Source organism: Streptomyces sp. NPDC015171 (assembly GCF_043079545.1).
GTDB lineage: Bacteria > Actinomycetota > Actinomycetes > Streptomycetales > Streptomycetaceae > Streptomyces.
The window spans coordinates 57672-114340 of record NZ_JBIBUO010000014.1 but is presented as its reverse complement, the minus strand read 5'-3'; the positions used below and the strand labels follow the sequence as shown (position 1 = coordinate 114340).

The 56669-nt window shown below is 72.7% G+C and carries 48 protein-coding genes and 2 pseudogenes (2 of these 50 cut by a window edge); 23 read left to right on the top strand and 27 right to left on the bottom strand.

All coding sequences use genetic code 11. The features are described from left to right. A protein-coding gene (locus tag ACF073_RS31605; protein ID WP_392074850.1) for a cryptochrome/photolyase family protein crosses the window boundary here: on the top strand, nucleotides 1–908 show its 3' portion. Its footprint begins 469 nt before the window's first position; the window shows 908 of its 1377 coding nt (coding positions 470–1377); the start codon falls outside the window, past its left edge; it ends in the stop codon at nucleotides 906–908. A gap of 7 nt (nucleotides 909–915) precedes the next feature. Here the strand turns inward: ACF073_RS31605 and ACF073_RS31600 are convergent, their stop codons facing one another. Next, nucleotides 916–1956: a MerR family transcriptional regulator gene (locus ACF073_RS31600; RefSeq protein ID WP_392074849.1), complete on the bottom strand. Its 1041-nt coding sequence runs from the start codon at nucleotides 1954–1956 to the stop codon at nucleotides 916–918. 181 nt (nucleotides 1957–2137) lie between these two features. On the opposite strand from ACF073_RS31600, the gene ACF073_RS31595 reads away from it, so the two are divergent. Both ACF073_RS31595 and ACF073_RS31590 read left to right on the top strand, forming a co-directional pair. Further along, entirely contained in the window at nucleotides 2138–2776 is a 639-nt protein-coding gene (locus tag ACF073_RS31595; RefSeq protein ID WP_392074848.1) for a sigma-70 family RNA polymerase sigma factor, read from the top strand. Nucleotides 2777–2868: 92 nt separating this feature from the next. Next, entirely contained in the window at nucleotides 2869–3303 is a 435-nt protein-coding gene (locus ACF073_RS31590) for an SPW repeat protein (protein ID WP_392074847.1), read from the top strand. Nucleotides 3304–3425: 122 nt separating this feature from the next. On the opposite strand, the gene ACF073_RS31585 is transcribed toward ACF073_RS31590, so the two are convergent. Both ACF073_RS31585 and ACF073_RS31580 read right to left on the bottom strand, forming a co-directional pair. Next, nucleotides 3426–4193 carry an ArsR/SmtB family transcription factor gene (locus ACF073_RS31585; protein WP_392074938.1) on the bottom strand — a complete coding sequence of 256 codons (768 nt, stop codon included), beginning with the start codon at nucleotides 4191–4193 and terminating at the stop codon, nucleotides 3426–3428. A 72-nt stretch (nucleotides 4194–4265) separates the two neighbouring features. Beyond that, nucleotides 4266–5699, bottom strand: a complete 1434-nt coding sequence (locus tag ACF073_RS31580; RefSeq protein ID WP_392074846.1) for an APC family permease — start codon at nucleotides 5697–5699, stop codon at nucleotides 4266–4268. 115 nt (nucleotides 5700–5814) lie between these two features. Between ACF073_RS31580 and ACF073_RS31575 the strand changes: the two genes are divergently transcribed. Next, on the top strand, nucleotides 5815–6999 hold the full coding sequence (locus ACF073_RS31575) for an ROK family protein (RefSeq protein WP_392074845.1): 1185 nt from the start codon (nucleotides 5815–5817) through the stop codon (nucleotides 6997–6999). A 106-nt stretch (nucleotides 7000–7105) separates the two neighbouring features. Beyond that, complete coding sequence (locus tag ACF073_RS31570; protein ID WP_392074844.1) at nucleotides 7106–9820, top strand: sugar-binding domain-containing protein; 2715 nt, start codon at nucleotides 7106–7108, stop codon at nucleotides 9818–9820. Nucleotides 9821–9883: 63 nt separating this feature from the next. Here the strand turns inward: ACF073_RS31570 and ACF073_RS31565 are convergent, their stop codons facing one another. Continuing rightward, on the bottom strand, nucleotides 9884–11332 hold the full coding sequence (locus tag ACF073_RS31565; protein ID WP_392074843.1) for a hydrolase: 1449 nt from the start codon (nucleotides 11330–11332) through the stop codon (nucleotides 9884–9886). A 228-nt stretch (nucleotides 11333–11560) separates the two neighbouring features. Between ACF073_RS31565 and ACF073_RS31560 the strand changes: the two genes are divergently transcribed. Then, nucleotides 11561–11824 (top strand): GlsB/YeaQ/YmgE family stress response membrane protein, encoded by a 264-nt coding sequence (locus ACF073_RS31560; protein ID WP_392074842.1) that lies wholly within the window; start codon nucleotides 11561–11563, stop codon nucleotides 11822–11824. 10 nt (nucleotides 11825–11834) lie between these two features. Here ACF073_RS31560 and ACF073_RS31555 read toward each other — a convergent pair. Beyond that, nucleotides 11835–12203 (bottom strand): annotated as a pseudogene (locus ACF073_RS31555) (GNAT family N-acetyltransferase); the annotation flags it as partial. Here ACF073_RS31555 and ACF073_RS31550 point away from each other — a divergent pair. After that, nucleotides 12091–13449 carry a DUF4158 domain-containing protein gene (locus ACF073_RS31550; protein WP_392074841.1) on the top strand — a complete coding sequence of 453 codons (1359 nt, stop codon included), beginning with the start codon at nucleotides 12091–12093 and terminating at the stop codon, nucleotides 13447–13449. The pseudogene ACF073_RS31555 and the gene ACF073_RS31550 overlap by 113 nt on opposite strands. A gap of 106 nt (nucleotides 13450–13555) precedes the next feature. On the opposite strand, the gene ACF073_RS31545 is transcribed toward ACF073_RS31550, so the two are convergent. Beyond that, nucleotides 13556–14347 carry an ABC transporter permease gene (locus tag ACF073_RS31545; protein WP_392074840.1) on the bottom strand — a complete coding sequence of 264 codons (792 nt, stop codon included), beginning with the start codon at nucleotides 14345–14347 and terminating at the stop codon, nucleotides 13556–13558. Continuing rightward, a complete protein-coding gene (locus ACF073_RS31540; protein ID WP_392074839.1) occupies nucleotides 14344–15306 on the bottom strand; it encodes an ATP-binding cassette domain-containing protein in 963 nt (320 codons plus the stop codon). The genes ACF073_RS31545 and ACF073_RS31540 overlap by 4 nt, the downstream gene beginning before the upstream one ends. Before the next feature lie 204 nt (nucleotides 15307–15510). On the opposite strand from ACF073_RS31540, the gene ACF073_RS31535 reads away from it, so the two are divergent. Next, entirely contained in the window at nucleotides 15511–16245 is a 735-nt protein-coding gene (locus ACF073_RS31535) for a helix-turn-helix domain-containing protein (RefSeq protein WP_392074838.1), read from the top strand. A gap of 120 nt (nucleotides 16246–16365) precedes the next feature. Here the strand turns inward: ACF073_RS31535 and ACF073_RS31530 are convergent. Further along, a pseudogene (locus ACF073_RS31530) lies at nucleotides 16366–16707 on the bottom strand (GNAT family N-acetyltransferase); the annotation flags it as partial. A 40-nt stretch (nucleotides 16708–16747) separates the two neighbouring features. After that, on the bottom strand, nucleotides 16748–17119 hold the full coding sequence (locus ACF073_RS31525; RefSeq protein WP_392074837.1) for a MerR family transcriptional regulator: 372 nt from the start codon (nucleotides 17117–17119) through the stop codon (nucleotides 16748–16750). A 60-nt stretch (nucleotides 17120–17179) separates the two neighbouring features. Between ACF073_RS31525 and ACF073_RS31520 the strand changes: the two genes are divergently transcribed. Both ACF073_RS31520 and ACF073_RS31515 read left to right on the top strand, forming a co-directional pair. Further along, nucleotides 17180–18466, top strand: coding sequence for an MFS transporter (locus ACF073_RS31520; protein WP_392074836.1), 1287 nt, complete (start codon nucleotides 17180–17182; stop codon nucleotides 18464–18466). Then, nucleotides 18450–18941: a nucleoside deaminase gene (locus ACF073_RS31515; protein WP_392074835.1), complete on the top strand. Its 492-nt coding sequence runs from the start codon at nucleotides 18450–18452 to the stop codon at nucleotides 18939–18941. The genes ACF073_RS31520 and ACF073_RS31515 overlap by 17 nt, the downstream gene beginning before the upstream one ends. A 3-nt stretch (nucleotides 18942–18944) precedes the next feature. On the opposite strand, the gene ACF073_RS31510 is transcribed toward ACF073_RS31515, so the two are convergent. Together ACF073_RS31510 and ACF073_RS31505 are read right to left on the bottom strand one after the other, a co-directional pair. Next, nucleotides 18945–19799, bottom strand: a complete 855-nt coding sequence (locus ACF073_RS31510; RefSeq protein WP_392074834.1) for a GNAT family N-acetyltransferase — start codon at nucleotides 19797–19799, stop codon at nucleotides 18945–18947. Nucleotides 19800–20005: 206 nt separating this feature from the next. Further along, a complete protein-coding gene (locus tag ACF073_RS31505; protein ID WP_392074833.1) occupies nucleotides 20006–20710 on the bottom strand; it encodes a chaplin in 705 nt (234 codons plus the stop codon). Between the two features lie 284 nt (nucleotides 20711–20994). On the opposite strand from ACF073_RS31505, the gene ACF073_RS31500 reads away from it, so the two are divergent. Next, nucleotides 20995–22599 carry an alpha/beta hydrolase gene (locus ACF073_RS31500; RefSeq protein WP_392074832.1) on the top strand — a complete coding sequence of 535 codons (1605 nt, stop codon included), beginning with the start codon at nucleotides 20995–20997 and terminating at the stop codon, nucleotides 22597–22599. A gap of 272 nt (nucleotides 22600–22871) precedes the next feature. Further along, nucleotides 22872–23396, top strand: coding sequence for a DUF4232 domain-containing protein (locus tag ACF073_RS31495; RefSeq protein ID WP_392074831.1), 525 nt, complete (start codon nucleotides 22872–22874; stop codon nucleotides 23394–23396). Nucleotides 23397–23429: 33 nt separating this feature from the next. Here the strand turns inward: ACF073_RS31495 and asnB are convergent, their stop codons facing one another. Both asnB and ACF073_RS31485 read right to left on the bottom strand, forming a co-directional pair. Then, nucleotides 23430–25271 (bottom strand): asparagine synthase (glutamine-hydrolyzing), encoded by a 1842-nt coding sequence (asnB, locus tag ACF073_RS31490; protein WP_392074830.1) that lies wholly within the window; start codon nucleotides 25269–25271, stop codon nucleotides 23430–23432. 277 nt (nucleotides 25272–25548) lie between these two features. Beyond that, nucleotides 25549–26328, bottom strand: a complete 780-nt coding sequence (locus tag ACF073_RS31485) for an alpha/beta fold hydrolase (protein ID WP_392074829.1) — start codon at nucleotides 26326–26328, stop codon at nucleotides 25549–25551. A gap of 169 nt (nucleotides 26329–26497) precedes the next feature. On the opposite strand from ACF073_RS31485, the gene ACF073_RS31480 reads away from it, so the two are divergent. Continuing rightward, nucleotides 26498–27592: a chemotaxis protein gene (locus ACF073_RS31480; RefSeq protein WP_392074828.1), complete on the top strand. Its 1095-nt coding sequence runs from the start codon at nucleotides 26498–26500 to the stop codon at nucleotides 27590–27592. An 80-nt stretch (nucleotides 27593–27672) separates the two neighbouring features. Next, complete coding sequence (locus tag ACF073_RS31475; RefSeq protein WP_392074827.1) at nucleotides 27673–28698, top strand: Gfo/Idh/MocA family protein; 1026 nt, start codon at nucleotides 27673–27675, stop codon at nucleotides 28696–28698. Here the strand turns inward: ACF073_RS31475 and ACF073_RS31470 are convergent. Both ACF073_RS31470 and ACF073_RS31465 read right to left on the bottom strand, forming a co-directional pair. Further along, nucleotides 28688–30712 (bottom strand): phosphocholine-specific phospholipase C, encoded by a 2025-nt coding sequence (locus tag ACF073_RS31470; RefSeq protein ID WP_392074826.1) that lies wholly within the window; start codon nucleotides 30710–30712, stop codon nucleotides 28688–28690. The genes ACF073_RS31475 and ACF073_RS31470 overlap by 11 nt on opposite strands. 150 nt (nucleotides 30713–30862) lie before the next feature. Next, nucleotides 30863–31276, bottom strand: coding sequence for an SsgA family sporulation/cell division regulator (locus ACF073_RS31465; RefSeq protein WP_392074825.1), 414 nt, complete (start codon nucleotides 31274–31276; stop codon nucleotides 30863–30865). A gap of 350 nt (nucleotides 31277–31626) precedes the next feature. Between ACF073_RS31465 and ACF073_RS31460 the strand changes: the two genes are divergently transcribed. Continuing rightward, complete coding sequence (locus ACF073_RS31460; RefSeq protein ID WP_392074824.1) at nucleotides 31627–33060, top strand: PP2C family protein-serine/threonine phosphatase; 1434 nt, start codon at nucleotides 31627–31629, stop codon at nucleotides 33058–33060. Nucleotides 33061–33183: 123 nt separating this feature from the next. Here ACF073_RS31460 and ACF073_RS31455 read toward each other — a convergent pair whose 3' ends face one another. After that, entirely contained in the window at nucleotides 33184–34680 is a 1497-nt protein-coding gene (locus ACF073_RS31455) for a hypothetical protein (protein ID WP_392074823.1), read from the bottom strand. A gap of 332 nt (nucleotides 34681–35012) precedes the next feature. Here ACF073_RS31455 and ACF073_RS31450 point away from each other — a divergent pair, with 332 nt between their 5' ends. Beyond that, the gene (locus ACF073_RS31450) at nucleotides 35013–36164 is read left to right on the top strand and encodes an aminoglycoside phosphotransferase family protein (protein WP_392074822.1); all 1152 of its coding nucleotides are present in this window, start codon (nucleotides 35013–35015) and stop codon (nucleotides 36162–36164) included. A 273-nt stretch (nucleotides 36165–36437) separates the two neighbouring features. Continuing rightward, the gene (locus ACF073_RS31445) at nucleotides 36438–38411 is read left to right on the top strand and encodes an N-acetylmuramoyl-L-alanine amidase (protein WP_392074821.1); all 1974 of its coding nucleotides are present in this window, start codon (nucleotides 36438–36440) and stop codon (nucleotides 38409–38411) included. A gap of 16 nt (nucleotides 38412–38427) precedes the next feature. On the opposite strand, the gene ACF073_RS31440 is transcribed toward ACF073_RS31445, so the two are convergent. From ACF073_RS31440 to ACF073_RS31400, 9 genes are all read right to left on the bottom strand, one after another. Further along, nucleotides 38428–38925 carry a hypothetical protein gene (locus ACF073_RS31440; RefSeq protein ID WP_392074820.1) on the bottom strand — a complete coding sequence of 166 codons (498 nt, stop codon included), beginning with the start codon at nucleotides 38923–38925 and terminating at the stop codon, nucleotides 38428–38430. Between the two features lie 58 nt (nucleotides 38926–38983). Further along, a complete protein-coding gene (locus ACF073_RS31435; RefSeq protein WP_392074819.1) occupies nucleotides 38984–40414 on the bottom strand; it encodes a tannase/feruloyl esterase family alpha/beta hydrolase in 1431 nt (476 codons plus the stop codon). A gap of 139 nt (nucleotides 40415–40553) precedes the next feature. After that, on the bottom strand, nucleotides 40554–41810 hold the full coding sequence (locus tag ACF073_RS31430; protein ID WP_392074818.1) for an alpha/beta hydrolase family esterase: 1257 nt from the start codon (nucleotides 41808–41810) through the stop codon (nucleotides 40554–40556). A 172-nt stretch (nucleotides 41811–41982) separates the two neighbouring features. Next, entirely contained in the window at nucleotides 41983–42906 is a 924-nt protein-coding gene (locus ACF073_RS31425) for a universal stress protein (protein ID WP_392074817.1), read from the bottom strand. A 152-nt stretch (nucleotides 42907–43058) separates the two neighbouring features. After that, nucleotides 43059–43301, bottom strand: coding sequence for a DUF397 domain-containing protein (locus ACF073_RS31420; RefSeq protein ID WP_392074816.1), 243 nt, complete (start codon nucleotides 43299–43301; stop codon nucleotides 43059–43061). A gap of 117 nt (nucleotides 43302–43418) precedes the next feature. Continuing rightward, nucleotides 43419–44585 (bottom strand): thiolase domain-containing protein, encoded by a 1167-nt coding sequence (locus ACF073_RS31415; protein WP_392074815.1) that lies wholly within the window; start codon nucleotides 44583–44585, stop codon nucleotides 43419–43421. Then, nucleotides 44582–45652 carry a thiolase domain-containing protein gene (locus ACF073_RS31410; RefSeq protein ID WP_392074814.1) on the bottom strand — a complete coding sequence of 357 codons (1071 nt, stop codon included), beginning with the start codon at nucleotides 45650–45652 and terminating at the stop codon, nucleotides 44582–44584. Before ACF073_RS31410 ends, ACF073_RS31415 begins: the two co-directional genes overlap by 4 nt. Then, nucleotides 45649–46590 carry a Zn-ribbon domain-containing OB-fold protein gene (locus tag ACF073_RS31405; RefSeq protein WP_392074813.1) on the bottom strand — a complete coding sequence of 314 codons (942 nt, stop codon included), beginning with the start codon at nucleotides 46588–46590 and terminating at the stop codon, nucleotides 45649–45651. Before ACF073_RS31405 ends, ACF073_RS31410 begins: the two co-directional genes overlap by 4 nt. A gap of 15 nt (nucleotides 46591–46605) precedes the next feature. Further along, on the bottom strand, nucleotides 46606–47406 hold the full coding sequence (locus tag ACF073_RS31400) for a crotonase/enoyl-CoA hydratase family protein (RefSeq protein WP_392074812.1): 801 nt from the start codon (nucleotides 47404–47406) through the stop codon (nucleotides 46606–46608). Nucleotides 47407–47593: 187 nt separating this feature from the next. On the opposite strand from ACF073_RS31400, the gene ACF073_RS31395 reads away from it, so the two are divergent. Continuing rightward, nucleotides 47594–49213, top strand: a complete 1620-nt coding sequence (locus tag ACF073_RS31395) for an acyl-CoA synthetase (protein ID WP_392074811.1) — start codon at nucleotides 47594–47596, stop codon at nucleotides 49211–49213. Between the two features lie 151 nt (nucleotides 49214–49364). Beyond that, nucleotides 49365–51128 (top strand): sulfatase, encoded by a 1764-nt coding sequence (locus ACF073_RS31390; RefSeq protein ID WP_392074810.1) that lies wholly within the window; start codon nucleotides 49365–49367, stop codon nucleotides 51126–51128. A 5-nt stretch (nucleotides 51129–51133) separates the two neighbouring features. On the opposite strand, the gene ACF073_RS31385 is transcribed toward ACF073_RS31390, so the two are convergent. Continuing rightward, complete coding sequence (locus ACF073_RS31385) at nucleotides 51134–51970, bottom strand: alpha/beta fold hydrolase (RefSeq protein ID WP_392074809.1); 837 nt, start codon at nucleotides 51968–51970, stop codon at nucleotides 51134–51136. A gap of 190 nt (nucleotides 51971–52160) precedes the next feature. Here ACF073_RS31385 and paaK point away from each other — a divergent pair, with 190 nt between their 5' ends. Next, nucleotides 52161–53465 (top strand): phenylacetate--CoA ligase PaaK, encoded by a 1305-nt coding sequence (paaK, locus tag ACF073_RS31380; protein WP_392074808.1) that lies wholly within the window; start codon nucleotides 52161–52163, stop codon nucleotides 53463–53465. 233 nt (nucleotides 53466–53698) lie between these two features. Here the strand turns inward: paaK and ACF073_RS31375 are convergent, their stop codons facing one another. After that, a complete protein-coding gene (locus ACF073_RS31375) occupies nucleotides 53699–54928 on the bottom strand; it encodes an MFS transporter (RefSeq protein WP_392074807.1) in 1230 nt (409 codons plus the stop codon). 78 nt (nucleotides 54929–55006) lie between these two features. On the opposite strand from ACF073_RS31375, the gene ACF073_RS31370 reads away from it, so the two are divergent. The 3 genes from ACF073_RS31370 to ACF073_RS31360 form a co-directional block, all read left to right on the top strand. Then, nucleotides 55007–55570, top strand: coding sequence for a CGNR zinc finger domain-containing protein (locus ACF073_RS31370; protein WP_392074806.1), 564 nt, complete (start codon nucleotides 55007–55009; stop codon nucleotides 55568–55570). A gap of 54 nt (nucleotides 55571–55624) precedes the next feature. Next, nucleotides 55625–55951 carry an ArsR/SmtB family transcription factor gene (locus ACF073_RS31365; RefSeq protein ID WP_392074805.1) on the top strand — a complete coding sequence of 109 codons (327 nt, stop codon included), beginning with the start codon at nucleotides 55625–55627 and terminating at the stop codon, nucleotides 55949–55951. 164 nt (nucleotides 55952–56115) lie between these two features. Continuing rightward, a protein-coding gene (locus tag ACF073_RS31360; RefSeq protein WP_392074804.1) for a TIGR03620 family F420-dependent LLM class oxidoreductase crosses the window boundary here: on the top strand, nucleotides 56116–56669 show its 5' portion. It continues 328 nt past the right edge of the window; 554 of the gene's 882 nt are visible here — the first part of the coding sequence; it begins with the start codon at nucleotides 56116–56118; its stop codon lies off the right edge, out of view.

Genomic DNA, 56669 nt, shown 5'->3' with positions numbered 1-56669 from the left:
CGGGGCAGCGGCTGCGGGGCGTCCTCGACGCGCCCCGCTCGGTCCGGGTCCCGGCGGGCATCGGGTCCGAGGAACCGCCCCGCCGGGCCGGGTCGCCGGGGCTCTCGCCGGAGCTGGCCGAAGGCGGCGAGCGGGCGGGCCGCAAGCGGCTCACCGCCTGGCTCCGCTCCGGCGTCACCGCCTACGCGGACCTGCACGACGACCTGGCCGGGGACGCGACCTCCCGGCTCTCGCCGCACCTGCACTTCGGCACGCTGTCCCCCGTGGAGGTGATCCACCGGGCCCGCCGGGTGGGCGGTCCGGGCGCGGAGGCGTTCGTACGGCAGGTGGCCTGGCGGGACTTCCACCGCCAGGTGCTCGCGGCGCGGCCCGGCGCGGCCGACGCCGACTACCGGACCAAGCACGACCGCTGGCGGTCCGAGCGCACGGCCCGCGACGACATCGAGGCCTGGCGGGAGGGCCGTACCGGCTATCCGGTGGTCGACGCGGCGATGCGCCAGCTGCGCCAGGAGGGGTGGATGCACAACCGGGCCCGCCTGCTCACCGCGAGCTTCCTGGCCAAGACGCTGTACGTCGACTGGCGGGTCGGGGCCGGGCACTTCCTGGACCTGCTGGTCGACGGGGACGTGGCCAACAACCAGCTGAACTGGCAGTGGGTCGCGGGCACCGGCACGGACACCCGTCCGAACCGCGTCCTCAACCCGGTGACCCAGGCCAAGCGGCACGACCCCGAAGGCGCGTACGTACGGCGCTGGGTGCCCGAGCTGGCGGACATCGCGGGCGCGGCGGTCCACGAGCCGTGGAAGCTACGGGGTTCGGACAGGGCGCGCTGCGAGGCGTATCCGGATCCGGTCATCGACCTCGCCGACGGCCTGGCCCGCTTCAAGCGCGCCCGGAGCCGCGACTGAGCCGCGGTCACGGAAGCGAGGAGGACAGCGCGCTGTCGTAGCCCGTCGTCAGGATGTCGACGGCCTCGGCGAGGGCGGTCGGGCGGAGCATGCCGCGGCTGGGGCGGCCGGACCAGCCGGGGCCGCCGAGCAGCGTCAGCGGCTGCGCGCGAGCCCCCTTGACGCCCCACTCCATGGCGGCGACGTGCTCGGCCAGCGGCGGATTCGCGGTGGAGCGCGCCTGTGCCCAGAGCATCACGGCGGCCGGGCCGAGCCGCCGTACCGCCGGGAGGAGCGCCTCCACCGGAACCGCGGCGCCGAACATCCGGGTCGGGACGCCGCGCCGGCTCAGCGCCGCGTCGAGTGCCTCCAGGGCAAGGGTGTGCTGTTCGCCGGGGACGCAGGCCAGGAGCACGGGGCCCGGTCCGGCGGACCCGGCGGTCGTCGTGGGCCGCCGGGTGTGCCGGCGCAGTGTGGTGGACACCTGCCAGGACAGCAGGTGCTCCACCGCGACGTACCGGTCCCCCGCCGAGGCCCATCTGCGGCCCACTGCGTGCAGGGTCGGCACCATGATCTCCTGCCACGCGGCCAGCAGTCCGTACCGGGTCATGGCGCCCTCCAGCCGCTCCCCCACGGCCCCGGCGTCGAGCCGGACGGCGGCGCGGCCCAGGCCGCGGGCCGCCAGCCGGACCTCGTCGGGGGACACGCCGTCCGGCACGGCGAGGGCGGCGCCGTTCGCCGGCCGGGGCGGCGCGGGTGCCAGGTCCGCCGGGTGCCGGGCTGCCGTCCGGGCCGCCCCTTCCCGCGCGGCCCTGGCCGCTTCGGCGGCCTCGGCGGGCGGCACGCCGGACGCGGTCAGCCGGCACATCGTCTCCAGCATGCGTACGTCCTCGGGGGTCCATCGCCGGTGCCGGCCGTCGGCGCGGGCGGCGGGCCCCATGCCGTAGCGGCGGTCCCAGCTGCGCAGGGTGGTGGGCGAGACGCCGAGCCGCCGGGCCAGCCCACCGGTCGTCAGAGCGGGGTCACCGGTGCCGGGCCGCGGTGGCCCCGGGGCTTCACTCGCGTGCATGCGGGGACGATACGACGCAGAAGCGATGCGAGTTGTCGGTTCGTCACACCGAATCACACGATGAAGGTACGGGCGGCGCCCCGGAGGGGCCCGCCTGCGAAGGAACCGCCCCGCAGGAGCCGCCCCGGGGGAGCCGCCCCGCAGGAGCCGTCGAGCAGGACATCGTGAGGGAGCCGTCGCCATGAGCCCGCATCCGACCGCCGGCGGCGGGGTGCCCCGCCCGGCGGTCCCGGCCGGCCCCGCTGCCGGGCCGTCCCCGTGGCCCGACGCCGAGGAGTGCCGCAGCGACGAGCACCTCGTCGTGGGGCTGGCGGCCGGCGACGACGCCTGCCTCGCCGTGGTCCACCGGCGCTGGTCGGGGATGGTGCGCGCGCTGGCGTGGCGCACGCTGGGCGATGCCGCCGAGGCCGAGGACGTCCTCCAGCAGGTGTTCCTCGGTGTCTGGCGGGGCTGCGCCGGTTACCGGCCCGAGCGCGGGACGGTGGCCGGGTGGATCACCGGCATCACCCGTCGCAAGATCGCCGACGCCCTCGCCGCCCGGACGCGCCGGGGCGAGCTGCTCGCGGCGGCCGGCGCCGCCCTGCCGCCCGGCGGATCCGCCGCCGACCGCCCCGAAGCCGCCCTGGACCGGGTCCTCGTCCGGCAGGAGCTGGCCCGGCTCCCCGCACCCCAGCAGCGCGTACTGCGGCTGGCCTACTACGAGGACCTCACCCAGAGCCAGATCGCGGAGCGGACCGGGTGGCCGCTGGGCACGGTCAAGAGCCATGCGCGCCGAGGTCTGCACCAGTTGCACCGCAACCTGCGTCACCCCTACACATAAAGAAGAAATAAGGGCAAAATGGACTATGTGCGGCCCCTCGCCGCACGCCACACCAGACGCGGTCTGGCCTGCGAAATCAAAGGAGACGACTGATGGCCAACTTGCACAGGGGTGACATTGCGAGCCACCCCGATGTCTCCGAAATGCGGGACCGCTACGCCCGCATGCTCGGCGGTCGTGATGTGGCGCTCGTGGACGGGCCGGTGTTCCTGCTCGGCCTGTACTGCGCCGCGTCTCCCTGGATCGTGCACTACACGGCGAGCCAGCCGGCGCTCGTGACCCACAACCTGATCATGGGCATCGCGATAGGCCTGCTGGCACTGGGATTCACCCGGGCCCCCGAGCGGATGTACGGCCTGAGCTGGGCCATGTGCGCCCTGGGTATCTGGATGATCATCGCCCCGTGGGTCGTCGGCCGCAATCCGGACGCGGGCGTCATCATCAACAACATCGTCATCGGAGCCTTGGCCCTGGCCCTCGGACTGATTTGCGCCGGTACGGCGGCGAAGAGCAACCCCAGGCCGTAGAAGAGGAGACCGAGGAAGGGAAGACAGGAAGAGCGCGGGCCGGTCCGCCTGAGCGGACCGGCCCGCGCCTGCCGCCTGTCGCCTGCCCTCTCCCGCCGTCCTCGTCCGCCGCCCTCGTCCGCTCAGCGGGACGGCACCAGCCACGGCTCCTGCGGCAGGGCACGGCCGGTCTCCAGCAGCGACTTGAGGTTGGACAGCACGGCCGCCCAGCCGGACGCGACGTCCGAGCGCTCGCCCTCGTCGTTGAGGTCCTCGTGCAGCACGGTCAGCCGGACGATGTCCTCGTGCGGCTGGATCTCGAAGGTGACCCGGGAGTGGCGGTCCTCCCGCCCCTCCTCGTCCGGCGCGGCCCAGGTGGTCACCAGCCGGGTCGGCGGCTCGCTCACCACGACCCGGCCGACCACGTCGGCGACGCCGGAACCGTCGGTGCGCACATGCTCCCAGCGCGAGCCCGGCTGCCAGTCGGAGACATTCCGGTGTCCCCAGTAGGCGGCCGTCAGGTCGGCGTCGGTGAGCGCCTCCCAGACCTTCTCGGGTGTGCTCGCGATGTAGGTGACGTACACGAAACTGGGCTTGTCCGTCATGGCTTCCTCGGCTCGTCGCTTCACGGCACCGAGCGCGCTCAGGCGCGGGCGCTCGAACTTGTCGATCCACCGCTCCTGGATCTCATGGAGCGGTACGGGGTTGAGGTAGTGCAGCTTCTCCCGCCCCCGCCGCACCGTGCTGATCAGACGGGCGGCCTCCAGGACGGCCAGGTGCTGGGTGACCGACTGGCGCTTCATGTCGATGCGTTCGCACAGCTCGCCCAGGGTCTGGCCGTTGTTCTCGTGGAGCCGGTCGAGCAGCTGCCGGCGGGTGTCGTCGGCCAGTGCCTTGAAGACCTTGTCCATCCCGGTGTCGTCCTCCGATCGCACACTCAACGTTATGCAGGTAATCGCCTGCACGTCAAGTGACGCCCTCCCTCACGTCAGCTCAAGGGCCTGGTGCTCCTCCCCGGTCTCCTTCGAGCCGAACGGCCACACCTGTTCGAGCCGCGCCCAGACCAGGAAGGCCACGCCGCCGAGGGCCAGCCAGGCCAGGGACCATTCGATGGGATGGCGGCCCGGGGAGTTCTTGTCGGCGTACCCGTAGATCACGCACCAGCCGGTGAAGGCCACGACGCTGGGCACGGGGTAGAGCCACATCCGGTACGGGCGGGGCAGCGCCGGCTGCCGTCTGCGCAGCACGCTCAGCGCGATGATCTGGGCCAGCGCCTGGACGATCACCATCACCGTGGTGAGCAGCTGGATCAGGGTCGCGAGATCGGTGTGGCGGCCGATCAGGAAGCCGACGGCGGTGATCACGCCCATGGTGGCGAGGCCCAGCACCGGGAAGCGGTGCTCGGGGTGCAGCTTCCCGTACGGGCGGAAGAAGACCCGGTCGCGCGCGGCGTCGTAGGGCACCCGGGAGCCGCCGAGCAAGCCCGCGAAGACGGAGGCGAACGCGGTGATCAGGATCAGCACGGTCACCACGTCGGCCGCGCCCTTGCCCCAGGTGTCCTCCAGCACCACGGCGGCCACCGAGGTGGACGCGATGTCGTGCGGATCGGTCATCCGGTGCCAGTCGACGACGCCGAGGGTGCCGATCTGGAGCAGCAGATAGATCCCCATGATGCCGAGGATCGAGAAGAGGACGGAGCGCGGCAGCGTCCGTCCGGGGTCCTTGATCTCGGCTCCCATGTAGGCGGTCGTGCTGTAGCCGAGGTAGTCGTAGACGCCGATGGTCAGTCCGGCGGCGAAGCCCAGCCAGAAGCGTTCACCGGTCAGGTCGAAGGCGCCCGCCGGGTAGGTGAACGCCAGGTGCGCACTGAAGTCGGTGGCGGCGGCGGCGATCACCAGCACCACGGCAGCGATCATCACGCACCACATCACGGCGGTGATCCGGGCGATGTGCTCGATGCCCCGCCACAGCAGGACGACCACCAGGGCGATCACACCGAGGCCGATCAGGTCGCCGGTGTGCTGCCCCAGGCCGGGGGCGAGATAGCCCAGGTACTGGACGAAGCCGACCACGCCCGTGGACATGGTCAGCGGGATGAAGAGCATCGCCGTCCACACGAACAGGAACGGCATGAGGCGTCCGGTGCGGTACTGGAACGCCTGGCGCAGGTAGACGTAGCTGCCGCCGGAGCCGGGCATGGCGGCGCCCAGCTCGGCCCAGACCAGCCCGTCGCACAGCGACAGGATCGCGCCCGCGACGAATCCGATGACCGCCTGGGGGCCGCCGAACGCGGCGACCATCAGCGGGATCGTCACGAACGGACCGATGCCGCACATCTGGCTCATGTTGATCGCCGTGGCCTGGAACAGGCCGACACGGCGGACGAAACCACCCGTGGGTGGCGGACTACCGGACATGGGGACTCCTGACGCAGCGGGCGCTCCGCGGACCCGGCGGGCCGACTGGCCGATAAAGTTAAGGAGCCTTACTAGAGGCGTCAAGTATGCGTCAGGAATGCACGAGAATGGTGCGATGTCCGCCAGCGATGCCATAGAGCAGCACGAACAGCCCTGGAACCGCCAGCGCCTGCGCAGCACCAACGAGCGGCTGCTGCTGGACCGGCTGCGCGGCCACGGCGCCGCCTCGCGCGCCCAACTGGCCCGCGAGACGGGCCTGTCGAAGCCGACGGTGTCCAGCGCGCTGGCCTCGCTCGCGGCGGCGGGCCTGGTGCACGAGGTCGGCACCCACGCCCCCGAGCGCGGTCGCACCGCCGTGCTCTACGCCCCCGATCCGGCCGCCGGGTACGCGCTCGGTGTCGACATCGGCCGGAGCTGGCTGCGCGTGGCACTGGCCGACCTGGACGGCACGATCGTCGCCCGCTCCGACGTACGCAACCGGGCCCGCGCCTCCGCGGCGCTGGCCGGCCTGGTCGTGGCCACGGCCCGCCAGGTGACGGAGAACTCGGGCGTGGAGCCGGCCCAGGTGGTGCACGGGGTGGTCGGCACGCCGGGGGTGTACGACGAGAAGCAGCGGCGGGTGCGGTACGCGATGCACCTGCCGGGCTGGGGGCGGGCCGGGCTCATGGACCGGATACGCACGGAGCTCGGCGTACCGCTGGAGGTGCACAACGACGCCAATCTGGCGGCGCTCGGCGAGTACACGTACGGCGTCGGCGCGGGCAGCCGGCTCTTCGCGTACATCCTGATCGGCACCGGTCTCGGGATGGGCATCGTCGGCGAGGGGCGGCTGTTCACCGGCGCGCACGGCCTCGCCGGCGAGATCGGCTTCCTGCCGTGGCGCGGCCGGCCGAAGCCGGAGCGGCTGGAGGACGCGGTGTCGGGGGTGGCCGTGGTGGAGGCCGCCCGGCAGTTCGGGATGCGCGGGCAGCTCACGGCGAAGGCCGTGTTCGACGCGGCCCGGCAGGGCGAGCCGGCCGCCGTGCGGGCCGTGGAACTGGAGGGCGAGCGGATCGCGCACACCGTGGCGGCCGCCGCCGCGGTGCTCGACCCGGACCTCGTGGTGCTCGGCGGCGGCGTCGGCCACAGCGTGGACCTGCTGCTGCGGCCGGTGCGGGAGCATGTGCGCGCGCTCACCCCGCTGCGCCCCAGGATCGCGCCGAGCCGGCTGGGCGAGGACGCCGTCCTGCTGGGCGCGGTGGCCGTCGCGCTGGACACGGCCCGGGACCTGGTGTTCGAGCGCCGGACGGCCGGAACCTGATCCGCGCAACGGCCATCGCGGCGCGGGTCGTTGACAGGCCCCGGGGCGCCCCCTAGCGTGAGCGAGGTTAGTAAAGTTTCCTAACTTTACGAGGCTGGAGACCGCCGTGTTCCCTCGCCCCGCCCGCCGGCTCCCCACCGCCGCCGTACTCCTCGCCCTGGTCGGTGCTCTCGCCACGGACGCCTGGGCCGGCCCCCGGGACACGGCCGGTCCGCATGGCACCGCCCGGGTCACCCAGGTCCCCTCCGCCGCCGGGACCGCCACCCCGCTCTCCGGCTTCGCCGTCCAGTCCACGGCGAAGGTGAGCGACTCCGCGGCGTCCGTGTCCTCCCCCGGCTATCCGGCGTCCGGCTGGTACCCGGCCGGCCCCCGCTCCACCGTGCTGGCCGCACTGCTGGCGAACGGCGTGTACGCCGACCCGTTCCACTCCACCCAGCAGCAGAAGATCGCGCGGACCGACTTCGAGGTGCCCTGGTGGTACCGCTCGGACTTCACCGTCGAGGACACCGGGCAGCGCACCTTCCTCGACTTCAGCGGTGTCGTCTCGGCGGCCGACGTCTATGTCAACGGCCGTCAGGCGGCCCCGGCCGCCGACGTCACCGGTGCCTACACCCACCACGAGCTGGACATCACCGAGCTGGTCCGGGCGGGCGCGAACACGGTCGCCTTCCGGGTCCGGCCCAACGACCCGAACAAGCACCTGACCATGGGCTGGCTGGACTGGCTCCAGCCGCCGCCCGACCGGAACATGGGCCTCGTCCGGGACGTCCTGGTCCGCAGGGGCGGCCCGGTCGCGCTGCGGGACGCGCACGTGGTGACCGAGCTGGCGGTGCCGTCGCTCGCCACCGCCGACCTGACGGTGAAGGCCCAGGCCCGCAACGACACGGGCACGGCGGTCACCGCGGAGGTCGGCGGCAGTGTCGGCGGTGCGGAGTTCGGCACCACGGTCTCGCTCGCCGCGCACGAGACGAAGACGGTCACCTTCTCCCCCGCCGACACCCCCGGCCTGCGCCTCACCGACCCGCGGGTGTGGTGGCCGGCCGGGATGGGCGGACAGCCGCTGTACGACCTCGACCTCACCGTGACCGTGGACGGCACGGTGTCCGACACCGCGCACCAGACCTTCGGCATCCGCGACGTGCAGGCGCCGGTCGGCTCCGACGGCGCCCGCCAGTACCGGGTCAACGGCCGCAAGCTGCTGGTCAAGGGCGGCGGCTGGTCCCCGGACGAGTTCCTGCGCTGGGACCGCGCCTATGTCGAGGACCGGCTGAAGTACGCCGTCGACCTGGGGCTGAACACCATCCGTCTGGAAGGCCATCTGGAGCCCGACGAGTTCTTCGACCTGGCCGACCGCCACGGCGTGCTCACGCTGCCGGGCTGGGAGTGCTGCGACAAATGGGAAGGCGAGGTGAACCCCACCGGGTCCGGGGAGAAGTGGACGGACGCCGACCACGCCGTCGCGAAGGCGTCCATGGCCGCCGAGGCCGCCCGGCTGCGCCGCCACCCGAGCGTGCTCTCCTTCCTGATCGGCAGCGACGCCGCCCCCGACGCGCGGATCGAGAAGGACTATCTGGACGCCCTGCGGGCCGCCGACTGGCCGGTCCCCGTGGTGCCCGCCGCCTCCGACGCCTCCTCGCCCCAGCTCGGCGCGTCGGGCATGAAGATGACCGGCCCCTACGACTGGGTGCCCCCCGGCTACTGGTACGCCAAGCGGGAGGGCGGGGCCACCGGTTTCAACTCCGAGACCAGCGCAGGCCCGAGCATCCCCACCCTCGACACCCTGCGCCGGATGATGACCCCCGCCGAACTCGACACCCTCTGGAAGGACCCGGGCGCCCGGCAGTACCACCGCTCGCCGTCCTCCGTCTTCGGCACGCTCAAGATCTACGACAACGCCCTCACCGGCCGCTACGGCGCCCCCACGGGCCTCACCGACTACGTGCGCAAGGCCCAGCTGGCCCAGTACGAGAACGTCCGCGCCCAGTTCGAGGCGTACGGGCGCAACGCGGCCGACGCGGAGAAGCCCGCCACCGGGGTCATCCACTGGATGTTCAACAGCGGCTGGACGTCCCTGCACTGGCAGCTGACGGACCGCTATCTCGACCAGAACGGCGCGTACTTCGGCGCGAAGAAGGCGAACGAGCCGCTGCACGTCCAGTACTCCTACGACAACCGCTCGGTCGTCGTGGTGAACAACCGGCACGCCGCCGAGCAGGGCCTCACCGCGCGGGCCACCCTGTTCGACCCCGACGGCACACAGAGGTACGACAAGACCGTCACCGGTGTCGCGGTGGACGGGGACGGGGCGCACGCCACTCCGCTCACCCTGCCCTCCTCGGTGAGCGGGCTGGCGCGGACGTACCTGCTCCGCCTGGTGCTGACGGACGCGTACGGCACGGAGGTGAGCCGGAACGTGTACTGGCTCTCCACCCGGCCCGACACCCTCGACTGGAACGGCACCACCTGGTACTACACGCCGACGACGAGCTACGCCGATCTCAAGGGGCTCTCCTCGATGGCGCGGGTACCGGTGTCGGCGACGGCGGCCACGCGCGCGTCGGACGGGACGTCGACCACGACGGTGACCCTGCGCCACTTCGGGAGCGGGCGGACTCCGGCACTGCTGACGGACGTCCACCTCGTCGACGCGCGGGGCAAGCCGGTGCTGCCGGTGCGCTGGTCGGACAACCAGGTGAGCCTGTGGCCCGGCGAGTCGGTGACACTGACCGCCACCTTCCGCACGGCCGATCTGCACGGCTCGGCACCGGGCGTGCGGGTCTCCGGGTGGAACACCCCGGAGACGACGGTGCCCGCGGCCTGACAGCGGGGACCACGGGAGAGGGGGGCGGGCCGGCGCGGCCCGCCCCCCTTCCTCCTCCTCGGCTCAGCCGACGTCGAGCGCCGCGTCGTCGATGACGAACGACGTCTGGAGGGTGGAGCCCTCGGTGCCGGTGAACTTGATCGTGACCGTCTGGCCGGCGTACCCCGCGAGGTCGAAGGTGCGCTGGGTGTAGCCGCTCGCGGCGTTCAGGTTCGAGTAGGTCGCGAGGGTCGACAGGACCGTGCCCCCGCTGTTGAGGACCTGCGCCTTCAGTGTGTCGTAGGCCGTCGAGGTGGTCGTCTCGGCGGTGTCGACATGGAGGTAGAAGCTCAGCTTCGCACTGGTGCACCCGGCGGGGACGGTGACCGTCTGCGCGAGGGTGTCCGTGCGGGCCGAGCCGTAGCCGTCCAGCCATGCCTTGTAGGTGCCGGTACGGGCGGCCTCGCCGCTGTCGCTGGTGATCACGCCGCTTGACGCGGTCCAGGAGCCGGTGCCGGACTCGAAGCCGGGGTCGGCCAGCAGCTGTGCGCCGGTGCAGCTGCCGCCACCGCCGCCGCCCCCGCCGCTGGTGCCGGCGCCGGCCAGCCAGGCGGTGGCGTTCAGGGCGAGGGCCGCGTCGGTGGCGCTGGAGTCGTTCCAGCCGTCGTACAGGGTGTTGCCCGACTGGCCGGTGCCGTCGTCGATCGGCGAGCTGTCGCCCCAGAAGGCCACCCGGCCGCTGCCGAAGGTGCTGGTGGCGAAGAAGGCGCCGGTGTTGCCGGAGTAGCCGGTGCGGTAGAGCAGGCCCTTGACACCGGAGTTGTCGGCGGGCTTGAGGGTGGCGGTCGTGCCACTGGCGATGAGGCTCTTGGTGACGGTGCCGAAGGCGCCGTGCAGCACCGGGTCGGTGCTGTCGCTGATCGCCGACGGGTGGTCCGAGCCGATGCTCAGCGAGTCGACGGAGAAGCCGAACGGGTCGGTGGAGTCGACGCTGTTGTTCGTCATCAGGTCGTTGAAGATCTCGACGGCGTCCTCGCCGTCGTTGTTGCGGTCGGAGCCGGTGTGGTCGGAGATCATGAAGAGACCGCCGCCGTTCTTCACGAAGTTCATGATCGCCGTCTTCTCGGCGGTGGTGAACAGCGTGTTCGGCTCCGGCAGGACCAGGGTGTCGAAGTGCGACAGGTCGGTCGCGGACGTCCCGCCGTAGCTGAGGGCGGACCCCGACGGCTGGGTCTTCAGGCTGTAGGAGCCGGTCTTCTGCAGCGCCACGCCCCAGGAGGACAGGGCGCCGGTCCAGTCCGTCTCGGCGGACGGGGTGGAGTCCTGGCCCAGCGGGTCGGGCTGGCTGGTGGAGACGATCCAGTCGGCGTTGCCGGCCGTCTCCGCGTGGGCGTTGTCGAACAGGACGCGGTGCGTGGTCGCCGCGTGGGCGGGGGCACCGGTGCCGACCTGGAGCGCGGCTCCGGTGACGAACAGCCCGAGGCCGGCGAGGGCAGTGGGGACAATGCGGCGGGATCTCCTGGATCCGAGCATCCGTCGAACCTCCATGAGGGGTGGGGAAGAGGCAGTGCGGGCGCCAAGTCTGCGCGCGTAGAACCCGCTTGAGGGTTCTACACGCGTCGAATGGTTGAAAGGTACATGGCATGACGGGGCGGTGAACAGAGGCTTCCGCCGGCGGTGGCGGAGTGGTTGCGCGCACCGGGGGCAGATTTCACCTCAGCGGGGGGTGCCCCCGGCTGGAGCGGCTAAGAGGGGAAGCACATGGAGATTTCAGGCGTCGTCAGCGCCATCGTGATCGGTCTCGTCATCGGTGTGCTCGGCCGGCTCGTGGTCCCCGGGCGGCAGCGCATCGGCGTGCTGTGGACCGTCGTCGTGGGCATCGTGGCCGCGCTGCTGGGCTCGGCGATAGCCGCCGGGTTCGGGGTCGCGGACACCGACGGGCCCGACTGGGTCGAGTGGTTCATCCAGATCGCCCTCGCGGCGGTGGGGGTGGCCGCGCTGGACCGGGGCCGGGCCCGGCGCTGAGTCAGTTCCCCTAGCGGTAGGGCGTCGTGGTGCTCAGCGCGTGGACGCCGACGCGGGCCAGGATCGGGCGGCTCATGGGCGAGGCGTCGACCTGGAGGTAGCGATGGCCGCGGTCGGCGGCGACGCGTGCGCGGTGGACGCCCCGGCCGCGCCACCGCGCGACGACGCCGCCGCCCCACGGTCCGGCGAACGCGGCGCCGGGCACCGGCTCCGTCCGGGCGGAGCCGACGGGTCCGGTACGGGCGAGGGCGACCACGGCGACGACCGTGCCCGGCTCGGCCGCGAGACGGGCGAGCAACCGGTGCCGCGGCCGGCCGCAGTCGGTGCCGGACACCCGCTCGTGGACGTCCACGACGAGGCCGACACCGGCCGGGTCGGTCCTGGAGTCCTGGCTCAGACACCAGCCGCAAAGCAGGTCGCGGGTAGCCGGACGAGTCCCGTCTCCCCGTCCTGGGCGTCGTCGTTGGTCTGATCTAGTGATCGAGGCCAAAGGGGCGGCCGTGCGGCAAGAATGGTCGCCAGAGGAGCTGTTGGCGAACTGGACGCTGGTAGACGGCGACTGGGACCTGGTGGCGAACAAGAGCGGGACGACCCGGCGCGGCTTTAGCCTCTTGCTGAAGTTCTTCGATCTGGAGGGCCGGTTCCCCGATGTGCTGGAAGAGGTCCCGCCGGTCGCGGTGGAGTACGTCGCCAATCTAGTGAAGGTCCCGGCCACCGACTTCGCGAAGTACAGGCTGGTCGGCCGGACTGTCGAGTACCACCGCAAGCAGATCCGTGAGGCTCTGGGCTTTAGGCCCTCCACGGTCGCGGACGAGAAGGCGCTGGCTGAGTGGCTGGCTGTGGAGGTCTGTCCGGTCGAGCTGGTGGAGGACCGGCAGCGCGAGGCCCTGCTGATCGAGTGCCGGGCACGGAAGATCGAGCCGCCGGGCCGGACCCGGGTCGAGAAGGTCCTCGTCGCGGCGCGTGGCAAGTGGGAGAAGACGTTCTGCGCTCACACGATCGGCCACCTCGGCGAGGCGGGCACAGCCAGGCTGCTGTCCTTGGTGGCCGAGGACAACGAGGCGGGTACCGCGCTGCTGGCCGCGCTCAAGCGCGACCCGGGCGCGGTCGGCCTGGCCTCTTTGCTGACGGAGATCGCCAAGCTCAACGACGTGCGCAAGCTCGGACTGCCCGACGGGCTGTTCACGGACTGCTCGGAGAAGCTGGTGGCCGCCTGGCGGGCACGGGCGATCAAGATGTACCCCTCGGACTTCCGCGACACGGCTCAGGACGTACGGATCACCCTGCTCGCGACGCTGTGCTCGTCCCGTCAGGCGGAGATCACCGATGCCCTGGTCGATCTGTTGGTCGCACTGGTCCACAAGATCAACGCACGGGCCGAGCGGCGGGTGGAGAAGCAGCTCACCGCCGAGCTGAACAGGGTACACGGCAAGGAGGGCATCCTCTTCAAGCTGGCGACAGCCGCCGTCGACAAGCCCGACGATGTCGTACGCCGGGCCCTGTTCCCGGTGGTCGGGGAGAGGACGCTGCGTGAGCTGGTGGCCGAGGCGAAGGCGGACGAGAAGGACTTCCGGGTTTCATCGACCGGGCGCCCGACTCCCGAGCCGGCCTTTCAAGTGGTCTGATTCAGATACGGAGCTACGGTCGCTGCGTCACAGAGCTCGGTGGCCCGTGGCCATCAATGGACGCTCGCGTCGGCGTGCTGCTGCTGGTCACCGGCAACCAAGCCGCTCACCGGGTCGGCTCGCGGTTGTAGAGCTTCTTGGCCCACAGGTAGCCGCCCAGGGCGATCAGGGCACACCAGCCGACGGCGAGCATCGCGTTGTTGCCGATCGGGGTGCCCATCAGCAGCCCGCGCAGGGTCTCGATGAACGGGGTGAACGGCTGGTAGTCGGCGAACCATTTGAGCCCGGCGGGCATCGAGTCGGTGGGGACGAATCCGCTGCCCATCATCGGCAGGATCATCAGTGGCGTCAGCATGTTGCTCGCGGCCGCGACGCTCTTGGCCGCCGTGGCGAGCGCGACCGCCAGCCAGGTGAGCGCGAAGATGATCAGCACGAGCACGCCGATCACGCCGAGCCATTCACCGAAGTCCGCGGTGGGCTCGAAGCCCACCAGCAGTGCGACGCCGGTGACGATGGCCATGCTCAGCAGGGTCTGCGCCAGGCTGCCCAGCACGTGGCCGGTGAGCACCGAGACCCGGGCGATGGCCATGGTGCGGAACCGGGCGACGATGCCCTCGGTCATGTCGATGGCCACCGAGATCGCGGTGCCCTGGGCCGCGGTGGCCGCGGTCATCAGGATGACACCCGGGACGACATAGTTCACGTACGTGTCCCGGCCGCCCGACGGCCCGCCGAGGCCGCTGCCGAGGATGCCGCCGAGGACGTAGACGAACAGCAGCAGGAAGACCACCGGGACCCCGGCGGCAGTGAGGGTGAGCGTCGGGTAGCGCAGCATGTGCCGCAACTGGCGGCGCAGCATGGTCGCCGAGTCGGTGAAGGCGTGGATGGCGGTGCTCATCGGGCGGGCTCCTGTTCCGCGACGGCGTTGCCCGTCAGCGCGAAGAAGACGTCGTCGAGATCGGGGGTGTGGACCTGGAGTTCGTCCACGGTGAGCGAGGCGCGGTCGAGCCAGTCGAGGACTGCGCGCAACGACTGGACGTCGCCCTGGCTGGCGACCTGCAGAGTGAGTGCCTCATCGTTGCGGGACACCACGTCCAGGGTCTGCGCCGCGTAGTCGTGGCCGCGTGCGTCGGTGAACCGCAGGGTGATGTGGCCGCCGCCGACCTGCCGCTTGAGTTCCTCCGCCGTGCCCTGGGCGACGAGCTTTCCCTGGTGCAGCACCGCGATCCGGTCGGCAAGCTGGTCGGCCTCCTCTAGGTACTGGGTGGTGAGGAAGATCGTGACGCCTTCGTCGGCCACCAGCTCGCGGATGATCTCCCACATTGTCCGCCTGCTGCGCGGGTCGAGGCCGGTGGTCGGCTCGTCGAGGAAGATCACCCCGGGCCGGCCGACCAGCGTCATCGCGAGGTCCAGGCGGCGGCGCATCCCACCGGAATACATCACCGCAGGCTTGCGGGCCGCGTCCACCAGGTCGAACCGCGCCAGCAGGTCGGCGGCGCACTGCCGTCGTTCCCGGCGGGGCAGGTGGTGCAGGTCAGCCATCAGCAGCAGGTTCTCCTCGCCGGTGAGGAATCCGTCAACCGCGGAGAACTGGCCGGTGACGCCGATCGCGGCACGGACCGCGTCCGGATCCCGGACCACGTCGTGGCCGGCGACCCGCATCTCCCCGGCGTCGGCACGGATGAGCGTGGACAGGATCTGCACCATGGTGGTCTTGCCCGCGCCGTTCGGGCCGAGCAGCGCGAAGACCGATCCTGCGGGGATGTCGAGGTCGATGCCGCTCAGCACCACGTGGTCGCCGTACGCCTTGCGTACTGCGGTCGCCGTGAGCGCGGGGTGATCGAGGTCGGTGGGCATGGGTTGCACTTCCGTCGATGAGCTCCGGACCTTCACAGTTCTGCAAAAATTACGTTGCATGCATTAATTGGTCAATCGTGTTTGTGTGAAGCAACGGAGTATTCCCAGGTGAGTGAGCTAAATCGTTGCATGAACCATGTCGACTAATGCAACGGTCTGCGTTGCATTAAGCTGGCTCCGACGACAACAGCGGAGGACACCCCGATGCCCGGTGACAGACTCACCCTCCAGGACCGTCGGCAGATCGCCACAGGACTGCGCGAGGGACTGACCTACGCCGCCATCGGCCGCCGCATCGGGCGGCCGACCTCGACCGTCACCCGCGAGGTGGTACGCAACGGTGGGCCACGCGGCTATCACGCCGAGGCGGCCCACGAAGCCGGCACCCGACACGCACGTCAGCGCAGGACCACTGCGCTGACAACCTCACCGGGAAGGGCCGACCTCGGCGGACGCGATCCACGGGTCGTGGACGAGGTGGGCGCGCAGAGCGTGGAACTGATGATTCAGGCCGGGCTGCCGCAGTTGATGGCCAAGGTGCTCGCCTCGCTCTTCACCACCGACAGCGGCAGCCTCACCTCCGCGGAACTCGTGCGGCGCCTGCACGTCAGCCCCGCCTCCATCTCCAAGGCCATCGGCTACTTGGAAACCCAGGCACTCATCACACGCGAACGCGACCCCCGCAGTCGCGCCGAACGCTATGTCGTCGAAGACGACATGGTGTTCCAATCCGTCATGGCCAGCGCGCGCAACCAAACCCAGATTGCCGAGGCTTGCGCCACCGGAGCCCAGAAACTCGGCGCCACCACCCCCGCCGGCGCTCGACTGGAAAACACGAGCCAGTTCCTCCTCCACGTCATGGGCGACCTGGTTCGCTCGGCCGAGTACTGGCACGAGATCTACTCCACCCTCCCTCGAAAGACCTCCGAAACCGACTGAGCGGATCATGTCGGCCTCAGGGGTCGCGTTTCACAGGTGGTCACTCATGAAAAACCCGGCCGGGCGGTCGTGCACCTGCGGCGATCATGTTTCATGAGTTGTTGCAAACAAGTGGCATTCTCCGGCCGGGGGCGCGGTGTCCCGCGCGAGTGCGGTCGCTTCCCCGATCATCAGTGTCTCCGCGGGCTCGGCCCGCAGGCCGGCGGCGAGCAGCCGGGCACCGAGGCCGGCCGGCTCGTCGTGGGCGTGGAGCTTCCGTGCGAAGTCCCGGCCGAGGCCGTGACGTACGCGGTCTGGTCGTGGATCGCCCGGTCCGCGCCCGCCGTGTCCAGAGCGGACCAGAGCACACCGTTCCAGCCCCGCGCGTCCGCGACCTGGCGCACCACGACGTCGGCCCGCTCGATCCGGGCCGCCCTCGCGCATGTCCCGGTCGTACCGGGCGAGCACCGCCGCGTGGTCCACGGCCTCACTCCAGCACCAACGGCCGGTCCCGCCAAGGCGTTCAGCGGTCGTCCGGCCGTACCGCCGCCAGATAGGCGGTGAGCCGGTCGCGGTTGCGGGCCAGGCAGTCGATGCGCGCCTGGATGCGGTCGATGTGCCCCCGCAGCAGGGCGGCCGTCTCCGCCGGCAGGCTCTCGGGGTCCGGCACGAGATGGCCGGGACCGCAGAGGTACGGCAGGATCACGCGGATCATCTCGGTGGTGAGGCCGGAGTCCAGCAGGCCGCGGATCTGCCCCACCTGCCCGACCGCCGCCTCCGGATAGCTGCGGTAGCCGTTCCCGGTCCGCTCCGGGTGGAGCAGGTGCTGCTCCTCGTAGTAGCGCAGCAGCCGGGTGGGGACGCCCGTACGCCGCGACAGCTCACCGATCCGCATGGCCGCCTTCCCGGTCCGCGCTTGACCTTCACACTGATGTCAGGCTTCGACCATGCTCCCATGACCCAGACCTCCCAGGTCGAGGGCGGCCCCCTGCCGTGGTCGGGGCTGCTGGCCCTGTCCTGCGCCGCGTTCACCGCCGTCCTGACCGAACTCCTCCCGGCGGGCCTGCTGCCCGCGATGGCGGCCCCGCTGGGCGTCGCCGAGTCCCGGATCGGTTTCCTCGTCACCGCGTACGCCGCCGCCTCCTTCGTGGCGGCGATCCCGGTCACGGCGGCCCTGCGCGGGCTGCCCCGGCGGGCGGTGCTGTGCGGTGCGCTGCTGGGGTTCGCCGTCAGCGACGCCCTGGTCGCGCTGTCGTCGTCGTACCCGCTGACCGTCGCGGCCCGGCTGCTGGCCGGAGCGACGGGCGGCACGCTGTGGGCGATGCTCGCCGGGTACGCGGCCCGGATGGTGCCGGCCGGGCGGCGCGGCCGGGCGATCGCGGTGGTGCTGGCCGGCATCACGCTGGCCCTGGCGGTGGGGGTGCCCTCCGGGACCGCGCTGGCCGGTGCCGTGGGCTGGCGGGCCGCGTTCGGGGCGCTGGCCGTCTTCGCGGTGCTGCTCGTGGGCTGGGTGCGGCTCCGGGTGCCCGGCTTCCCGGGCGAGCCGCCGCACGCCCGGGCGCCGCTGCGGCGCGTCGCGGTACGGCCCGGGATCCGTCCGGTGCTGTCGGTGACCCTGTTCCTGCTGCTGGGCCACCAGGTGATGTACACCTATCTCGCGCCCTTCGCCGCGCGGGCCGGCTACGGCCGTCCGGGCGTGCTGCTCGCGGTGTTCGGGACTGCCACGGTGGCCGGGATCTGGCTCACCGGTGTGCTGGTCGACCGGCATCCGCGCCCCACGCTGCTCGGGGCGCTCGCGCTGGTCGCGGCGGTGCTGACGGCGCTGGGCGCGGCGGCCGGGGTGCCCTGGCTGCTGCCCGTGGCGGTCGCGCTGTGGGGCGCGGCCTTCGGCGGGGCGCCCACGCTGATCCAGACCGCGCTGGTCGACGCGGCGGGGCCCGCCGACGCCGATGTGGCGACCTCGTTGCAGACCACGGTGTACAACGCGGGCATCGCGGCCGGTTCGCTCACCGGCGGTCTGGCGCTGGACGCGCTCGGCGCCGGGGCGCTGCCCTGGACCGCGCTCCCGCCGGTCCTGCTGGCGCTCGCGACGGTCGCGGCGGGGCGCCGGTACGCCTTCCCGGCCCGCCGGCCCGCCGCCGCCCCCGAGGCGGACGCGGTGGCCGCACCGGCCGGAGTCGCCGTGGCGTGCGCGGCCGGAGATGATGCCGTCAGGAGGTGGGCCCATGGTGCGGGAGAGTGAGCTGCCGTATCTGCGGCGCTGTGTGGAGCTGGCGGCGGAGGCGCTCGACGCGGGTGACGCGCCCTTCGGGTCGGTGCTGGTGGCCGGGGACGGCACGGTGCTGGCGGAGGAGCGCAACCGGGTGGTGAGCGGGGACGGCACCCGGCATCCGGAGTTCGACCTGGCCCGCTGGTCGGGCGCCCGTCTCACCCCCGAGGAGCGGGCGGCGGCCACCGTCTACACCTCGGGCGAGCACTGCCCGATGTGCGCGGCGGCCCACGCCTGGGTGGGGCTCGGCCGGATCGTGTACATCGCCTCGTCCCGGCAGCTCGCTTCCTGGCTCGACGAGTTGGGGGCACCCCCGCCGCCCGTGCGCACGCTGTCCGTGCGGGAGGTCGCGCCGGGCGTGACGGTGGAGGGACCGGTGGCGGAGCTGGCGGACGACGTACGCGAACTGCACCGCCTCTTCCACCTCAAGCACGGTCCCCCCGTCTGAGGATCAGCCGAGTTCGAGCGTGGTGACGCCGAACACCCGCTCCGCCGCGTGCGCGCGCACCGGGCCCGTGTACATGCGCGCGGTCTCGAAGGAGGGCCGGAATCCGGCCGCTTCGGCGAGGGCGACGCCGGCCGTGTTCGGCTCGGGCACGTCGATCGCGACCTCGTGGCCGGCCACGTCGGCGGTGAGGGAGGCGAAGAGCGCCCGGGCGTCGTCCGCGGTGTCCGCGAAGAGGGGACCGATGCGCAGCGTGTCGTGGCCGGGCCGGATCACGCCGTAGCCGGTCAGGCGCCCGCCGTCCTCGCGGACCACGGCGCGGTGGCCGGGGCCGGTGAGCCACGCGGCGAGGAACCGCGGGCGGTCGGCGGGCCGGCAGGCGCTGTCGTAGGCGGTGAGCGCGGCCAGGTCGGCGGGCCCGGCCGGGCGGGTCCCGGCGGGTGTGCCGCTCTCGGGGGCGGTGCCGGTGAAGCGGATGGTGCGGTGGGCGAGCCGGAAGCCGGACTGCCGGTAGTTGTCCTGCTGGGCGACGACTCCGTCGAGGCCGACGGTCCGGTTCCCGGCGTGCGCCAGGGCGGTCTTCCAGGTGGTCAGGCCGTGCCCCTGGCCGCGCAGGTCGGGCCGGACGAGGTAGCAGCCGAGGAAGGCGTGGTCGGGGCCGTAGTTGACGACGGAGACGGCGGAGACCGGTTCTCCGTCGATCCGGCCGAGGAAGAACCCGTCGGGGTCCTGGGCGAAGAACGCGGGTCCGTCGGACAGCCCCGGATTCCAGCCCTCCGCCGCCGCCCACCCGCTGATCACCGGCCAGTCGGCGAGGGTGGCCTGGGTGACGACGAGGTCGTGGGGGGCCGCAGAGGTCATCGGTGCGCTCCATGTCCGTGGGGTCGGGCTGTCGGACGGCACGGCTTTCGGCCGGGCCGCCCGCAGCATCCTTCCGGATCAACTGGGGCCGCGCCACGGGGAGATCGGCCGATGCGCACCGGCCGCCCCGGCCCGCCGCCGGCCGGGGCGGGCGGACGGCACGGCCCCACCGGGTCGGCGGCCGGTGGGGCCCTGCGGGCTGCGGGTCAGCGCACGCGGCCCGGGCGGAAGCGGCGGTACAGGGTCGCGCCCGCCACGAGGAGGACCGCGCCTCCGGCGGCGGTGGGGACCGTGAGGTCCGCTCCGGTGTGGGCCAGCGAGGCGGCCGCGGGGCCCGGGTGGGACCGGATGTGCGCCGGGGGCTTCGCGGCCCGTGGCCTGGGCGCCGGGATGTGCCGGCTGGGCTCGTCGGGGCCGTTGACCGACTCGTTGCCGACGGCCGGGTTGCCCACACCGACCACGTTGACGCTGTTCCCGGTGATGTTCACCGGCACGTCGACGGGGAGCTGGAGGCTGTTGCCCGAGAGCAGTCCGGGCGAGCCCTCGGCACCGCCGCGCGCGGAAGCGCCGCCGGACGCGGACGATCCGCCCGACTTGCCCGACCCGCCGGCCTTCGCCGACCCGCCGGACTTCACCGCGCCACCGGACTTGCCCCCGCTCCTGTTCGCGCAGGCGTTGCCCATGGCGGGGTTGAGCAGCCCCACGACGTTCGCCGTGTTGCCGCAGATGTTCACCGGCACGTTCACCGGGACCTGGATGTCGTTGCCCGAGGCCAGCCCGGGCGAGCCGGCCGCCGCGCCGTGGGCGTCGGCCCCGCCGGCCGCGAAGGCGGCGGACACCGGGAGCGCCACGGCCATCGCGCCGGACATGGCGGCGACGGCGATCACACCGTTTCGGGTTGCCCGTCTCATAGGTTCCCTGCCTTCCAGATGTCGTCGCGGGCAGTCACCCGCACCCCATAGAACGCAGGCGAACCATCAGAGTTATGGCTAATCGGTCTTCCACCCCATCGAGCGACACTGGTATCGAACCGCACGTAAAGCCATCGAAAGATCATCAACAGGGAATGAAAGGGGCGAATCCTACGGCAGCGAGTGGCGCCCCGCTCGCCGGGAGGCGGGTCGGCCGGGGCCCGCTTAGGGTGAGCCGCAGGGCGCTGACCCCGGCCCGCTGCGGGCGCCCCGGGAGGCTATCCATGCTGGCCATGCTGTGCACGCGGCCCGTCGTGCGACGCTGTGCGGGCGCCTCGGCACTCGCCCTGGCGCTGCTCGGAGCCGGGCTGCCCGCATCCGCCGCCGGCCCGCCGCAGCCCGACCTGTCCCGCTTCTACGGGCAGCGGGCGAGCTGGTCCTCCTGCCAGGGCGCGGACATGCCGAAGGACCTCCAGTGCACGAAGGTCACCGTGCCGATCGACTACGCCAGGCCGAACGCGGGCACCCTCGCCGTCGCCCTGGCCCGCTACCGCGCCACGGGGACGTCACGCGGCTCGGTGCTGCTGAACTTCGGCGGCCCCGGCGGTGCCGGCATCCCCGAGCTGGCCGCCGGCGGCAAGGACTTCATGGACCTGACCAACGGCTACGACGTGGTCACCTTCGATCCGCGCGGTGTCGGCCGGTCCTCCCCCGTGAGCTGCGGCGACGGCGGTGACGACGCCTCCGCCGCGACGGACGACGAGGCCGACATCAGCCGGCCCCAGGCGCTGTTCAAGCAGCTCCAGCGCGCCTCCGACCAGTGCGCCCGGAATTCCGGTCCGGTACTCGCCCACATCGGCACCGTGAACGCCTCCCGCGATCTGGACGTCATCCGCCAGGCGCTCGGCGACGACAAGCTCAACTATCTCGGCTTCTCCTACGGCACCCGGCTCGGCGCGGTGTACGCGGCGCAGTTCCCGGACAAGGTCGGCCGGATCGCCCTCGACGGCGTGGACACCCTGACCGAGTCGCTCGCCGAGCAGGGGGTGGCGGGCGCCGAGGGGCAGCAGACGGCACTCGAAGACTTCCTGGACTGGTGTGCGACCGATGTCGGATGCCCGTTCGGGCAGGACCGGCGCACCGCCGGGGACGAGGTGGTCCGGCTGATCCGCTCGCTCGACGAGAACCCGGTGCCCACGGACTTCGGCGGCTCGTTCTCGGGCCAGGACCTGGTCGGCGCCCTGGGGCAGGCCCTCTACAGCAAGGACCTGTGGCCCTCCCTGGAGCGCGCGCTGGTCTCGCTGACCGAGGACGGCGACACCCGGCGCGTCCTGGCCTTCGCCACGGGCGGCATCGCCCTGCCCGGCGGGGCGCAGGGCGCGGACGGGGCGAAGGCCGACACCGAGCGCGTCCCGGCGGACAACCTGCCGGCCGCGCTGATGGCGATCAACTGCGCGGACGACCCCGACCGGCCGGCCGCTGCGCAGCTCACCAGGGACCTGACGAAGCTGCGTGCCGCCTACGAGCAGGCGTCGCCGGTCTTCGGCCGCTACCGACTCACCCAGCTGCTGATGTGCTACGGCCGCCCCAAGGGCACCGACTTCATCCGCGACCGGGTCAAGAACCTGCACTCCGCGAAGATGCTGCTCGTGGGCACGCGCGGGGACCCGGCGACGCCGTACCGGTGGACCGTGGAGACGGCCCGCAGGCTCGGCCCGTCGGCGGTGGTGCTCGACAACAAGGGCGTGGGCCACACCGGGTACTCCTCCTCCCGGTGCGTGCACCGCAAGGTCGACGACTTCCTGCTCTACGGCTCGCTGCCGCCGAGCGGCAGCTCCTGCCCGGCAGACGCGGCCGCCGAGGACACCGCCCCGGACAGCACCGCCTGACCGCGGCGCACACCGCCGGCCGGCGAGCCCCGTACCGCCGTCCGGCCGGCCCGCGCGACCGTACGGCGGTCCCGCACGGCGATCCCGCACGGCTCCGTGCGATCCCGCACGGCTCCGTGCGGTCCCGTACGGCTCCGTGCGGCGACACCGGTGACGCATCCGGGTAACAGGCGCGAATCAGGGCAACCTCCTGGCCGTCCCGGTCGTCACACTGGGCAGGCGCCGCTCCGGCCGCCGCATCCCGTACGTGACCACGACAGGGGGACACCCTCATGCGCATCCGCGCCGCCATCGTCGTACCCGCCGCCTCGGCAGCCGTGGCGGGCCTGCTGCTGACCGCGCCGCAGAGCCAGGCCGCCACCGGCCACCAGCGGGCCGTTCCCTGTGCCGACAAGTCGCTGACGGTCCGGGCGAAGGCCGCGGCAGGCGACCCGGCCGTCCTGCGGGTCAGTGTCACCAACCCGGGCACCCGCGCCTGCGTCGTCGACCAGGTGCCCACGGTGACCTTCGGGGACCTGGACGGGGCCGCGCTGCCCGTGCCCGAGGGCGGCACGGGCACCTACCGGCTCGCGGCGGGCGGCACCGCCTACGCCGACGTCCGGACCATCGCCGACCCGGCGGACCCCGAGGCCCGCCGGGTGGACGCGGTCACGGTGGCGGCGTCCGCGGCGCACCGGGGCCGCTCCTTCACCGCCGCACAGCTCGGCACCGGCCGGCAGGTTCTCGTCTGGGAGCCGGTGACCACGTGGTGGCAGCCGTCCGCCGCGGCCGCCGACCGGGCCGTCGGGCTCGGCTGACCACCCGCCGGGGCGGGTGGCCGGCCGGGCGGCTCAGTCGAGCACCAGCTCGGGCGAGTAGAGGTCCAGCCACCCCGCGAGGTCCAGGGTGCGTTCCAGGCCGCGCCGCGCCGCCTGGTTGCTGACCGGCTCGGTGCGCTCGGCGATCAACCGGACCCGGTCGCGGTCGATCACGTCGAAGACGGGGTGGGACGGCCGGGCCAGCACCTCCTTGACCTGCTCCTGGAGCGCGCGGGCGTACTGCGGGTCCTGCGTGGACGGGTACGGGCTCTTCACCCGGTCGTACACCGAGCGGGGCAGGACGTCCGCCGCCGCCTCCCGGAGCAGGCTCTTCTCCCGGCCGTCGAAGGACTTCAGGGCCCAGGGCGCGTTGTAGACGTACTCGACCAGCCGGTGGTCGCAGAACGGCACCCGGACCTCGAGGCCGACGGCCATGCTCATCCGGTCCTTGCGGTCGAGCAGCATCCGGACGAAGCGGGTCAGGTGCAGATAGCTCATCCGCCGCATCTGGTGCTCGAAGTCGCTCTCGCCGTCCAGCCGGTCGATGGCGCCGACCGCGTCGCGGTACCCCTGGGCCACATAGCCCTCCAGGTCGAGGGACTTGGCGAGGTCGGCGCGGAGCACGTCGGCGTCATCGCCGAAGTGCCGGCCCATGGCCACCAGCCAGGGGAAGGTGTCGGCGCGGCGTGCCTCGTCGTCGAAGAACTGGAGGTAGCCGCCGAAGACTTCGTCGGCGGACTCGCCGGACAGCGCCACCGTGGACTTCTCCCGGATGGCGCGGAAGAGCAGCAGCAGGGAGCTGTCCATGTCGCCGAGACCGGCCGGCAGGTCACGGGCCCGGATCACCTGCCTGCGCACGGCGGGGTCGGCGAGGGACTCGGAATCGAGCACGATGTCCTGGTGTTCCGTGCCGGAGAGCCGTGCCACGTCGTGCACGAACGGCGTGTCGGGGGTGCCGCGCAGTTCGTCGGCGACGAAGTGCTCGGTCTGGCCGACGAAGTCGACGGCGAAGCTGCGCACCTTCTCGCCGTGCGCGGCGAGTTGCCGGGCGGCGATCGCGGTCATGGCGGAGGAGTCGAGCCCGCCGGAGAGCAGGGTGCAGCGCGGCACGTCGGCGACCAGCTGGCGGCGCACGATGTCGTCGAGGAGCGAGCGCACGGTGGCGACGGTGGTGTCCCGGTCGTCGGTGTGCGGACGGGTCTCGAGTCGCCAGTACACACGGGTGGACAGGCCGTCGCGGTCGACGGTGACGACGGTGCCGGGCTCCACCTCGCGCATACCGTCCCAGACGGCGTGTCCGGGCGTCTTGACCATGACGAACAGCTCGCGCAGTCCGTCCAGCGTGACCCGGGGCCGGACCGCCGGATTGGCCAGGATCGCCTTGGGTTCGGAGCCGAACAGGACGCCGTCGGAGGTCGGGTAGTAGTAGAAGGGCTTGATCCCCATGCGGTCGCGGATCATCACGAGCTTGTCGTGCCGGCCGTCCCAGACGGCGAACGCGTACATGCCGTTGAGGCGCTCGGCGACCGCGTCGCCCCACTCCAGGTAGGCGTGCAGCACGACCTCGGTGTCGGAGTCGGTGGTGAACCGGTGGCCCCGGTCCGCGAGTTCCCGGCGCAGCTCGGTGAAGTTGTACGCCTCCCCGGAGTAGACCAGGGCTATGTTCCCCTCCGGGGTCCGCAGGGACATCGGCTGACGGCCGCCGGGCAGGTCGATGATGGCGAGCCGACGGTGGCCCAGGGCGGCGGGGCCCTCGCACCAGGTGCCGCGGTCGTCCGGGCCGCGGCAGGCCATCGTCTCGGTCATCGCATGCAAAGTGGTGGACTCCGCCGCCAGATCACGGTCGAAGGAGACCCATCCGGTGATGCCGCACATGCGCTACCTCCTGCCTCAGGCTGTCGGGAGATCCCTCGGTCACCTGCGGTTTTCTCGCTGACGGGAGACCGGCCGGCAAACCAGTTGTATCGAGCATCTATATGACGAGCGTCCGTCAGTTGCTCGCGCGCGTCAACGCGGCCGTAACACGAGGGGGCCGTCCGGCCCACGGTTTCGGCCGCTTTTTGCCTCAGCGAAAACCGGGCACCGGCCTGTCGCCGCGCTTTTGCCGCCAGGAACAGGCCACAGGCAAAAACTTCATCAAGCAACTCGCGCGTTACGGCTTCGCGGCCAGAAACGCGTCGAGCGCCCCGGTCAGCTCGGCCGGCCGCTCCAGCGGCAGCTCGTGCCCCGCGTTCAGAACGCGCACGACCGCGTCGGGACAGGCCTTCGCCATCCGGAGCATCTGGCGCAGCGGCAGCTGGACATCGTGGTATCCGTGCACGATCAGGGTCGGTACGGAGATCTCGCCGGCCCGGTCCAGGACGTCGAAGGCCCGCATCGCGCCGTAGAGCGTCATGACGACCTCGCGCGGGGTGGCGGCGGAGGCGCGGACATGGGCCCGGATCTCCTCGCGCGGGTAGCCGGGCGCGAAGGCCCGCCGGATGTTGGCGGCCACGAACAGCCTGAACGGCACCAGCGTGGAGGCCGCCATCAGCATGCCCCGGCCGCGGCTGTAGGTCATCCGGCCGATGGTGCCCACCAGCACCATCCGCTCCACCCGCGCGGGGTGGTCGAGGGCGATGGTCTGTGCGACCATCCCGCCCATCGAGTGGCCGACCAGCACACACCGCTCCACCCCGAGGTGGTCGAGGAGCGCGAGGACGTCCCGCGCGAGTTCGGCGATCGTCCGCACCCCGGCGCCCGTGCTCTGTCCGTGCCCGCGCAGATCGAGCCGGATCACCCGCCGCGCGGCGGAGAAGTGCGCCAGCTGGTGGTCCCAGCGGTGCCGGTCGGCGGTCCAGCCGTGCACGAACACCACGGGTGCGTCCGCCGCTCCGCGGGGGCCCTCGTCGTCGTACGCCAGCGTCGCTCCGTCGACGTCGAGCTGCGGCATGAGGGCCTCCTGGGGTGCGGCACGGTCTGGTTACTGACGAGTACGGTATCCGGCCGCGCGGTCCCGCGTCACCGGCGCCGGACGGGAATTCCCGGCGGCGGAGGGCGGTGGCGGCGAGGTCCGGATTACCCCGAATGCCGGACAGGTGAATCCGCCCTATCGTGCTGTCATGGAGCACGCACTCAGTCCCGCGACCCTTGCCGAACTGCGGCGCCCGCGCCCTTACCCGGCCGTGTCCGTGCTGACGCCGACGCACCGGCGTGAACCCGAGAAGGGCCAGGATCCGGTCCGGCTGCGCAATGTGGTGGCCGAGGCCAGAAAGCGGTTGGAATCCGATCCCTCCGTCACCCGGGAGCGCCGCGTCGACGTGGTGGCACAGCTCGACCGCGCCCTGGCGGAGGTGGATCTGGCGCACGCCGAGGACGGCCTGGTGATCTTCGCGGCGCCGGGCGAGCACCAGGTGTGGTCGCTGGCCCGCAGCGTCCCCGAGCGCGTGGTGTTCTCGGACACCTTCCTCACCCGCAATCTGGTGTCGGCCCAGGCCGCCGAGCGGCCGTTCTGGGTGCTGTCGCTCTCCGCCGACCGCATCACGCTGTGGAGCGGCGGCCCCGACCGGGTCGTCGAGGACCACTCCGGCGGCTTCCCGCTGCTGCACGTCCGGGAGAACTTCGACGCCGAGCGGCTGATGCGGATCGGCGACCAGCCGAGCACCTTCACCGACGAGGCCACGCGCCAGTACCTGCGCGAGGCGGACACCGCCATGAGCACGGTCCTGCGCGAGCAGCCCCGGCCGCTGTACGTCACCGGCACCCAGGCGGCCCTGTCGCTGCTGGAGGAGGTCGGCAGCGTCGCCAAGGCCGCCGTGCACGTCGCGCGCGGCGGGCTCGCCCACGCGGGTCCTGAGGCCGTGTGGCAGGCGCTCCGGCCGGTCCTGGAGACGGAGTCCCGCCGGGACGCCTCGTCCGTCATGGGGGAACTGACCTCGGCCCGCGGGCACAAGACCTTCGCGGCCGGGGTGGACGAGCTGTGGCAGAACGCCCGGGACGGCCGGGTCCGGCTGCTCGCCGTCGAGGAGAACTACCGCACGACCGTCCGCGACGACGGCGACCATCTCGTCCCGGCCCTCGCGGGCGACCTGGACGCCCGGGACGACATCGTGGACGAGATCGTCGAGCAGTGTCTGGAGACCGGCGCCGACGTCCGCTTCGTCCCGGACGGCGCGCTGGGCGACGCGGGCGGCATCGCGGGGGTCCTGCGGTACTGAGGCACTCCCCGGGCGGCACGGACCGCGCTCCCTGGGCGGCGTACGCTACGGCGGCATCGTCGGCGTAAGGGAGCGCGCGCATGGGTGATCTGCTGGGTGTGGCCGTGCTGGGTGCCGGACACATGGGCACGGACCATGTACGGCGCCTGGACGAAGTGGTCAGCGGCGCCCGGGTGGCCGCGGTGGCCGACCCCGATGTCGAGCGCGCGAAGGCCGCCGCGGCCGGCCTGGACGGCGTCCTGGTGCACACCGATCCGGTGGCCGTGCTGGACGCGCCGGGCGTGGCCGCCGTCCTGATCGCCTCCCCGGGACCCGCGCACGAGGAGGCAATGCTCGCCGCGTTCGAGCGGGGCCTGCCCGTGCTGTGCGAGAAGCCCATGGTGCCGGACTCCACAGGCGCGCTGCGGGTGGTGGAGGCCGAGGCACGGCTCGGCCGCAGGCTGGCGCAGATCGGCTTCATGCGGCGCTACGACAGCGAGTACGCGAAGCTCAAGGCGCTGCTGGACGGCGGCGGCCTGGGCCGCCCGCTGATGCTGCACTGCACCCATCGCAACGTCTCCTCCCCCGGCCACTTCACCAGCGCCATGCTGATCAACAGCTCGGTCTCGCACGAGATCGACGCGGCCCGCTGGCTGCTCGACCAGGAGCTGACCGCGGTCACCGTGCTGCGGCCCACGCCGTCCGCCGGCGCCCCCGAGGGCCTGCTCGACCCGCAGTTCGTGCTGTTCGAGACCGAGCGGGGCGCCCTGGTGGACGTGGAGGTCTTCGTGAACTGCGGCTTCGGCTACCAGGTGCGCTGCGAGGCGGTGTGCGAGGCGGGCAGTGCGCGGATCGGCGACGAGCGCACCATGGTGGTCAGCACCGCGGGCAGCGCCCGCGAGGCGGTCGCGCAGGACTATCTCGTGCGCTTCGCCGACGCCTATGACCGCGAGGTGCAGGCGTGGGTCGACGCGACCCGGCGCGGCGAGGTCACCGGCCCGACCGTATGGGACGGGTACGCGGCCTCGGCCGTCGCCGAGGCGGGGGTCCGGGCGCTGGAGACCGGCGGCCGGGTCGCCGTCGAACTGGCCCCGCGCCCGGACCTGTACGCCCGGGTCAGCCGCTGACGCTCGCCGCGCCCGTCTCCAGGTGCCCGGTGAACCGGCGCGACCAGGCCGCGTCGGAGTCGACGGTCACCGTGAAGTCGTACCAGCCGTTCTGGTACGCGACGGCGTTGAAGTAGTCCTCCTTCGAGGCACCCGCGGCGACGGTGTACGTCCAGGGTCCGTCGGTGCGGTACTGGTTGGAGGTGATGGTGAACTTCACCGCCGACGCGCCGGAGTTGGTCATCTTGAAGTAGACGGCCGGCTTGCCCGTGCCGGGCTCCACGGCGTACCTGGAGCTCACCTCGGCCGTCCTGCCCGCCGCGTTCGCGTCGCCGCGGAAGCGGCGCAGGAAGCGGTTGGGGCCGACCATGCTCAGGTCGTACTTGCCGGCGCCGGCGCCCAGGCCGATGTTGAAGTAGTCGGAGGCGGTGCCGCCCGCCTCGACCGTGTACTGGTAGGGCGTGCTGTCCCGGTAGGCGTTGGGGTGGAGGGAGAAGTGCGCCGCCCGGGAGGCCGGGGCGCCCTGGTTGGTCATCGTGAACCAGGCGAGGATCTTGCCGGCGGCCCCGAACTCCAGGTGGTCGAGGTAGCCGTTCGGCTGGTACGGCAGCGCGCGGGCCGGGCGGGTGCCGGGCTCCTGGGCGGGCAGCGCGTTGTTCGCCGGCACCGGGTTGGGCAGCGGGCCGCAGGTGCCGATGCCGAGGACGCCCGTCGCGGGCAGCGTGACCGGGCCGAGGACCGGGTGGGCGAAGTCGAAGACGCCGGTCAGGTCGCCGCTCACCGTGCGCCGCCAGTCGCTGATGTTGGGGCACTTGGCGGGCTTGCCGATCGCCGCCGTCCAGGTCTCCAGGAAGCGCAGCACCGAGGTGTGCTCGAAGACCTCCGAGGAGACCCAGCCGCCCCGGGTCCAGGGCGAGACGACGAGCATCGGCACGCGGAAGCCGAAGCCGTACGGCACCCCGTTGAGGAACTCCCCCGCGGTGCCGGCGGGCGGCGCGGGCGGCGGCACGTGGTCGAAGAAGCCGTCGTTCTCGTCGTAGTTGAGGAACAGGACGGTCGAGTCGAAGACGTCCTGGTCGGCGGCGAGGGCCTGGTACACCAGGCTGATGAAGTGGGCGCCGTCGCCGGGCGGGGCGTAGGGGTGCTCGGAGAACGCCTGGTTCGGGACGACCCAGGAGACCTGCGGCAGGGTGCCCGCGAGGACGTCGGCCTTGATGGCGGCGGCGATGTCGTCCGGGGTCGAGCCGGTCGCCTTCGGCACGGAGGACATGCCCCGGTCGTACAGCGGGTCGCCCGGCGCCGCGGTCGCGAACTTCTTGAAGTAGGCGCAGCCGTTGTCGCCGTAGTTGTCCTGCGCGTTCTGGTAGACCTTCCAGGTCACCCCGGCGGCCTGCAGCGCCTCGGCGTAGTTCTGCCAGGTCAGGCCGGACTCGTCACCGCCGTCGTAGCTGGCGGCGTCGACCTTGCCGCTCCACAGGTAGGTCCGGTTGGGGCCGGTCGCGCTGAGCGTGGAGCAGAAATAGGCGTCGCAGATGGTGTAGTTGTCGGCGAGCGCGTAATGGAACGGGATGTCGGAGCGGTCCAGATAGCCGAGCGAGCGGACGTTGCCCACGCCCGACACCCAGTTGTCCATACGGCCCTTGTTCCACGCTGAGTGCTGCGAGGACCAGGAGTGGGGCAGGTCGCCGCTGCACTGGGCCAGGGTCTCGCCGTCCTTGCCGCCCGCGTCCGGGGTCGCGCTGAGCTTCCACGGGTACTGGCGGCCGGGCCCGTTGGGCTGGTTGAAGACCGAGTAGCCGCCGCTCAGGGTGATACCGCTGCGGTCGTCGAAGCCGCGTACGCCCCTGAGACGGCCGAAGTAATGGTCGAAGCTGCGGTTCTCCTGCATCAGGACCACCACGTGCTTCACGTCCTTGATCGTGCCGGTCGCCGTGGTGGCAGCGGCAGCCGTGGTGCGCGTGCCGGTGCCCAGCGCCACACCCGCCGCCACGGAAGCGCCGAGCCCCACGAAGCCTCTTCGGCTGATCGGTGTCATTCGCCTCGTCCTCGTCCCCGGTGCGCCCCTGCGGTACACCGCGCGCCAGGGTGCACGCGGTGGCCGTCGGGGGCCATACCCGTGCGGTGAGTCGAAGATGAACATAGGACAAAGTCGTGTCCGTGCGCCCCGCCGCCCCCCGCGACCTGCTCACACCCCGCCGAACAGGGAGCTGAGCCCCCGCTCCACCACCTGCGCCACGTCCTCCTGTCCGCACGCCACCAGCTCGTACGTGCGCACCAGGAAGCGGCGCAGCGCCGCGGCCGGGAACAGCAGCAGGGCCATGCCGTGCGGCGAGTGGAACTCCAGTACGGTCCGGGTGCGGCCGTACGGCCATATCTGTACGTCCCCGTGGCCGGCCGGGGCCCGCAGCCCCTGGTCGAGCAGGGCGCGGGCGAAGGTCCAGGTGACCTCCTCGCCGTGCAGCGCGGCCTCGGCCGGGAAGTCGAGGAAGACGGCGAGGGGGTCGTCCGCGGTGTAGCGCAGGGTGACCGACACCGGGACCTCCTGGTCCTCGGCGGTGATGAGCCTGGCCTGGGCGAGCTGTGCGACGGTGATGTCCATGTCTTTAAGGAGTACGCAAGGGCCCCTCGCATGCCGCCAATTCCGGTCAGAGTTCGACAGGTACCGGCCGCCGTGCAGCATATGTGAACTGGGAAACGTCGAACATTCGCGTGAACGCCACATACAGGCGCCCCGGCCGACTCAACTCGCGTAAGCCTCGTACGACTTGACCGCTACGACACGTACGTCATCCGTATCTCCGGATCGCTCCGGGAAGACTCTGGCATATGCCTGAAGCACCACCGTATCGTGTGTTGCCAAATCCCTTACAGCGCGTCGCGGGCTGTGCCAAAGTCGTAATGGTCCCCGTCGTTCCCGCCGTACCGTCCCTCCCCCATTCGGAGTGCGTCATGCCGTCCCCAGTCTCCGCGGACCGCCCAGCCGCCCAGCCGCCCGGACGCGGCTCGGTCGAGGCGTTGATAACGCAGACGCGGCGGCTCAAGGGAGACGTGAACGCGGTACGGCGGGACACCCGGAGCGACGGTTCGGACCCCCAGGAACGCTGGCAGCGCGCCCTGTGTGATCTCGCCCTGCACCAACTGGACGACCTGGACACCCACTTGGCCCAGCTGCGGGAGGGCCCGCCGCCCGCGCCCGCCGGGTCAGCCGAGCCGGCCGCCGTCCGCCCCGCGCCGGCCGCCGTCCCCCGCGGTTCGCTGCTCAGCCGGGTCGGCAGCGCCGAGTGGAACCTGCTCACGGACGAGGCCACCTGGTCCGGCGAGCTGTACCAGATCCTCGGCATCGACCCGGACCGCCCCGCCCTCACCCTGGACGAACTGCCCAGCCTCGTCCTGGACGAGGACCGGCCGAAGCTCACCGCGATGGTCACGGACTGCCTGGTCGACGCCAAGCCGATCGACGGCGAGTTCCGTGTCGTACGGCCCGAGGGCACCCTGCGGACCGTGCACATGATGGGCGAACCCGTGCTCGGCGCCGACGGCGGCACGGCCTCCATGTGGGCCGTGCTCCGCGACGTCAGCGAACTGCGCCGCAATCAGCGGACGGTGTGCGAGACCCGTGACTCGCTGCACCACCACCGCCGGCAGGAGCAGACCGAGCACCGGCTCGCGGCAGAGCTGCAGGAAGCCGTGCTACCGCCATGGCGCGGCTCCCTGCGGCTCCCGCACGAGGGGGCACGGGCGACCCTGGACCTGGCCGCCCACCGCCTCCCCGCCGCGACGGCCACCCCGATCGGCGGGGACTGGTACGACGCGCTGGAACTGCCCGACGGCCAGACCCTGCTCAGCGTCGGCGACCTCACCGGACAGGGCGTGACCGTCGCCTCCGGCATGGCGATGCTGCTCGGCGCCGTACGCGGCATGGCCATGGCCGGGACAGCGCCCGGCCAGTTGCTGGCCATGCTGAACCAGTTGCTCGACGCCACCGTGCAGCCCGCCCTCGGCAGCGCCGTCTGCTGCCGCTACCGGCCCGAGACCCGCTCCCTGGTCTGGGCGCAGGCGGGACACCCCGCCCCGCTGCTGTACCGCGACGGGACGGGGCGCACGCTGGACACACCCGACGGCGTCCTCCTCGGCGCCTCCTCGGGCGCCGCCTACGGGGAGTCCGAGGTCACCCTGGCCCCGGGCGACCTGCTCCTCCTGCACACCGACGGGCTGATGTCGGGCCACAGCAGGTCGGCGGCCGTGGACCGGCTCATCGGCCTCGCCCCACGGTTCGGCGCGGCGCGCACCGCGCAGGACTGTGTGCGCACGGTCGTCGAGGAGTTCGGCGGCGCCGGGCGCGAGGACGACGCGTGTGTGCTCGTCGCCAAGGTCACCGGGTGACGGTCACCGGATGACCGGCCAGGTCACCGGATGACCGGTCGGGCATGGCCGAGCAGGGCACCGCGCAGCCGTCCCGCCGGGCCGTGCTGACGGGTCCGCCGGAGCGGACAGCGCACAGGCCCCCTATGCCTGGGCGCTGTTGCCGTCCGACTTGGCCCTCGGCTTGGGCAGGGCGAGCCTGATCTCCTCCCGCAGCTCGTGGATCTTCGGGTACCCGGCGTACTCGGCGGTCAGCCGGTACATCTGCCGCAGCCGGTCCCAGGTGCGACGGGAGGAGTTCGAACCCATCGACATCAGGGCCAGCCGGGCGTAGCGATCGGCCTGTTCGGGGTCGTCGGCGATGAAGCAGGCCGACGCCATGGACAGATGGTCGAAGATCTTCGACCGCTCCCGTCCGTCCACGCGCAGGGCCAGGGCCTTCTCCGCGTAGTACTGGGCGTGCACGGCCTCGCCCGGGTCGAACTCCGCCAGGGTGCGGTAGGCGAGCGCCTGCATGCCGTACAGATCCTCGTCCTTGAAGGTCTGCATCCAGTCCGGCGTCTCCACGTCCTGCCATTCGGAGACGAAGAGGTCCTCCGCCTGACCGAGCGTGCGGCGCATCGCCCGGCCCTTGCCCATCGACGCCTGCGCCCAGGCCTCGATGGTGTGGAACATCGCCTTCGTGCGCGGCTGCAGCCGGCCGCCGGAACCGGACTGGGCGAGCTTCATCAGGTCCAGGGCGTCGCCGGGGCGGCCGAGGTGCACCATCTGCCGGGCCGCCCGGGACAGCGCCTCACCGGCGCGCGGCCGGTCACCGCCCTCGCGGGCGGCGTGGGCGGCGATGACGAAGTACTTCTGCGCCGTGGGTTCCAGGCCGACGTCGTGCGACATCCAGCCGGCGAGGACGGCGAGGTTGGCCGCGACGCCCCACAGGCGCCGCTGGAGGTGGGGAGGATGGTGATAGGCGAGCATGCCGCCCACCTCGTTGAGCTGGCCCACGACCGCCTTGCGCTGCAGCCCGCCGCCACGGGCCGCGTCCCAGGCGCGGAACACTTCGACCGAGCGCTCCAGCTCCTCGATCTCCTGAGAGCCGATGGGGGCCGCCTCGTACCGGTCGAATCCGGCGGGGTCGGCGTGCAGGGGGTCGTCGAGTACAGGGGCGTCGGCCTTCAGGGCCGGGTCGGTGTGCAGCCAGTCGTGCATGGCGCTGCTGAGTGTGGATCCCGCGGCGAGCGCGGCACCCGCACCCACCAAGCCGCGTCGGTTGAGCATGAGGTCCATTCCCGTGAATTCGGTGAGGACCGCGGCGGTCCGTTCGGGCGCCCACGGCACTCCGTCGGGATGTTCCTCGATCCCGTCGGCCTGCCGTTTCCCCGTACGCCCGTGCCGCACCAGACCGAGGTCCTCAATGGTCACGACACGGCCGAGACGCTCGGTGAACAGGGCCGCCAGCACCCGCGGCACGGGATCGCGCGGGATCTCTCCCATGTCGATCCACCGCCGCACCCGGGAGGTGTCGGTCGCCAGCTGGGGGTGGCCCATGGCCCCCGCCTGCCGGTTGACCAGTCTCGCGAGTTCGCCCTTCGACCAGCCGGCCAGGCCGAACAGGTCCGTCAGGCGGGTGTTGGGTTGTCCGCTCACGTCAAGCCCCCAGGTTCTCGGCTGAGTTGACAGTAGCCCCGTGGGAGTTGCCGGGCGACTATTCGCCACGGTTCGCCAGGGTGCGCCAGATGGTGTGCCACTGGGCATCGGGTGTCAGGTAGGAACGAGCCACCCCGGCCCGGTCGCCACCTCCCTGTGACGGCCATCCGGTCGCATATGTCGGGCACATTCCCCAGGATGTGCCCGGCTGACCGGGCCGGGTGGGCGCACGCTCTGGAAACCACGCTCACGGGGCACGCCCCGCGAGCAAGGGTTCGGAGCGCGGACGTACAGGCAGGCACAGCAGGCACACGAAGGGATCTGTTTCTCCCATGTACGCAGCATCGTCCTCCGTGTCCGCCCCGCCCCGGCCGCTGCGCTCCCGCCCGGCGGGCGGCGGGCCGTACCTCGACCCGGCGGCGCGTCCGGGCGGGCCCGTGCTGGGCGCGGGCCGGGCCCGGCGGCTACCGGGCCAGCCCGGGACCCAACCGCTCAGCGGAAGGCTGGACTTGTCCGGCCCCCAGGGCGCGCAGCTGCGCGCCGCGCTCGCCTCGGTGCACCGGATCTGCCCGGAGTTCGCTCCGGTGCAGGTCCTGCGGCGCAGCGGACGGTCCGTCCTCCTCGTCGGGACGACAGGGCGCAGCACGGCCGTCGCCAAGTGTCTCCTCGACCACTCGCCCGCCTGGGCGGAGGGGAGCCGCCACGAAATAGCCGCATACCGCTCGTTCGTCCGGCACCGGCCGCCGGTCCGGGTGCCGAGGCTGATCGCGGCGGACCCGGACAACTGCACACTGGTGATCGAGCGGATGCCGGGCCGGACGGCGTCGCTCCAGCGGCATCCGACGGACGCACCGCCCCGCGCCGACATCCGGACCGCGCTCGGTGCGATCTGCCGGGTGAACGCCTGGCGGCCCCCGGCCGGCACCTTCGACATGCCGCTGGACTACGCGGCCCGGATCTCCCGGTACCACGAACTGGGTCTGCTCACCGACCGGGACCTCGGCGACCTGCAGAAGCTGCTGCACGGCATCGCCCACGAGGTGGGCCGGCACGGCATGCTCCAGTTCTGCCACGGCGACGCCCTGCTCTCGAACATCCTGCTCTCACCGGCCGGTCCAGTGCTGGTGGACTGGGAGCACGCGGGCTGGTACCTGCCGGGGTACGACCTGGCGACGCTGTGGCTGGTCCTCGGGGACGCGCCGATGGCCCGGCGGCAGATCAGCCAGATCGCCCAGTCCGCCGGCCCGGCCTCCCGGGACGCCTTCCTGGTGAACCTGATGCTCCTGCTGACCCGCGAGATCCGTACGTACGAGACGGCCGTGCAGCGTTCGATGCACGAAACGGCCCCGGCGGCACCGGGCACGGGCACGGCCCACCCGGGCGCTGCGCCGTCCGGCGAGGAACAGCGGCTGCTGCTCAGGCGGCTGCACGACGACTGTCAGATGGCCCGCAGGGCCGTGCGTGCGGCGGTCGGCACTCGCTGACGGGGACGACGGCTCCGCGGTGTGCCCTGAGCGGCGGCGCACCGCGGACCTTCGTGTCCGTGCCCGCAACTCCGGCGCCGGGCGCGGTCACTGGTGTACGCCAGTGACGCCGCGCAGGCCCGCGCGCCTTGGCGGCGAAACTCGCCGAAACCCCCGTGACATGGGAAATCGCCGTCCTGACGGCATCATTGACGGATCGTCGGCAAGCCGGTACCACAGACCCAGCTCGGCGCCGCACGCCCCGCCACGCTCCGCCCGTCACAGGAGGCCGCATTGCGAGGATCCGCCACCGACCCCACGTCCCCTTCCGGCCCCAGACATCTGCGGCGAACCGCCGTTCCGCTCGCCTCGGCGGCCCTGCTGCTGCCCCTGCTCGGCGCGGCCCCGGCCCACACCGGGCCGGCCACGGATTCCACGCACCGGCTCCAGGAGGCGTTCGCCGCAGCGGCGGCCGACTACCACGTGCCGCAGAGCGTGCTGCTGGCCGTCTCCTATCTCCAGTCCCGCTGGGACTGGCACGGCGGAGCGCCGAGTGTGACCGGCGGCTACGGCCCGATGCACCTCACCGACGCCAGGACCGCGATCGCCACCGCCGAGCACTTCGCCGGGGGCTCCGAGGACGCCCGCGGCGACACCGCGCGTGCCGCCCTGCACCCCACGGTCGAGGCACCGGCCGAGTCTGCGGTCCCGGCGCGGCTGAAGACGCTGCCGCGGGCCGCCGAGCTGACCGGCATCCCGGCCGCCGAGCTGCGCACGGACCCCGCGGCGAACGTGGCCGGCGGCGCCGCCCTGCTCGCCGCCGCGCAGAAGCAGCTCGGTGAGAACCTGAGCGCCGACCCGGCCGACTGGTACGGCGCGGTGGCCAGGTTCTCCGGGGCCGACGACACGGCGACCGCCGCCGCGTACGCCGACGACGTGTACGACGTGCTGCGCACGGGCGAGGAACGCACCACGGACGGCGGCCAGCTGATGGCCCTGGCCGCCCAGCCGCGGCTGACGGCGGACACCGCCCAGCTGAAGCGGGCCGGTCTGCGTACGCTGCCCACCGACGGCACCGAATGCCCGAGGTCGGTGTCCTGCGAGTCGGTCCCGGCGCCCTACGCGGAGTTCGGGGACAACGACTACGGAAACCACGACCTGGGCGACCGCCCGGCGTCCCAGAGCGTCAAGTACATCGTCATCCATGACACGGAGGGCACCTGGGACGGCGTCCTGAACCTGGTCCAGGACCCCACCTATGTGTCGTGGAACTACACGATCCGCTCGACCGACGGTCTGATCGCCCAGCACGTCAAGGCGAAGGACGTGGCCTGGCACGCGGGCAACTGGTACATCAACGCCAAGTCGATCGGCATCGAGCACGAGGGCTTCCTCGCCGAGCCGGACGCCTGGTACACGGAGGCGATGTACCGGTCGTCGGCTCGGCTGGTGAAGTACCTGAGCCGGACGTACCGGATCCCGCTGGACCGGCAGCACATCCTGGGCCACGACAACGTCCCCGGCCCGACCGCCTCCACCGTTCCGGGCATGCACACGGACCCGGGCCCGTACTGGGACTGGCGGCACTACTTCCAGCTGCTGGGCCACCCGTTCCGGCGCACGGCCGGCGCGCACTCGGGAGCGGTGACGATCCTGCCGGACTACGCCGCGAACCAGCCCGTCTACACCGGCTGCACCACCAAGGGTGAGCCCTGCGCCGCGCACGGCTCCAGCGAGGTGCGGCTGTACTCGGACCACGATGTGAACGCCCCGCTGATCAAGGACATCGGCCTGGGGACGGCCCCGACCGACGGGGTGAACGACCTGTCCTCGCGGGTCTCCACCGGCCAGCAGTACGCGGTCGCCGACCGCTGGGGCGACTGGACGGCCGTCTGGTACCTCGGGCAGAAGGCATGGTTCCGCAATCCCCGGAAGGAACCGGCGGCGGTACCGGCGAAGACCCTCGTGGTGACCCCGCGCGACGGCCTGGCGAGCGTCCCGGTGTACGGCCGGGCCTATCCGGAGAAGGCGGCCTATCCCGCGGACGTCCCCGCCCAGTCGGTGGTGCCGCTGCCCTACACCGTCCCGGCCGGGCAGAGGTACGTGGTCGGTGACGCGGTGCCCGGCGAGTACTACTACGCGGTCACCTTCACCACCGACTCGCACCGGGTGGTGGCGGGCAAGGACCTGTACTACGAGATCCAGTACGGCCACCGGGTCGGGTTCGTCCGGGCCGCGGACGTGGTGCTGGAGCGCTCGGCGCGCTAGCGGCGCACGCGGTGTCTCAGCCCTGCTGGAAAAGCTCCGCCGGGAGCGGCTTCAGCAGGGCGTACAGGTCGTCCGTGATGGGGCGGTCCCAGGCGGCGATGGTCACCAGGACGCCGTCGCTGCGGTCGAACTGGACGCAGGAGATCCGGCTCTCGGAGAGCTTCAGCCGCCGCACGATGAGGAGGTTGTCGCCCTGGAGCACCGGAGTGTCCTCGGTGCCGACCACGGTGATCTCTTCGTCGTTCTCCAGCGCCAGCAGCAGCTGGCCCACCTCGAAGGGGATCTCGCCCTCGGCGACGTCCCGGGCCGGGGAGCCCTCCGGGAGATTGCCGATGATCATGGCGGGGCCGCGTCCGCCGAACAGGTCGTAGCGCAGGAAGACACCCTGGCAGGTGCCGTCGGGGGCGGGCAGCAGGCCCGCGCCGAGATTGCCCGGCCAGTCGCCCGGGTCCATGGCCAGCACGTCGAAGTCGGGTCCGGCAGGGGTCGCGCTGCGGCGGCGGAGGAACGACATGCGGCCATGGTACGTGTCCGGGCTCCGGTGGGTGACTCGCGGGCACCCGAAAGATCGTCTACCGGAGAGGGCACTCGGCGAGCAGCTCGGCGGGGTCCGCGCCGGCCGGGCGCGCGACCGTACGGTCGGCGGGCGGGCGGCCCGCTCCGGCGATCCAGCGTTCCAGGGCGGTGAAGGCGGACCGGTGGCACGGCACCATCGGGCGGAGCCTGTCGGGGAAGGCGTCGGCCAGCGAGTCGGTGTGGGTGCCGTCCTCGATGCGGTAGTAGCGCAGCAGGGAGCCGCGGCCGGCCCGGTGGACCATGCCGGCGTAGACGTCGGAGTCCACGCTGATCGGCAGCAGCACGTCGAGGGTGCCCTGGAGGGTGATCAGGGGCTTGCCGATTCGGCCGGTCAGGGCGATGCGGCCGACCGCCCGGCGGACGGCGTCGGGGCGGGCCGGGTAGGCGTAGTCGGCGTCGCAGGCCGGGGTGCCGGGGGTGCAGAACGGGGTGCCGGCCTCGGCGTCGCCGTCGTAGCCGGGGTCGAGTTCCTCGCGGTAGATGCGCTGGGTGAGGTCCCAGTAGACCTGGTGGTGGTACGGCCACAGGAACGCGGAGCCGGCCGGGAAGCCCGCGCGGTGCAGGGCCGCCGCCGCCTCGGTGGCACCGGGTCCGCCGGCGGCCCAGACGGGGTAGTGGCGCAGCGCGGCCGGCAGGAAGGTGAGCGGGTTGGGGCCGTCGGTGCGCCAGAGGGTGCCCTCCCAGTCGACTCCGCCGTCGTACAGCTCGGGGTGGTGCTCCAGCTGCCAGCGCACCAGGTAACCGCCGTTGGAGATGCCGGTGGCGAGGGTGCGGGCCGGGGGCCGGTGGTAGCGCTGGGTGACGACGGTGCGGGCGGCGCGGGTGAGCTGGGTGAGGCGGGTGTTCCATTCGGCGATGGCGTCGCCGGGGCGGCGGCCGTCGCGGTAGAAGGCGGTGCCGGTGTTGCCCTTGTCGGTGGCGGCGTAGGCGTAGCCGCGGGCGAGCACCCAGTCGGCGATGGCCCGGTCGTTCGCGTACTGCTCCCGGTTGCCCGGGGTTCCGGCGACCACCAGGCCGCCGTTCCAGTGGTCGGGCAGCCGGAGGACGAACTGGGAGTCGTGGTGCCAGCCGTGGTTGGTGTTGCCGGCGGAGGTGTCCGGGAAGTAGCCGTCGATCTGGATGCCGGGGACGCCTGCGGGCGTGGGCAGGGCCTTGGGGGTGAGTCCCGCGTAGTCGGCCGGGTCGGTGTGGCCGGAGGCCACGGTGCCGGCGGTGGTCAGCTCGTCCAGGCAGTCGGCCCGTTGGTGTGCGGCGCCGGGCACCTGGAGCCGGGCCCGGCCGGCGCAGTGGGCGTCCGGTGCTCGCGAGCCGGCGGGTGCCGCCGCGGCCGGGGTGGCCAGGAGCGTGCAGACGGTCGCCAGCGCGAGCGCGCCGAGGCGGGTACGGCGGACCGGTCGGCCGGGCGGTGGGGTGCGGTGGGGTGGCATGGGATTCCTCCGGCAGGTGGGGACGCGCTGGAGGTTAGGGGTGCTGTGGTGGCTTCGGACATGTGTGGGGCCGCCATGATGATGGCCCGTTCGGGGGCGTCTGCCACCATGGCGGCCCGATGGGTCGGCTGACCCGCTGTCAGGGGCAGCCGCCGTCGGCGAGGGTGAAGTAGCCGGCGGGCGTCTCTTTCAGGGTGTGGGTGACGAACGTGTTGTACAGGCCCATGTTCTGGTGCGAGCCGACGGCGTAGGCGTAGCCGCCGCCGGTGGTGGCGCGTCCCGCCCGCACCTGGGCGTAGTTGCTCGCCGTCCAGCAGGCGGCGGGGGCCGGGTCGCCGGGGCCGGGGTCACCGGGGTCCGGTGTGCCGGGGCCTGAGGTGTCCAGGCCGAAGAACCGGGCGATCCAGCGGCTGGAGCAGATCGAGTCGAGGAAGTACGGGGCGCCGGTGGCCCCGCACTGCTCGGCGCCGCCGCCGGGGTCGACGGGGGTGCCGTGGCCGATGCCGGGGACGCGGTCGACCTCTACGGCGACCGTGCCGTCGGCGGCCAGGTACTGGTCCTGCCGGGTGGCGTTCGGCCCGATGGCCGTCGTGCGGGTGGGTGTCTGGGTCAGGCCGTGCAGGGCCGTCCACTGGTCGCGCAGTTCGGAGGCGGCGCGGGGGACGACGGTGGTGTCCTGGTCGCCGTACCAGATGGCGGCGCGCGGCCATGGCCCGGTGTACGCCGGGTAGGCGTCCCGCACCCGCTGGGCCCAGTCGGCCGGGCTCAGGTCGACGCCCGGGTTCATGCAGAGGTAGGGGCTGTTGTCCCGGGTGCAGTCGTAGGGCAGGCCGGCGACGACCGCGCCGGCGGAGAAGACGTCGGGGTAGGCGGCGAGCATGACCGCGGTCATGGCGCCGCCGGCGGACAGGCCGGTGACGTAGACGCGCCGCGGGTCGGCCCCGTAGCCGCTGACGGCGTGGCTCACCATCTGCCGGACGGACAGGGCCTCGCCCTGGCCGCGCCGGTTGTCGCCGGCCTGGAACCAGTTGAAGCACTTGCTCGGGTTGTTGGCGGTGCCGGTCTCCGCGAGGACCAGCAGGAAGCCGTCGCGGTCGGCGAGTTGCGGCAGCCCGGAGTTGTCGGCGTAGACCTGCGCGCTCTGGGTGCAGCCGTGCAGGGCCACGACCACCGGCGGGTGGGCCGGCAGGGCGGCGGGCCGGTACACGTACATGGTCAGGGCGCCCGGGTTGGCCCCGAAGTCGCTCACCTCGGTGAGCGTGACGGAGGCGCGGGCGGCGGGCGCGGGACCGGCGAGGACGGTGCCGAGGACGACGGCGAGGACGGCGAGCAGGCGGAGCACCGCACGGGCGTGCGGGGGCGCCCCGGGTGACTTGCCGGACGCGGGCTGTGGCATGACGGCTCCTTCGGAGGACACACGGGCCCAGGCCGCCCCCTGTGGGAGGGGGGCCGGCGCTGGGAGTGGCGGAACCATAGGTTCGGGTGTGTCCGGGCACCATGGCGCCGCGCACCACAGCCTGCTGAGGGTGAGTCGGCACCGCGGGCATTGCGGAGCACCGCGCGGTCTGCTACGCCGACGTGTCCTCGGCCTCGTTCTCCGGCGGGGCCGGCGGCACCACCGCGACCGGGCTCGCCGCGTGCAGCAGGACGGCCTGGGTGACGGAGCCCATCATGCGGGCCGGGGAGAGCAGCCGCCGCCGGTGCCGGCCGACGACGACCAGGTCGGCGTCCTTGGAGGCGGCGACCAGGCGGCCGGCCGCGTCGCCGGGCAGCGCCTCGGCGTCGGCGCGGATCCCGGGGTGCCGCTCGCGGTGCGGGGCGAGGAAGCCGTCGGCCAGGATGCGGGTCTCGCCCTCCACGGCGACCTGGTCGACCAGGGGCGGAACCACCTGGCCCGGTGCGGACCAGGTCTGCAACGGCCAGGGATAGGCGGCGATCACCTGGAGCCGGGCGCCGCGCAGGGCGGCCTCGGCGAAGGCGAAGGCGAGCACGCCGTCGTCGGGGCTGTCGACGTGCACGCCGACGACGACCCGGGGCCCCGGTTCGGCGGGCCCGTCCCCGTGCACCTCCCGGCCGGGCGGGGGCACGACGACCACCGGGCACTCGGCGTCCCGGGCGGCGGCGAGGCCGTTGGAGCCCAGCAGCAGGCTGGCGAAGCCGCCGCGCCCCCGGGAGCCGAGCACCAACAGCTGGGCGTCGCGGCCCAGTTCGGGCAGTACGGCGCCCGGTACACCTTCCAGGGCGACGTACTCCACGGCCGGCTCGTCCGCGCGGCCCGCGATCCGGTCGCGCACCTCGTCGAGGACCGGGTCGCCCTGCGCGTCGGGCGGCCCGGCGACCAGCACGTCGGCCTGGCCCCAGGCCGCGTACTGCCGTACGTGCACCACGCGCAGCGGTGCCGCGCGGCGATGTGCGGCGTCCAGGGCCCAGTCCAGGGCGCGCAGACTGTCCGCGGAACCGTCGACCGCGGCGATGACCGGCGCAGCGCTCATCCTTTTCCTCACCTCCGGAACACGACCTTCCCCTTGCTGGGGCCAGCCTCGCTCAGAGGCGGGCCCCACGGGGTGCTGTTGATCGCGTGTCCGGAAATCGGGTCGGAACACCCCCGGTTCAGGTGAGGTTCCGGTGCGGCTCCCGGAGGGCTTCAGGTGAGGTCGAACTCGCCCTCGCGCGCGCCGGAGACGAAGGCGCCCCACTCCGCGGGGGTGAAGATCAGGGAAGGACTCTCCGGCCGTTCGCTGTTGCGCATCGCGATGAAGCCTTCGATGAAGGCGATCTGGACGTCGCCCAGACCTCGGCTGCTGGACTGCCACTCGGCCCTGCTGAGGTCCAGCTCCGGCTTGTCCCAGCCCGCGAGCGGGTGCTGCTGGGTGATGCTCTCGGCCACGTCCGTGCTCCTCCCGGTTCGTCGTCCGCGGCTCAGCCTAGCGACCGGTCGCTACGGCGGACAGGGCACGCGGGGACGATCTTGCGGGAGTCCGGCCGGGCCCGCGCGGCCGGTCCGTCAGGAGTCGGGGGGCTCGGCGCCCACGAGCCACATGGAGAAGAACTGCGAGCCGCCGCCGTACGCGTGGCCGAGCACCTTGCGGGCCCGGTCCAGCTGGTGCTCTCCGGCCCGGCCGCGCACCTGGAGGGCGGCCTCGGCGAAGCGGATCATGCCGGAGGCGCCGATGGGGTTGGTGGAGAGCACCCCGCCCGACATGTTGACCGGCAGGTCCCCGTCGAGTTCGGTGACGCCGGACTCGGTGAGTTTCCAGCCCTCGCCCTCCGCGGCGAAGCCCAGGTTCTCCAGCCACATGGGCTCGTACCACGAGAACGGGACGTACATCTCGACGGCGTCGATGTCACGGCGCGGGTCGGCGATGCCGGCCTGCCGGTAGACGTCGGCGGCGCAGTCCTTGCCGGCCTGCGGGGAGACGAAGTCCTTGCCGGCGAAGAGGGTGGGTTCGCTGCGCATGGCGCCGCCGAGCAGCCAGGCGGGCGGCCGGGGCGCGCGGGCGGCTCCGGCGCGGTCGGTGAGGACCATGGCGCAGGCGCCGTCGGAGGACGGGCAGGTCTCGGAGTAGCGAATGGGGTCCCACAACATGGGTGACGCCAACACCTTCTCCAGGGTGATGTCGTGTTCGTGGAGGTGGGCGTAGGGGTTCTTCAGGGCGTTGCGCCGGTCCTTGTGGGCGACGAGCGCGCCGATGGTGTCGGGGGCGCCGCTGCGCCGCATGTAGGCGCGCACATGGGGCGCGAAGAAACCGCCCGCTCCGGCGAGCAGGGGCTGCTGGAACGGGATGGGCAGGGACAGCCCCCACATGGCGTTGGACTCGGACTGTTTTTCGAAGGCGAGTGTGAGGACCGTGCCGTGGACGCGCGCGGCGACCAGGTTGGCGGCGACGAGCGCGGTGGACCCGCCGACGGAGCCGGCGGTGTGCACCCGCAGCATGGGCTTGCCGACCGCGCCGAGGGCGTCGGCGAGGTACAGCTCGGGCATCATCACGCCCTCGAAGAAGTCGGGGGCCTTGCCGATGACGACGGCGTCGATGTCGGCCCACGTCAACTCGGCGTCGTCGAGGGCCCGTCGGGCGGCCTCGCGGACGAGTCCGGCGATCGACACGTCCCGGCGGGCGGCGACGTGCTTGGTCTGGCCGATCCCTGTCACGGCCACGGGCTCCTTGCTCATCGGGGATCCCCTTCGAGTACGGCGACCAGGTTCTGCTGCAGGCAGGGGCCGGAGGTGGCGTGGGCGAGGGCGCGGTCGGAGGCGCCGCGGTGGATGCGGGCGGCGGCCTCGCCGATGCGGATGAGTCCGGCGGCCATGACCGGGTTGGCGGCGAGGGCACCGCCGGAGGGGTTGACGCGCACGCTGTCGTCCAGCCGGAGGGCCCGGCGCAGGACGACCTCCTGCGCACTGAACGGGGCGTGCAACTCGGCGGTGTCGACGGGCCGTTCGAAGGCGCCCGCGCGTTCGGCGGCGAGCCGGGCCGAGGGCGAGTCGGTGAGGTCGCGCACGCCCAGGGAGTGGGCCTCGATGCGGTGGTCGATGCCCCGGATCCAGGCGGGCCGCTCGCACAGCTCACGGGCCCGCTCCCCCGCCGCGAGGATCACGGCCGCCGCGCCGTCGCCGACCGGCGGGCAGTCGCCGGTGCGCAGCGGCCGTACGACGTAGTCGCCCTGCGGCGCCGGGCCCTGGAGTCGGGCGTGCGGGTGCGCGGCGGCGTCGGCGCGGCTGCGGGCGCCGATGGCGGCGAGGGCCGGTTCACCGGTGTCCCCGGCGTCGATGAGGGCCTGCGCCTGGAGGGCGGCGAGGGCGACCGCGTCGGGCCACAGCGGGGCGACGTAGTAGGGGTCGAGCTGGCGGGTGAGCACATCGCGGACCGAGCCCGGCGAGCACTTGCCGTAGGAGTAGACGAGCGCGGTGTCGGCGTCCCCGGTGAGCAGCTTGGTCCAGGCCTCGTACAGCGCCCAGGCGCCGTCCATCTCGACGTGCGACTCGGAGATCGGCGGCCAGGCGCCGACGCCGTCGAGGGCGAGGGTGAAGGAGAAGGCGCGGCCGGCGAGGTAGTCGCTGGAGCCGGAGCAGGTGAAGCCGATGTCGGCGGCCTTCAGGCCGGTCCGCGCCAGGACCTCGTGCAGCACCGGCATGAGCATCTCGACCTCGGAGGACTCCTCGGCGGAGCGCCGGGGGTCGGTCCGCGCGAAGGCGACGACGGCGATGTCCCGGGGACCGGGGGCTTCCTCGCTGGTCACAGCAGCTCCTTGTACGTGTCGTAGTCCGCGTCCGGTTCGCCGGTCGGCCGGTAGTGGTCGGGGTAGCGGGCGCCCTCGGTCCACACCGGCTCCACGCGCAGGCCCATGCGCACCTGGTCGTAGGGGATGCCGCCGATCCGGGCGTGCAGGGCGAGGTCGGCGCCGTCCAGGGCGATGTGGGCGTAGACGTACGGGACCTCGATGTCGAGGTTCTTCGCCTTGATGTTGACGATGCAGTAGGTGGTGACGGTGCCCCGGGGCCCCACTTCGACCTGTTCGGCCGTGGCCACCCCACATGTGGGGCACGCACCCCTCGGGGGGACGTACACCTTGCGGCAGGCGGGGCAGCGCTCGCCGACGGTCCGCCGGTCGGCGAGGGCGCCGATGTAGGCGGACTGGGCGCGGCCGGGCGAGTAGGTGTAGTCGAGCCGGGCGGGGGCGACGATCCCGGTGAGCGGGTCCGCGAAGACGCCGGTGTGGCCGCCCGGCCGGCCCGGTGCGCCGTCGTACGGCTCGAAGCAGGCGATGTCGGTGATGGCGCCGGTGCGCTCGGCCGCCCAGCGGACGCGCACCCGCATGCCGGTCCGCACGGCGTCGGGGCCGGGGGCGTCGAGGGCGTGCAGCAGGGCGGTGTCGGCGCCGTCGAGCCGGATCAGGGCCCAGGCGAAGGGGGTGGCCAGGGGCTGGCCGCGGCGGGGGGCGTGGTTCCACGCCCAGGTGGTGACCGTCCCGGTGGGGGCGACCTCCACCAGGTCGCGGATCTCGTCGGCGGTGACGGGGTCGTACTCGACCGGGGGGACCAGGACGCGGCCGTCGGTGGTGCGCACGCCGAGGACGACGCGTTCGCGCAGGCCGGTGAGGAAGGCGCTCTGGACGGGGCCGAGGGAGCGGGTGAAGGGGAACTCGACGACGAGTGGCGCGGAGAGGACTTCGGGCATCGGGGGCTCCTCGGGTCAGGCGCGCTTGTAGACGGGGGGCCGCTTCTCGGTGAAGGCGCGGGCGCCCTCCTTGGCGTCGGCGGTGTCGAAGACGGGCCAGCCGCGGGTGAGTTCGGCGGCGAGCCCGTCGGTCTCGGTCAGTTCGGCGGTCTCGTAGACGGACGCCTTGACGGCCTCGACGGCGAGCGGGCCGCAGGCGTTGACCTGTTCGGCGATCTCCAGGGCCTTGGCGAGGGCGGTGCCGTCGGGGACGACGTGTCCGATCAGGCCGATGGCGGCGGCCTCCCGGGCGCTGTAGGGGCGTCCGGTGAGCAGCATCTCCAGGGCGTGGGTGCGCGGGATCTGGCGCTGGAGGCGGACGGTGGAGCCGCCGATCGGGAACAGGCCGCGCCGCACCTCGAACAGGCCGAAGGTCGCGGACTCGCCCGCGACCCGGATGTCGGTGCCCTGGAGGATCTCGGTGCCGCCGGCCACGCAGTGGCCTTCGACGGCGGCGATCACCGGTTTGCGGGGGCGATGGTGGCGCAGCATCGCCTTCCAGTGCAGATCGGGGTCGGCCTTGAGCCGGTCGCGGTGCTCCTGTCCCCGCATGCGGTCGCCGGCCAGGGCCTTGAGGTCCATGCCGGCGCAGAACGCGCCGCCCGCCCCGGTGAGCACGATCGAGCGGACCGTGTCGTCCGCGTCGGCTTCGAGCCACCCGTCGTACAGGCCGACGAGCATGGCCAGTGAGAGTGCGTTCCTTGCTTCGGGCCGGTCGAGCGTGAGTACCAGCGTGGCACCTTCGCGCCGCACGGTGAGGTGTTCCGTCCCAGCCATGGCCATCTCCCCTCGGTCAGAACGAGAACAGGTTGCAGGAGGCGAGTGGGCACTTCAAGGGTTTTCTGACAGTCAGTCAGATTTATTGGCGCGGACCCTTCCCAGTTGCGGCGCCCTTTGCTCTGATGACCGGCGAACCGACGCATGCGCCTCTCTTCGCCAGGGCTGCCGGGGTCAGGAGGAAGCGGTGGAGTACAACCTTGCCGACCTGTTCGAGTCGGTCGTCGACGTGGTCGCGGACCGTGAGGCGCTCGTGTATCTCGACCATCCCGGCACCGGCCGGGAGCGCCGGCTGACGTACGCCGAGCTGGACGCCGCCGCCAATCGCATCGCGCACCATCTGATCGACAGCGGCCTGCGGCCTGGCGAGCACCTCGGCCTCCATCTGTACAACGGGGTCGAGTACCTGCAGACGGTACTGGCCTGCCTGAAGGCGAGGGTCGTCCCGGTCAACGTCAACTACCGCTATGTCGAAGAGGAGTTGGTGTACCTCTACCGGGACGCGGACCTGGCCGCGCTGGTCTTCGACGGGGAGTTCGAGGACCGGGTGGCGGGGGCGCTGCCGCATGCGCCGAAGCTGCGGCTGCTGCTGCGGGTGGGTACGCCGGCCGCCGAGGCGGTGCCCGGGGCGGTGCCGTTCGCCGCGGCGGAGGCCGCCGGTTCGCCCGCGCGCGGCTTTCCCCCGCGCTCCGGGGACGACCTGTTCATCGTCTACACCGGCGGCACGACGGGCATGCCCAAGGGCGTGATGTGGCGACAGGAGGATCTGTTCTTCGCCGGTCTCGGCGGCGGTGCGCCGACCGGGGAGCCGGTCAAGGCGCCGGAGGAACTGGCCGAGCGGGTCGCGGCGGGGGGCTCCGGGATCACCTTCTTCCCCACTCCCCCGCTGATGCACGGCACGTCGACGCTGACCGCGTTCATCGGCTTCAACTTCGGCCAACGCGTGGTCCTGCACCGCAAGTTCGTGCCGGAGGAGGTGCTGCGGACCGTGGAGCGGGAGAAGGTCACCAGCATGTCGCTGGTCGGGGACGCGATGCTCCGGCCGCTGATCGACGCGCTGACCGGACCGCTGAAGGGAACGGACTGCTCGGCCCTGTTCAGCGTCTCCTCCTCGGGCGCCGTCATGTCGGAGACGGTGCGCCGGCAGTTCCGCGAGCTGGTGCCGAACGCCCTGCTGCTGAACAATTTCGGCTCCTCCGAGTCCGGTTTCAACGGCACCGCGACCGAGGACTCGGGACCCGAGCGCGGCTTCCGCATCCGGGTCAACTCCCGCACCCGGGTGGTGGATCCGGCCACCTACGAGCCGGTCGCGGCCGGGGAGATCGGCCGGGTGGCGCAGTGCGGGCACGTACCGCTCGGCTACTACAACGACCGGGCGAAGACGGCCGAGACGTTCTTCGAGCGCGACGGGCTGCGCTGGGTGCTGCTGGGCGACATGGCGACGGTCGACGCGGACGGCGTCGTCACTGTCCTGGGCCGGGGCTCGCAGTGCATCAACACCGGCGGCGAGAAGGTCTACCCGGAGGAGGTCGAGCAGGCGCTCAAGGCCCATCCGGATGTGTACGACGCGCTCGTCGCCGGGGTGCCGGACCCCCGGTGGGGCAGCCATGTGGCGGCGGTGGTGCAGCTGCGCACGGGGGCGTCGCACCCCACGCTGGCCGATATCCAGGACCACTGCCGCACCCGTCTGGCCGGCTACAAGGTGCCGCGTCAGCTGGTGATCACGGAGGTCATCCAGCGGTCTCCGAGCGGCAAGGCCGACTACCGGTGGGCCCGGGAGGTGGCGGTGGCGGCCGAGCGGCCGTAGCCCTCGGGGTGTCCCACCGCCGGGGCCGTCCCCGAGGACTACTCTGTGCGCACGTCCGGGCCGCACACCGTGACGACCGGCCGGCAGCGGCCCCGGGCGCCGTGCCCGGCCCGCCGCGGCCGGCTCGGGCCCCGCACGGAAGGACCTTCGGGTGTCGCACCTCTCGCCCGGTCGGCTGCCGGACGGCTCGCCCGCACCGGACACCGGCCCTTCGACGGTCGGGGGCAGCGCCGCACCCGAGGCGCCGGCCGACCCCGCGCCCGGCCGGCGCTCCCGCGGCGCGTGGTGCCTGGCCGTGGGCGCGACCGTGCTCGCCGCCGCCCTGCTGCTGGGCGCGCTGCTGCTGCCGGACCAGCTCGACCTGCTGACCCCAGGCGCCTTCCTGCGGCTCCCCGTCGAGGGTCTGCCGCTGGCCGCCCTGCTGCTTGTGCCGCCGGCGCGGACGAGGCGGGCCTGCGCCGTCGCTGGCGGCTCGCTGATCGGACTGCTCGCCCTGCTCAAGTGCGTCGACATGGGGTTCCGCTCGGTCCTGTTCCGCCCGTTCGACCCGGTGCTCGACTGGGGTCTGCTGGGCAGCGCCGCGGACTATCTGCGGGAGACGTCCGGCCGGACCGGCGAGGTGCTCGCCACCGCCGGGGCCTGCGCTCTCGTACTCGCCGTCCCCGCCCTGACCGCGCTGGCGGCGCTCCGGCTGTCGACCGTGCTGGCCCGGCACCGGCCGCGCGCGGTCCGCGGCACCCTGGTGCTGACCACCGTCTGGCTCATCTGCCTCACCCTGGGCCTGCGGACCGGCGGCGTCCCGGTCGCCGCCACGGTCGACGCGGACCTCGTCGGCGAACGCGCCCGGCAGGTCCGTACGTCCCTCACGGACGCGCGGGTCTTCCGGCGTCAGGCCGCCCGTGACGCGTTCGCCCGCACCCCGCCCGACCGGCTGCTGACCGGCCTGCGCGGCAAGGACGTGCTGTTCACCTTCGTCGAGAGCTACGGCCGTTCGGCGATCGAGGATCCGGCGATGGCCCCGCGGATCGGCGCGGTCCTGGCGGAGGGCACCGCCGCTCTGCGGACGGCCGGGTTCGCCGCGCGCAGCGGCTGGCTGCGCTCGCCGGTGACGGGCGGCGGCAGCTGGCTGGCCCACTCGACCTTCCTGTCCGGGCTGTGGATCAGCAACCAGCAGCGGTTCCGCACCCTCACCTCCAGCGACCGGACGACCCTCACCGGCGCCTTCCGCAGGGCCGGCGCCTGGCGGACCGCCGGGATCGTGCCCGGAGTGGACAGGGCCTGGCCGGAGGGCGGGTTCTTCGGCCTCGACCACGTCTACGACAGCGCGCACCTCGGCTACCGGGGCCCGGCGTTCGGCTGGTCGCGGATGCCGGACCAGTACACCCTGGAGAGCTTCCGGAGGCTGGAGTTCGGGCGGCGCGGCCGGGGCCCGCTGATGGCGGAGATCATCCTCACCTCCAGCCATCACCCCTGGGCACCCGTGCCCCGCGCGATCGACTGGCGGAGCCTGGGCGACGGCTCGGTCTTCCACCGCTTCGCCGAGGACGGCGCGAACGGCGGGGACCGGGAAGCGGCGGTCGCGGAGGTCCGGGAGGACCCGGACAGCGTGCGCGTCGCGTACCGGGAGTCGATCGCGTACTCACTGCACAGCCTGGTCGGGTTCCTGCGGCGCTACGGCGGCGGGAACACGGTCCTGGTGTTCCTCGGCGACCACCAGCCGATCCCGGCGGTCACCGCGCACAGCCCCCTGAGGGACGTGCCGGTGACGGTCGTCGCCCGTGACCCGAAGGTGCTGGCGCGGATCTCCGGCTGGGGCTGGAGCGAGGGCCTGAAGCCGGCCGCGAACGCACCCGTCTGGCCGATGGACGCCTTCCGCGACCGCTTCCTGAGGGCGTACGGACCACGGCCGGGCTGATGCCGTCAGCGGTCGAGGAAGGCGAGCGTGCCCCGCACGAACCGCTCCGGGTCGTCCAGCCAGGGGTAGTGGGCGGCGCCCGGCTGGACCGTGCACTCGGCGTGCGGGAAGGCGGCGGCCGTGCGGCGGGCGAGGGCCGGGCGGGGACCGCCGTCGACCTCGCCCGCGTGGACGAGGACCGGCGCGGTCAGCGCGGCGAGGGCGGTCCGGGTCGCCTCCGGGGTGAAGGCGCCCTCGGCGAAGTAGCGCTCGCCCGCCTCCTCGTTGGTCTCGTCCAGCTCGGCGACGGTGTGCGCCCGGGCGGTGTCGTCCCAGCGGCCGTAGAAGAACGGCAGGACCACGTCGTCGAACTCCGCCTCGCCCGCGAGCCAGGCACGGAAGGCGGGGAACGCCTGCGCGAACCACGGTTCGTCCGCGCGCAGCAGGGCCGCGGCCAGCCGGTCCTCGGGCGTGGCCCGCATGCCGAGGGCGGACGGGTTGGGCGTGATCAGCACCAGCCGGCGTATCCGGTGCGGGTGACGGGCCGCGTAGAGCATCGCCAGGGCGGCGCCGGCGGAGTGGGCGAGCAGATCCATGTGCTCCCAGCCCATGTGTGCCCGCCACGCCTCCACGTCGTCGACCATCCGGTCACAGCGGTACGTCGCCGGGTCCGCCGGCACCGCCGAGTCACCGGTCCCCCGCAGGTCGAGCAGGGCGAGTGCGCGGTGCGCGGTCAGCCCGCCGAGGTCCCCGAGGTAGGCGGAGGCCCGCATGGGGCCGCCGGGCAGCACGGCGAGGGGCTCTCCGGTGCCGCGCAGATGGTAGGCGAGCCGGGTCCCGTCGGTCGCGGTGAAGGCAGACATGCGCTGATCATCGCGAACCGCGCCGCCCGGCCGCAACGCCATTCGAGGGGCCCCGTCCCACGGTGTCCGCCGCGCGGAAATTCCCGCAGACCCCTTGCCGGGAGGCCGAGTGGCCTGAATTACTGGCCCCGAACAGATCGACCGAATGATCGGTCGTCCGGAATGCGCGGTTGGTGAGGGAGACGTCCCCATGGCGGATGCGACGGAGCTGCTGGACGCGGGCGAACGGCTCGACCCCGAGGAACTGCGGGCGGTGCAGCTGGAGCGGCTGCGCACCTCGCTGCGGCATGCGTACGAGCACATGCCGTTCTACCGGGACACCTTCGACAAAGCCGGCGTCCGCCCCGAGGACTGCCGCTCGCTCGCCGACCTGGCCCGCTTCCCCTTCACGACCAAGGCCGACCTGCGGGCGAACTACCCGTACGGCATGTTCGCCGTACCCCGGGAGCGGATCCGCCGGCTGCACGCCTCCAGCGGCACGACGGGACGCCCCACGGTGGTCGGCTATACGGACAACGACCTTTCGGTGTGGGCCGACATGGTGGCCCGGTCGATCCGGGCGGCCGGCGGCCGGCCGGGCGATGTCGTCCATGTGGCGTACGGCTACGGGCTGTTCACCGGTGGCCTGGGCGCCCACTACGGCGCCGAGCGCCTGGGCTGTACGGTCGTCCCGGCGTCCGGCGGCATGACGGCCCGGCAGGTGCAGCTGATCCAGGATCTGGAGCCGTCCGTCATCATGGTGACGCCCTCCTACATGCTCACGCTGCTGGACGAGTTCGAGCGGCAGGGGGTGGATCCGCGCACCACCTCGCTGCGGGTGGGCGTGTTCGGGGCCGAGCCGTGGACCGAGCAGATGCGGCGCGAGATCGAGGAGCGGTTCGCGATCGACGCCGTCGACATCTACGGGCTGTCCGAGGTGATCGGTCCGGGTGTGGCCCAGGAGTGCGCGGAGACCAAGGACGGCCTCCATGTGTGGGAGGACCACTTCTATCCGGAGATCGTGGATCCGATCACCGGCGAGGTACTGCCGGACGGCGAGCCGGGCGAGCTGGTGTTCACCTCGCTGACCAAGGAGGCCATGCCGGTCATCCGGTACCGGACGCGCGATCTGACGCGGCTGCTGCCCGGTACGGCCCGGGTGTTCCGGCGGATGGAGAAGATCACCGGGCGCAGTGACGACATGGTGATCCTGCGCGGGGTCAACCTCTTCCCCACTCAGATCGAGGAGATCGTGCTGCGCACGCCCGGCGTGGCCCCGCACTTCCAGCTGCGGCTCACCCGGGAGGGCCGCATGGACGCCCTGACCGTGCGGGCCGAGGCCCGCCCTGACGCGTCACCGGAGGCGCGTCAGGCGGCATCCCGGGCCATCGTCGCCGCGGTCAAGGACGGCATCGGGGTGTCGGTCGACGTGGAGATCGTGGAACCGGAGTCGCTGGAGCGGTCGGTGGGCAAGATCCGCCGGATCGTGGACCTGCGATCGCGGGCCGAGGGGTAGGAGCACGCCGCCGCGGGGGCGGGCGCGGGTGCGGGTGCGGGTGCGAGTCCAGGTGCGGTGGCGCGGGCTCTGGCCCTGCTCCTGGCTTCGGCTTCGGCTTCGGCTTCGGCTTCGGCAGGGAGTGGATGCGACGCCCATCGGCCCGATCGGACGCGGGCCGGCCCGGTCCGGTCCGCACTGACCCGGCCGGCCGGGTGTCACCGCACCCGGCTCGGCGTCACCGCGTCACCGCGTCACCGCGTCACCGCGTCACCGGCCGACGCGGCCGGCGCGGCCGTCGTGCGCCCCCGGGTCAGATGCCGGGTCAGCGCGACCAGGGCGGTCAGGGCCACGAGCCCCGCCACACCCGGCCAGCCGAGCCGCCCGTACGCCCGCACCCCGAGCCAGGACCCGGCGCTGCCGCCGAGAAACGCGCACGTCATATAGGCGGTGTTGACCCGTGCCCGGGCGTCCGGCCGGAGGGCGAAGTTGCGGGCCTGGTTGGCGACCTGGCCGCTCTGCACGGCCACGTCGAGGAGCAGCATCCCGGCGGCCAGTACGACGAGACCGCCCGTGCCGCCGAGGCCCCCCGGGAGCAGCACCGCAGCCGAGCCGATCACCCCGAGCAGGCACCACAGGCTGACCGCGTCCGGGCCCCGGCGGTCGGCCATGCGCCCGGCGAACGGGGTGCAGAACATGCTCGCGGCGCCGACGAGTCCGAGCACACCCACGGCCTGGGCGCCCATGCCGTACGTCGGCCCGGTGACCAGCAGGGTGAGCGCGGTCCACGCGGCGCTGAAGCCGGCGAAGACGGTGGCCTGGTAGAGACAGGAGCGCCGCAGGTCGGGTTCCTCGCGCAGCAGACGCAGCGGAGCGGATATCAGCTCCGGGTACCGGTGCCGGGACGAGGGCGTGGTGTCCGGCACCACACGGGCCAGGACCGCCGCGAGGGCGAGCAGCAGCACGGCGGCCACGAGGTACGGGGCCCGCCAGCCCAGCCACTCGCCGAGGGTGCCGCTGAAGGTCCGGGCCAGCAGGATGCCGCCGATGAGCCCGCTGAGCAGGGTGCCGGTGACGGCGCCGCGCCGCTCGGCGGGCACGAGTCCTGCGGTCATCGGAATGATGACCTGCGGGACGACCGTGGTGACTCCGGTCAGCGCGCTCGCGACGACGAGGACGGGCAGTGTCGGCGCGGCTCCGGCGGCGACCAGGCCGGCCGCGGTCAGCAGGAGCAGGGTGACGATCAGCCGGCGGTGCGGGAGCCGGTCGCCGAGCGGGACCAGCAGGAAGATACCGGCCGCGTAGCCGAACTGGGCCGCGGTGACGACCAGGGCCGCCGAGCCCGAGGAGACCCGTAGGTCGGCGGCGATCAGTGCGCTGATGGCCTGCGGGAAGTAGATCGTGGCGACGCTCACTCCGCAGGCGAGGGCCAGGACGAGGATCACCCGACGGGGCGGGGCCGGTGGTGCGGGGGACGCGGACACACGGACACCTCTCGGAGAACCGGTTTGAACGGTTCTCGCACGGTACCAGTTAAACCGGTTCCCCTGTAGGGTGAGCGTGTGCCGACGACCAGCCGCTTCCGCCAGGGCGCGGGGCGCCCCTGCCTGGACTTCATCCGGACCCTGCGCCATCGCGGCACGGCCGAGGCCGTGGAGGAACTGCCCGACGCCGAGGCGCTGGCAGCCTGGGTGCGGCAGTGCGGCCCCTGCCCCGCGGCGGTCGACGACGCGGCGGCGGCCTCGGTGCGCACGGCGCGGGAACTGCGCGAGGCGGTCCACCGCCTGATCGGCGCCGCCCGTGCCGGCGGGACACCGGACGCCCGGGCGCGCACCCTCGTCAACGAGGCCGCGGCACACGCCGTGCCCGTGCCCGCACTCACCGCCTCGGGCCAGCTGGCCTGGCACGCCGATGACCCGGTGCGGGCCATGCTCGCCCTCGTCGCCCGGGACGCGCTGGACCTCGTCACGTCCCCGGCCCTGGACCGGGTGCGCGACTGCGCCGGAACCGCGTGCGGAGCGGTCTTCCTGGACACTTCGCGTCCGGGCACCCGGCGCTGGTGCTCGATGGACACCTGCGGCAACCGCGCCAAGAAGCAGGCGCTGCGCCACAGGGCCACCGGCTGACCGGGCCCGTATCGACGTATCCCGAAACGTCGGCGGGCGACCTATACTCCGGCCATGACGGACACCGCCCCCACCCCGGACCTGGTCAACGCGCTGCGGGCGCTGTCCAACCCGATGCGGCTCCAGATGCTGCGCTGGCTGCGCGAGCCCGAGCGGCACTTCCCGATGGAGACCGCCATCGCCGACCCGGCCGAGGTCGGTGTGTGCGTGAGCCACATACAGGCGAAGGCGGGGCTGGCCCAGTCCACCGTGTCGGCCTATATGGCCGAGCTCCAGCGCGCGGGGCTGGTCCGGGCGACCCGCGTGGGCAAGTGGACCCACTACAAGCGGGACGAGCAGCGCATCGCCCACCTCGTCACGGAACTGGGGCAGACGCTCTAGCGTTCGCCGGTCCATCGGCCCGAGGCAGTCGCTCCGGCGTTCGACGGCCCGTCGGTCGCGGATGACCCTTGCGCTTCATATCGAGATTCTGCGATATTTCGAATAACCGAATCGGCGCCCTCGCCGCATCGGCACACCGATCTGTCCTGCCAGGGAGCACACCGATGGACCTCGGCACATTCGGGATCTACACCTTCGACTTCGAGCACCAGCCGGCCGCGCTGGTCAAGGACTCCGTGCGGCAACTGGAGGACCTGGGTTTCCGAGCGCTGTGGATTCCCGAGGCGCTCGGCCGGGACGCGTTCACGCACGCCGGCTTTCTGCTCGCCGCCACCCGGGGGCTGACCGTCGTCAACGGCATCGCACGGATCTGGTCCCGGGAGGCCCGCTGGGCGCAGGGCGCCGCCGTGCTGCTCGCGGACGCCTACCCGGGGCGGCATGTGCTGGGCCTCGGCTTCGGCGGCCGACCCCGGCCCGGCGTCAAGCCGCTGGCCGCCATGGCCGCCTATCTCGACGAGCTGGACACCGTCGAGACGCCCAATCCGCTCCCCGAGACGCCGATCCGGCGGCTGCTCGCCGCGTACGGGCCGAAGATGCTGGAGCTGGCCCGCGACCGCGCCGCCGGCGCCCATACCTACCACGTGAACACGGCCCACACCGCGCAGGCCCGGGAGATCCTCGGCCCGGACGCCTTCCTGGCCGTCGAGCAGGCCGTACT

Coding starts and splice junctions, on each gene's coding strand:
- ACF073_RS31600 (WP_392074849.1), bottom strand. CDS start 1,956: ATGCACGCGAGTGAAGCCCCGGGGCCACCGCGGCCCGGCACCGGTGAC.
- ACF073_RS31595 (WP_392074848.1), top strand. CDS start 2,138: ATGAGCCCGCATCCGACCGCCGGCGGCGGGGTGCCCCGCCCGGCGGTC.
- ACF073_RS31590 (WP_392074847.1), top strand. CDS start 2,869: ATGGCCAACTTGCACAGGGGTGACATTGCGAGCCACCCCGATGTCTCC.
- ACF073_RS31585 (WP_392074938.1), bottom strand. CDS start 4,193: ATGGACAAGGTCTTCAAGGCACTGGCCGACGACACCCGCCGGCAGCTG.
- ACF073_RS31580 (WP_392074846.1), bottom strand. CDS start 5,699: ATGTCCGGTAGTCCGCCACCCACGGGTGGTTTCGTCCGCCGTGTCGGC.
- ACF073_RS31575 (WP_392074845.1), top strand. CDS start 5,815: ATGTCCGCCAGCGATGCCATAGAGCAGCACGAACAGCCCTGGAACCGC.
- ACF073_RS31565 (WP_392074843.1), bottom strand. CDS start 11,332: ATGCTCGGATCCAGGAGATCCCGCCGCATTGTCCCCACTGCCCTCGCC.
- ACF073_RS31560 (WP_392074842.1), top strand. CDS start 11,561: ATGGAGATTTCAGGCGTCGTCAGCGCCATCGTGATCGGTCTCGTCATC.
- ACF073_RS31545 (WP_392074840.1), bottom strand. CDS start 14,347: ATGAGCACCGCCATCCACGCCTTCACCGACTCGGCGACCATGCTGCGC.
- ACF073_RS31540 (WP_392074839.1), bottom strand. CDS start 15,306: ATGCCCACCGACCTCGATCACCCCGCGCTCACGGCGACCGCAGTACGC.
- ACF073_RS31535 (WP_392074838.1), top strand. CDS start 15,511: ATGCCCGGTGACAGACTCACCCTCCAGGACCGTCGGCAGATCGCCACA.
- ACF073_RS31525 (WP_392074837.1), bottom strand. CDS start 17,119: ATGCGGATCGGTGAGCTGTCGCGGCGTACGGGCGTCCCCACCCGGCTG.
- ACF073_RS31520 (WP_392074836.1), top strand. CDS start 17,180: ATGACCCAGACCTCCCAGGTCGAGGGCGGCCCCCTGCCGTGGTCGGGG.
- ACF073_RS31515 (WP_392074835.1), top strand. CDS start 18,450: ATGGTGCGGGAGAGTGAGCTGCCGTATCTGCGGCGCTGTGTGGAGCTG.
- ACF073_RS31510 (WP_392074834.1), bottom strand. CDS start 19,799: ATGACCTCTGCGGCCCCCCACGACCTCGTCGTCACCCAGGCCACCCTC.
- ACF073_RS31505 (WP_392074833.1), bottom strand. CDS start 20,710: ATGAGACGGGCAACCCGAAACGGTGTGATCGCCGTCGCCGCCATGTCC.
- ACF073_RS31500 (WP_392074832.1), top strand. CDS start 20,995: ATGCTGGCCATGCTGTGCACGCGGCCCGTCGTGCGACGCTGTGCGGGC.
- ACF073_RS31495 (WP_392074831.1), top strand. CDS start 22,872: ATGCGCATCCGCGCCGCCATCGTCGTACCCGCCGCCTCGGCAGCCGTG.
- asnB (WP_392074830.1), bottom strand. CDS start 25,271: ATGTGCGGCATCACCGGATGGGTCTCCTTCGACCGTGATCTGGCGGCG.
- ACF073_RS31485 (WP_392074829.1), bottom strand. CDS start 26,328: ATGCCGCAGCTCGACGTCGACGGAGCGACGCTGGCGTACGACGACGAG.
- ACF073_RS31480 (WP_392074828.1), top strand. CDS start 26,498: ATGGAGCACGCACTCAGTCCCGCGACCCTTGCCGAACTGCGGCGCCCG.
- ACF073_RS31475 (WP_392074827.1), top strand. CDS start 27,673: ATGGGTGATCTGCTGGGTGTGGCCGTGCTGGGTGCCGGACACATGGGC.
- ACF073_RS31470 (WP_392074826.1), bottom strand. CDS start 30,712: ATGACACCGATCAGCCGAAGAGGCTTCGTGGGGCTCGGCGCTTCCGTG.
- ACF073_RS31465 (WP_392074825.1), bottom strand. CDS start 31,276: ATGGACATCACCGTCGCACAGCTCGCCCAGGCCAGGCTCATCACCGCC.
- ACF073_RS31460 (WP_392074824.1), top strand. CDS start 31,627: ATGCCGTCCCCAGTCTCCGCGGACCGCCCAGCCGCCCAGCCGCCCGGA.
- ACF073_RS31450 (WP_392074822.1), top strand. CDS start 35,013: ATGTACGCAGCATCGTCCTCCGTGTCCGCCCCGCCCCGGCCGCTGCGC.
- ACF073_RS31440 (WP_392074820.1), bottom strand. CDS start 38,925: ATGTCGTTCCTCCGCCGCCGCAGCGCGACCCCTGCCGGACCCGACTTC.
- ACF073_RS31435 (WP_392074819.1), bottom strand. CDS start 40,414: ATGCCACCCCACCGCACCCCACCGCCCGGCCGACCGGTCCGCCGTACC.
- ACF073_RS31430 (WP_392074818.1), bottom strand. CDS start 41,810: ATGCCACAGCCCGCGTCCGGCAAGTCACCCGGGGCGCCCCCGCACGCC.
- ACF073_RS31425 (WP_392074817.1), bottom strand. CDS start 42,906: ATGAGCGCTGCGCCGGTCATCGCCGCGGTCGACGGTTCCGCGGACAGT.
- ACF073_RS31415 (WP_392074815.1), bottom strand. CDS start 44,585: ATGAGCAAGGAGCCCGTGGCCGTGACAGGGATCGGCCAGACCAAGCAC.
- ACF073_RS31405 (WP_392074813.1), bottom strand. CDS start 46,590: ATGCCCGAAGTCCTCTCCGCGCCACTCGTCGTCGAGTTCCCCTTCACC.
- ACF073_RS31400 (WP_392074812.1), bottom strand. CDS start 47,406: ATGGCTGGGACGGAACACCTCACCGTGCGGCGCGAAGGTGCCACGCTG.
- ACF073_RS31385 (WP_392074809.1), bottom strand. CDS start 51,970: ATGTCTGCCTTCACCGCGACCGACGGGACCCGGCTCGCCTACCATCTG.
- paaK (WP_392074808.1), top strand. CDS start 52,161: ATGGCGGATGCGACGGAGCTGCTGGACGCGGGCGAACGGCTCGACCCC.
- ACF073_RS31365 (WP_392074805.1), top strand. CDS start 55,625: ATGACGGACACCGCCCCCACCCCGGACCTGGTCAACGCGCTGCGGGCG.